This is a genomic window from Pantoea sp. BJ2 (assembly GCF_040255075.1).
Taxonomy (GTDB): Bacteria; Pseudomonadota; Gammaproteobacteria; order Enterobacterales; family Enterobacteriaceae; genus Pantoea; species Pantoea leporis.
The window spans coordinates 576715-633767 of sequence record NZ_CP158293.1; the positions used below are offsets into that span (position 1 = coordinate 576715).

At 56.8% G+C, this 57053-nt stretch carries 55 protein-coding genes and 2 pseudogenes (2 of these 57 only partly in view); 22 read left to right on the forward strand and 35 right to left on the reverse strand.

Translation table 11 applies throughout. The annotated features are described in order from the left end of the window. From AAF463_RS22155 to AAF463_RS22175, 5 genes and pseudogenes are all read right to left on the reverse strand, one after another. Positions 1–39: the start of a cupin gene (locus AAF463_RS22155; protein ID WP_350262104.1), read on the reverse strand. 273 nt of this gene lie to the left of the window's left edge; 39 of the gene's 312 nt are visible here — the first part of the coding sequence; it begins with the start codon at positions 37–39; the stop codon falls past the left edge of the window. Positions 40–181: 142 nt separating this feature from the next. Further along, entirely contained in the window at positions 182–397 is a 216-nt protein-coding gene (locus tag AAF463_RS22160; RefSeq protein WP_110866788.1) for a YdgH/BhsA/McbA-like domain containing protein, read from the reverse strand. A 194-nt stretch (positions 398–591) separates the two neighbouring features. Continuing rightward, positions 592–807 carry a YdgH/BhsA/McbA-like domain containing protein gene (locus tag AAF463_RS22165; RefSeq protein WP_007890154.1) on the reverse strand — a complete coding sequence of 72 codons (216 nt, stop codon included), beginning with the start codon at positions 805–807 and terminating at the stop codon, positions 592–594. 121 nt (positions 808–928) lie between these two features. After that, a pseudogene (locus tag AAF463_RS22170) lies at positions 929–1051 on the reverse strand (dihydrodipicolinate synthase family protein); the annotation flags it as partial. A gap of 71 nt (positions 1052–1122) precedes the next feature. Further along, positions 1123–2211 (reverse strand): YncE family protein, encoded by a 1089-nt coding sequence (locus AAF463_RS22175; protein WP_350262105.1) that lies wholly within the window; start codon positions 2209–2211, stop codon positions 1123–1125. A 448-nt stretch (positions 2212–2659) separates the two neighbouring features. Here AAF463_RS22175 and fhuE point away from each other — a divergent pair, with 448 nt between their 5' ends. Next, positions 2660–4813: a ferric-rhodotorulic acid/ferric-coprogen receptor FhuE gene (gene fhuE / locus AAF463_RS22180; protein ID WP_350262106.1), complete on the forward strand. Its 2154-nt coding sequence runs from the start codon at positions 2660–2662 to the stop codon at positions 4811–4813. Positions 4814–4850: 37 nt separating this feature from the next. Here fhuE and AAF463_RS22185 read toward each other — a convergent pair whose 3' ends face one another. Both AAF463_RS22185 and AAF463_RS22190 read right to left on the reverse strand, forming a co-directional pair. Next, a complete protein-coding gene (locus tag AAF463_RS22185) occupies positions 4851–5402 on the reverse strand; it encodes an NlpC/P60 family protein (RefSeq protein ID WP_101761687.1) in 552 nt (183 codons plus the stop codon). Positions 5403–5641: 239 nt separating this feature from the next. After that, a complete protein-coding gene (locus tag AAF463_RS22190; protein ID WP_192413156.1) occupies positions 5642–6619 on the reverse strand; it encodes an isopenicillin N synthase family oxygenase in 978 nt (325 codons plus the stop codon). 514 nt (positions 6620–7133) lie between these two features. On the opposite strand from AAF463_RS22190, the gene AAF463_RS22195 reads away from it, so the two are divergent. Both AAF463_RS22195 and AAF463_RS22200 read left to right on the forward strand, forming a co-directional pair. Continuing rightward, a complete protein-coding gene (locus tag AAF463_RS22195) occupies positions 7134–8096 on the forward strand; it encodes an ABC transporter substrate-binding protein (protein WP_350262457.1) in 963 nt (320 codons plus the stop codon). Between the two features lie 7 nt (positions 8097–8103). Beyond that, on the forward strand, positions 8104–9519 hold the full coding sequence (locus AAF463_RS22200) for an amidohydrolase family protein (protein WP_350262107.1): 1416 nt from the start codon (positions 8104–8106) through the stop codon (positions 9517–9519). A 5-nt stretch (positions 9520–9524) separates the two neighbouring features. Here AAF463_RS22200 and AAF463_RS22205 read toward each other — a convergent pair whose 3' ends face one another. Continuing rightward, on the reverse strand, positions 9525–11045 hold the full coding sequence (locus AAF463_RS22205) for an MDR family MFS transporter (RefSeq protein ID WP_350262108.1): 1521 nt from the start codon (positions 11043–11045) through the stop codon (positions 9525–9527). 79 nt (positions 11046–11124) lie between these two features. Here AAF463_RS22205 and AAF463_RS22210 point away from each other — a divergent pair, with 79 nt between their 5' ends. The 8 genes from AAF463_RS22210 to yahO all read left to right on the forward strand — a co-directional run bounded on the left by AAF463_RS22210 (position 11125) and on the right by yahO (position 17045). After that, positions 11125–11790: a TetR/AcrR family transcriptional regulator gene (locus AAF463_RS22210; protein ID WP_192234669.1), complete on the forward strand. Its 666-nt coding sequence runs from the start codon at positions 11125–11127 to the stop codon at positions 11788–11790. 176 nt (positions 11791–11966) lie between these two features. Next, positions 11967–12209, forward strand: coding sequence for a type II toxin-antitoxin system antitoxin HipB (gene hipB, locus AAF463_RS22215; protein WP_110866779.1), 243 nt, complete (start codon positions 11967–11969; stop codon positions 12207–12209). 20 nt (positions 12210–12229) lie between these two features. Beyond that, positions 12230–13516 carry a type II toxin-antitoxin system HipA family toxin gene (locus AAF463_RS22220; RefSeq protein ID WP_350262458.1) on the forward strand — a complete coding sequence of 429 codons (1287 nt, stop codon included), beginning with the start codon at positions 12230–12232 and terminating at the stop codon, positions 13514–13516. 94 nt (positions 13517–13610) lie between these two features. After that, positions 13611–14177 (forward strand): peroxiredoxin, encoded by a 567-nt coding sequence (locus AAF463_RS22225; RefSeq protein WP_350262109.1) that lies wholly within the window; start codon positions 13611–13613, stop codon positions 14175–14177. Between the two features lie 15 nt (positions 14178–14192). Continuing rightward, on the forward strand, positions 14193–15422 hold the full coding sequence (locus tag AAF463_RS22230) for a thioredoxin family protein (protein ID WP_192413167.1): 1230 nt from the start codon (positions 14193–14195) through the stop codon (positions 15420–15422). Positions 15423–15439: 17 nt separating this feature from the next. Then, positions 15440–15997, forward strand: coding sequence for a sigma-70 family RNA polymerase sigma factor (locus tag AAF463_RS22235; RefSeq protein ID WP_210080418.1), 558 nt, complete (start codon positions 15440–15442; stop codon positions 15995–15997). Next, a complete protein-coding gene (locus tag AAF463_RS22240; RefSeq protein ID WP_210080419.1) occupies positions 15984–16613 on the forward strand; it encodes an NrsF family protein in 630 nt (209 codons plus the stop codon). Before AAF463_RS22235 ends, AAF463_RS22240 begins: the two co-directional genes overlap by 14 nt. Before the next feature lie 162 nt (positions 16614–16775). Further along, complete coding sequence (gene yahO / locus AAF463_RS22245; protein ID WP_217548411.1) at positions 16776–17045, forward strand: DUF1471 family periplasmic protein YahO; 270 nt, start codon at positions 16776–16778, stop codon at positions 17043–17045. A 167-nt stretch (positions 17046–17212) separates the two neighbouring features. On the opposite strand, the gene AAF463_RS22250 is transcribed toward yahO, so the two are convergent. Further along, on the reverse strand, positions 17213–18280 hold the full coding sequence (locus AAF463_RS22250) for an SDR family oxidoreductase (RefSeq protein WP_350262110.1): 1068 nt from the start codon (positions 18278–18280) through the stop codon (positions 17213–17215). A gap of 100 nt (positions 18281–18380) precedes the next feature. Here AAF463_RS22250 and AAF463_RS22255 point away from each other — a divergent pair, with 100 nt between their 5' ends. Beyond that, positions 18381–19283, forward strand: a complete 903-nt coding sequence (locus tag AAF463_RS22255) for a LysR family transcriptional regulator (RefSeq protein ID WP_217548416.1) — start codon at positions 18381–18383, stop codon at positions 19281–19283. A 90-nt stretch (positions 19284–19373) separates the two neighbouring features. On the opposite strand, the gene AAF463_RS22260 is transcribed toward AAF463_RS22255, so the two are convergent. The 7 genes from AAF463_RS22260 to AAF463_RS22290 all read right to left on the reverse strand — a co-directional run bounded on the left by AAF463_RS22260 (position 19374) and on the right by AAF463_RS22290 (position 27531). Continuing rightward, positions 19374–20024, reverse strand: a complete 651-nt coding sequence (locus AAF463_RS22260) for a methionine ABC transporter permease (protein ID WP_350262111.1) — start codon at positions 20022–20024, stop codon at positions 19374–19376. Continuing rightward, positions 20008–21108, reverse strand: a complete 1101-nt coding sequence (locus AAF463_RS22265) for an ATP-binding cassette domain-containing protein (protein WP_350262112.1) — start codon at positions 21106–21108, stop codon at positions 20008–20010. Before AAF463_RS22265 ends, AAF463_RS22260 begins: the two co-directional genes overlap by 17 nt. Positions 21109–21110: 2 nt before the next feature. Beyond that, positions 21111–21917 (reverse strand): MetQ/NlpA family ABC transporter substrate-binding protein, encoded by an 807-nt coding sequence (locus AAF463_RS22270; protein WP_350262113.1) that lies wholly within the window; start codon positions 21915–21917, stop codon positions 21111–21113. Positions 21918–21937: 20 nt separating this feature from the next. Beyond that, positions 21938–23299, reverse strand: a complete 1362-nt coding sequence (locus AAF463_RS22275) for an LLM class flavin-dependent oxidoreductase (RefSeq protein ID WP_350262114.1) — start codon at positions 23297–23299, stop codon at positions 21938–21940. Next, on the reverse strand, positions 23296–24498 hold the full coding sequence (locus tag AAF463_RS22280; RefSeq protein WP_350262115.1) for an SfnB family sulfur acquisition oxidoreductase: 1203 nt from the start codon (positions 24496–24498) through the stop codon (positions 23296–23298). Before AAF463_RS22280 ends, AAF463_RS22275 begins: the two co-directional genes overlap by 4 nt. A 9-nt stretch (positions 24499–24507) precedes the next feature. Beyond that, on the reverse strand, positions 24508–25713 hold the full coding sequence (locus AAF463_RS22285) for an SfnB family sulfur acquisition oxidoreductase (RefSeq protein ID WP_350262116.1): 1206 nt from the start codon (positions 25711–25713) through the stop codon (positions 24508–24510). Between the two features lie 387 nt (positions 25714–26100). Continuing rightward, positions 26101–27531, reverse strand: coding sequence for a hypothetical protein (locus tag AAF463_RS22290; RefSeq protein ID WP_350262117.1), 1431 nt, complete (start codon positions 27529–27531; stop codon positions 26101–26103). Positions 27532–27806: 275 nt separating this feature from the next. Between AAF463_RS22290 and AAF463_RS22295 the strand changes: the two genes are divergently transcribed. Next, positions 27807–29201, forward strand: coding sequence for an amidase (locus AAF463_RS22295; protein WP_350262118.1), 1395 nt, complete (start codon positions 27807–27809; stop codon positions 29199–29201). Between the two features lie 118 nt (positions 29202–29319). Further along, positions 29320–30267: a helix-turn-helix domain-containing protein gene (locus tag AAF463_RS22300; RefSeq protein ID WP_110866766.1), complete on the forward strand. Its 948-nt coding sequence runs from the start codon at positions 29320–29322 to the stop codon at positions 30265–30267. On the opposite strand, the gene AAF463_RS22305 is transcribed toward AAF463_RS22300, so the two are convergent. The 7 genes from AAF463_RS22305 to AAF463_RS22335 form a co-directional block, all read right to left on the reverse strand. Beyond that, positions 30256–30834, reverse strand: coding sequence for an ANTAR domain-containing protein (locus AAF463_RS22305; protein WP_350262119.1), 579 nt, complete (start codon positions 30832–30834; stop codon positions 30256–30258). The genes AAF463_RS22300 and AAF463_RS22305 overlap by 12 nt on opposite strands. A gap of 238 nt (positions 30835–31072) precedes the next feature. Continuing rightward, positions 31073–31777 carry an ABC transporter ATP-binding protein gene (locus AAF463_RS22310; protein ID WP_350262120.1) on the reverse strand — a complete coding sequence of 235 codons (705 nt, stop codon included), beginning with the start codon at positions 31775–31777 and terminating at the stop codon, positions 31073–31075. Further along, positions 31770–32501, reverse strand: coding sequence for an ATP-binding cassette domain-containing protein (locus AAF463_RS22315; RefSeq protein ID WP_350262122.1), 732 nt, complete (start codon positions 32499–32501; stop codon positions 31770–31772). Before AAF463_RS22315 ends, AAF463_RS22310 begins: the two co-directional genes overlap by 8 nt. Further along, positions 32498–33526 carry a branched-chain amino acid ABC transporter permease gene (locus tag AAF463_RS22320; protein ID WP_350262123.1) on the reverse strand — a complete coding sequence of 343 codons (1029 nt, stop codon included), beginning with the start codon at positions 33524–33526 and terminating at the stop codon, positions 32498–32500. The genes AAF463_RS22315 and AAF463_RS22320 overlap by 4 nt, the downstream gene beginning before the upstream one ends. Then, complete coding sequence (locus AAF463_RS22325) at positions 33526–34395, reverse strand: branched-chain amino acid ABC transporter permease (RefSeq protein WP_350262124.1); 870 nt, start codon at positions 34393–34395, stop codon at positions 33526–33528. Before AAF463_RS22325 ends, AAF463_RS22320 begins: the two co-directional genes overlap by 1 nt. Positions 34396–34406: 11 nt before the next feature. After that, positions 34407–35648: an ABC transporter substrate-binding protein gene (locus AAF463_RS22330; RefSeq protein ID WP_350262126.1), complete on the reverse strand. Its 1242-nt coding sequence runs from the start codon at positions 35646–35648 to the stop codon at positions 34407–34409. 291 nt (positions 35649–35939) lie between these two features. Then, on the reverse strand, positions 35940–37160 hold the full coding sequence (locus AAF463_RS22335; protein ID WP_350262127.1) for a lactonase family protein: 1221 nt from the start codon (positions 37158–37160) through the stop codon (positions 35940–35942). 280 nt (positions 37161–37440) lie between these two features. Between AAF463_RS22335 and AAF463_RS22340 the strand changes: the two genes are divergently transcribed. Then, on the forward strand, positions 37441–38079 hold the full coding sequence (locus AAF463_RS22340; RefSeq protein WP_101761716.1) for a LysE family transporter: 639 nt from the start codon (positions 37441–37443) through the stop codon (positions 38077–38079). Positions 38080–38115: 36 nt separating this feature from the next. On the opposite strand, the gene AAF463_RS22345 is transcribed toward AAF463_RS22340, so the two are convergent. From AAF463_RS22345 to AAF463_RS22360, 4 genes are all read right to left on the reverse strand, one after another. Further along, on the reverse strand, positions 38116–38916 hold the full coding sequence (locus AAF463_RS22345) for an inositol monophosphatase family protein (protein ID WP_101761717.1): 801 nt from the start codon (positions 38914–38916) through the stop codon (positions 38116–38118). A gap of 14 nt (positions 38917–38930) precedes the next feature. Beyond that, positions 38931–39992, reverse strand: coding sequence for an ABC transporter ATP-binding protein (locus tag AAF463_RS22350; protein ID WP_061719127.1), 1062 nt, complete (start codon positions 39990–39992; stop codon positions 38931–38933). Next, positions 39989–42211: an iron ABC transporter permease gene (locus tag AAF463_RS22355; protein WP_350262128.1), complete on the reverse strand. Its 2223-nt coding sequence runs from the start codon at positions 42209–42211 to the stop codon at positions 39989–39991. Before AAF463_RS22355 ends, AAF463_RS22350 begins: the two co-directional genes overlap by 4 nt. A 138-nt stretch (positions 42212–42349) precedes the next feature. Continuing rightward, on the reverse strand, positions 42350–43378 hold the full coding sequence (locus tag AAF463_RS22360; protein WP_350262129.1) for an ABC transporter substrate-binding protein: 1029 nt from the start codon (positions 43376–43378) through the stop codon (positions 42350–42352). 217 nt (positions 43379–43595) lie between these two features. Here AAF463_RS22360 and AAF463_RS22365 point away from each other — a divergent pair, with 217 nt between their 5' ends. Then, on the forward strand, positions 43596–44630 hold the full coding sequence (locus AAF463_RS22365) for a LacI family DNA-binding transcriptional regulator (protein ID WP_110866755.1): 1035 nt from the start codon (positions 43596–43598) through the stop codon (positions 44628–44630). Here the strand turns inward: AAF463_RS22365 and AAF463_RS22370 are convergent. Next, positions 44588–45523, reverse strand: coding sequence for a LysR family transcriptional regulator (locus AAF463_RS22370; RefSeq protein WP_350262130.1), 936 nt, complete (start codon positions 45521–45523; stop codon positions 44588–44590). The two genes, AAF463_RS22365 and AAF463_RS22370, sit on opposite strands and share 43 nt — an antisense overlap. A gap of 132 nt (positions 45524–45655) precedes the next feature. On the opposite strand from AAF463_RS22370, the gene AAF463_RS22375 reads away from it, so the two are divergent. Beyond that, positions 45656–46336, forward strand: a complete 681-nt coding sequence (locus AAF463_RS22375) for an SDR family NAD(P)-dependent oxidoreductase (protein WP_350262131.1) — start codon at positions 45656–45658, stop codon at positions 46334–46336. A gap of 30 nt (positions 46337–46366) precedes the next feature. Here the strand turns inward: AAF463_RS22375 and AAF463_RS22380 are convergent. Then, positions 46367–46838, reverse strand: a pseudogene (locus AAF463_RS22380) (LysR family transcriptional regulator). Between the two features lie 82 nt (positions 46839–46920). Here AAF463_RS22380 and AAF463_RS22385 point away from each other — a divergent pair. Both AAF463_RS22385 and AAF463_RS22390 read left to right on the forward strand, forming a co-directional pair. Then, a complete protein-coding gene (locus tag AAF463_RS22385; protein WP_350262132.1) occupies positions 46921–47742 on the forward strand; it encodes an MBL fold metallo-hydrolase in 822 nt (273 codons plus the stop codon). 4 nt (positions 47743–47746) lie between these two features. After that, positions 47747–49069 (forward strand): amidase, encoded by a 1323-nt coding sequence (locus AAF463_RS22390; RefSeq protein ID WP_350262133.1) that lies wholly within the window; start codon positions 47747–47749, stop codon positions 49067–49069. A 135-nt stretch (positions 49070–49204) separates the two neighbouring features. On the opposite strand, the gene AAF463_RS22395 is transcribed toward AAF463_RS22390, so the two are convergent. From AAF463_RS22395 to AAF463_RS22410, 4 genes are read right to left on the reverse strand one after another with little or no spacing between them, the layout of a single operon-like run. Next, a complete protein-coding gene (locus tag AAF463_RS22395) occupies positions 49205–49612 on the reverse strand; it encodes a DUF2000 family protein (RefSeq protein WP_110866750.1) in 408 nt (135 codons plus the stop codon). 34 nt (positions 49613–49646) lie between these two features. Beyond that, entirely contained in the window at positions 49647–50504 is an 858-nt protein-coding gene (locus AAF463_RS22400) for an AraC family transcriptional regulator (protein WP_137387257.1), read from the reverse strand. A 21-nt stretch (positions 50505–50525) separates the two neighbouring features. Further along, entirely contained in the window at positions 50526–51824 is a 1299-nt protein-coding gene (locus tag AAF463_RS22405) for an SLC13 family permease (RefSeq protein ID WP_350262134.1), read from the reverse strand. Between the two features lie 58 nt (positions 51825–51882). Continuing rightward, entirely contained in the window at positions 51883–52782 is a 900-nt protein-coding gene (locus AAF463_RS22410; protein WP_137387255.1) for a LysR substrate-binding domain-containing protein, read from the reverse strand. Positions 52783–52881: 99 nt separating this feature from the next. Between AAF463_RS22410 and AAF463_RS22415 the strand changes: the two genes are divergently transcribed. After that, a complete protein-coding gene (locus tag AAF463_RS22415; RefSeq protein ID WP_350262135.1) occupies positions 52882–53652 on the forward strand; it encodes a 2OG-Fe(II) oxygenase in 771 nt (256 codons plus the stop codon). Here the strand turns inward: AAF463_RS22415 and AAF463_RS22420 are convergent. Both AAF463_RS22420 and AAF463_RS22425 read right to left on the reverse strand, forming a co-directional pair. Beyond that, positions 53647–54720: a DUF2817 domain-containing protein gene (locus AAF463_RS22420; RefSeq protein ID WP_350262459.1), complete on the reverse strand. Its 1074-nt coding sequence runs from the start codon at positions 54718–54720 to the stop codon at positions 53647–53649. The genes AAF463_RS22415 and AAF463_RS22420 overlap by 6 nt on opposite strands. Positions 54721–54793: 73 nt before the next feature. Beyond that, on the reverse strand, positions 54794–55564 hold the full coding sequence (locus AAF463_RS22425; RefSeq protein ID WP_350262136.1) for a transporter substrate-binding domain-containing protein: 771 nt from the start codon (positions 55562–55564) through the stop codon (positions 54794–54796). Between the two features lie 259 nt (positions 55565–55823). Here AAF463_RS22425 and AAF463_RS22430 point away from each other — a divergent pair, with 259 nt between their 5' ends. Both AAF463_RS22430 and AAF463_RS22435 read left to right on the forward strand, forming a co-directional pair. Further along, the gene (locus AAF463_RS22430) at positions 55824–56585 is read left to right on the forward strand and encodes an alpha/beta hydrolase (protein WP_350262137.1); all 762 of its coding nucleotides are present in this window, start codon (positions 55824–55826) and stop codon (positions 56583–56585) included. Between the two features lie 22 nt (positions 56586–56607). Then, positions 56608–57053, forward strand: partial view of a heavy metal response regulator transcription factor gene (locus AAF463_RS22435; protein ID WP_350262138.1) — the 5' portion only. Its footprint extends 229 nt past the window's final position; 446 of the gene's 675 nt are visible here — the first part of the coding sequence; it begins with the start codon at positions 56608–56610; its stop codon lies off the right edge, out of view.

Consider the following 57053-nt stretch of genomic DNA (forward strand, 5'->3'; position numbering starts at 1 on the left):
TTTGGCGGGAGAGAAGTTTTTGCTGACGTAGGTTTTCATGCGATATCCGTGTGGGGGAGAACTGCGTTGATGATACACACAGCCCGGGCGTGCGGCGGGACATGCGCAGGCCATTTACGGACATTCAGATACAACAAAGCCGCCCGAAGGCGGCCTTAACACAACTGCTTGTGCAATTAACTTATTTGTATAACTCGGCAGTCATGTGTACGCGGTTGTTAGTGTTGGCTTCAGTAATTTTATACTGAGCGCCCTGCTCTTGCGCCTGCGCTGCGATTTTCGCTTCTGCACCATCCAGAGTAGAAGACTCAACAGATATACTCTGTGCAAAGCTAGCAGCAGACATCATTGAAAGAGCAGCAACAGCGGCGATAGACAGTGTTTTGATAGTTTTCATGGTCATAATCCTTAGTGGTTTAACGAGAAGGCTGTGTGCCTTCGATGGGAATAATAATAACCTACGTTATCGTTTCAAAATTAACCATTAGTGCGATCACGATAACTTACGTAACTATACAGTTGCTGCGTTATATCGACAAAAAAGGCCGCCCGTAGGCGACCTGTTCTGGCACATCCGTATGCAACCATCCGTTATTTGTAAAGTTCTGCGGTCATGTGTACGACGTTGCCGTTGCTCGCTTCTAAAATTTTGTACTGCTCACCATTCTGTTTTGCCTGCGCAGCGATTTTCGCTTCAGCACCATCCAGAGTCAGCGAGGTTGCTGAAACAGTCTGTGCGAAGCTGGCAGCAGACATCAGTGAAAGAGCGGCGGCAGCGGCGATAGTCAGAGTTTTGATAGTTTTCATGGTCGTATTCCTTTGGTTGTTTGATTTGAAAGCTGTGCGCCTTCGATAGAAACAATGATAACCATTGAAACTATTATCAGATTAACTATTAGTGCGATCACAGTTAATCAACTCATTATCACTATGCCAGCTCGAGCTCGGTGATGACCTTTTTAACTTTTGCCACATCCATAAGCGCTTTAGCGGTGCGCGGAAACAGTCCGCCGCACACGGAATACCACACTTCACAACCGGCGGTTAGGCCTGCTGCGGCAAAGACATCAGAAACAAAAATGCCCTCTTACGAGGGCATGGATTATCGCTACAGGTCGGGGATTATTTCAGCGCGATGCGCGCAATCTGATCCTGGCCTTTGGTTGAGGAGTCTTTGTTGAACTCCGCTTTCAACGTGACATACAGCGTGTTGTTGTCCGGGCCAATCAGCAGGCTGTTTGGATTGTTATCAAACGACCAGCTGTTTTTCACCGCGTAAGTGGTGGCATCCAGCTGCAGTACTTTCTTCGATTCGCGCTGGCTGATGTAGATCTCATTACGCTTAGCGTTGAATTTAATCGCCAGCGCATCACCTTCAATACGCTTGATCACTTTCCCAGTGCGCTCATCAAACACCAGCGTGGCTTTGCCTTTCGAATCATCGGTTACGAACAGGCGGCCGGTAGCCGGATCTTCCGCCATGTTCAGGAACAGATACTTTTTACCGTCGCCGGCGGTCCAGCGCTTCTCAATTTTGTGGGTGCGTGGATTGATCACCAGAATCTCGCCCGCGCCGTTGGTCGCGTAAATGCGCTCAGTTAGCGGGGAATAGATGATGCCGGTTACCCATTTGCCTGCATTCTTGATGGTGGCTTTCAGCTTGAAGGTTTCCTCATCAACCACCGAGATGTAACCCGGATCGGCTACGCGACCGACATACAGCTCGTTGCCGTGCCACAGCACTTCACGCGCGCCCGCCGGATAACCTTCTTTATCTTTCTTACCTGGGAAGACTAAACGTTCCAGCACTTTGCCGCTCTGCGCATCCACTTTAGAGATAGCGCCATCCAGCGAGTTGGTGGTGTAGAACACGTTGCCCGCTTCATTGATCGCCGTACCAAAGTTTTTCAAATCGGTATGCGTAACGCCTTTGGTTTCCAGTGTGGTTGGGTCGAGACGATAAATTACACCACCGTTAACGTCTTTAAAGCTCTGCGCGCTGGCAACGTATAACGCTTTCGCAGCAGGCGAATACGCCATTTCATACAGGCCATCGCCCAGCGTGCGCTGGGTCAAAGAAGTATCAACTGGCTTGGCAGCGGCGGCTGGCGCTTCGGCTTTTTTAGCCGGAGCCTGGCAAGCGGTCAGGCTGAATGCAGCGACGATCGCTGCCGCTACGGCGGCTTTGCGCGGGCTAAATAACGATTTCATGCTCAACTCCATCAATGGATGAACGGCTCCGTTACGCGCGTACGCGTACGGAAAATACAAGAAGAATGAGAATCATACGCATTAGCATAAACTTAGCAACTTTCTCGACGATCTTCCTTACGTTGCCGTAGATCGATTCCAGCATGCCGCACACCTTTCTTTACTAAAAACGTCCAAATATCGCCTTAAAATAGGAAAACGTTAGCAATTAACAGGTTATTTTCACCCGTAAACCGTTGATTCATAGCTTACTTACACATTATTACAATTATAGTTGCAACCTTCCGCAGATTCTTTAAAGCAAATGATTATCATTGGCTTTCTCAATAAATACGCAGTGGCGCTTTGCGTGCCTTCTCTTCTGCCCTTTTGGGCGAATGAGTCACGACGTTAACGATAAAACGAGGCAAAACAGCTTCCTATAACACGCGTTTCAACAGGAAATTTTATGTCTGGCATCAGGAAAACCTTTAACGTCTCACTGCTGGCGGTGACGATTCATGCCCTGCTTACGCCAAGCCCGGCGCAGGCAGCTAGCGATTCGCCGCAGGATTTGGTGGTCGAGGCATCCGCAACCGGCGACAGCGATAACAATGAAAAGCAGGATTACGCGGTAAAAACCACGCGAGCGGGCACTAAGCTGTTGCTGACGCCACGCGATGTACCGCAGTCGATGAGCGTGGTAACGCAACAGCGCATGCAGGATCAGAACCTGCAATCGGTGAACGATGTGCTGACCAACGCCACCGGCATCTCGACCAATCTGATCGACAGCGAGCGCTCGGAATACTATTCGCGCGGCTTTAAAGTCACCAACTTCTCGTTCGACGGCATCCCAACGTCAGTTAATGACAACTGGAACTACGGTGATGCCGCTTCTGATACCGCCATTTACGAGCGTATTGAGATCGTACGCGGCGCAACCGGATTGATGACCGGTGCGGGCAGCCCGTCAGCATCGATCAACATGGTACGTAAACACGCCGACAGCAAAACCTTTACCGGTGCGGTCAGCGCCAGCTACGGTAGCTGGAACAAACAGCGTTATGTTGCGGATCTCTCTGCACCGCTAAACCAGGATGGCAGCCTGCGCGGCCGCGTGGTAACCGGTTACAGCGATGAAGACAGCTGGCTCGATCGCTACCACAAAACCAAAAAATTCCTCTACGGCGTGATTGATGCCGACATCACTGAGCACACCACGCTGTCGCTGGGCTACGACTACGAAGATGCTAACACCGGCAATCCAACGTGGGGCGGCTTGCCGATGTTCTACAGCAACAACGCCACCACGCATTACGATCGCAGCCTCAACTCCGCCGCCAACTGGGCGCGCTACAACACCAATTCGCGCAAAATATTCGCCGACATCGATCATAACTTCGATAACGGCTGGAACATCCACGTCAACGGCACGCACGCCGAGAACACCTTCAACGATAAGCTGCTATATGTGATGGGCAGCGCCGATCAGGACAGCGGCGAAGGCACCACCGGCTTCGGCAGCATGGATCGCGGTAAACGTCAGATGGATTCGTTCGACGGCTACGCCAGCGGTCCGTTTGAGCTGTTAGGTCGTCAGCATCAGTTAATGGCGGGCGTGAGCTACAGCCGCCAGCACAACGCCACTTACAGCCAGGATGGCGTTACCGATCTGGAAAACTACAACATCGCCTCAAACGATATGGGCATTTTCAATAACAGCTGGAACGGCAACATTGCCGAGCCGCAGTGGCAAGGTTGGTATCAGAATGCCGACGATACCATTCGCCAGAAATCGGCTTATACCGCCGCACGCTTCTCGCTGGCCGATCCGCTGTCGCTGATTATTGGTGCGCGTTACACGCAGTGGAGCACCAACGGCAGCAGCGGTGATATGACGAACAATAACACCACGCCGTACGCTGGTTTGGTGTACGACATCAACGATACCTGGTCGGCGTACGGCAGCTATACCTCGATCTTCCTGCCGCAAACCGATCGCGACATCAACGGTAAATACCTGTCGCCGGTAACCGGCAAAAGCTATGAAACCGGTCTGAAGTCCGCCTGGTATGATGGTCGATTAACGGCGACGGTGGCGGTATTCCGTATTGAGCAGGACAACGTGGGTCAGGCGATTAATGGCGTCTACCTGAGCGGCAACGAACAGGCTTATGCGCCCGCCAAAGGTGCGGTCAGTAAAGGTGCGGAGTTTGAGCTGAATGGCGCGCTAACGGATAATCTGCAGCTGACGTTCGGTGCCACACGCTACGTGGCGCGGGATAAAGAGGGACGTTTCAACAGCTATCAGCCGCAGACTTCCTTTAAGCTGTTTACCCGTTATCAGCTGCCGATGTTGCCGGATCTCACGGTTGGCGGCGGCATCAACTGGCAGAACCGCGTGTTTGAAGATGCCACCAATGCCAGCGGCGATAGCGTGCGTGTTTATCAGGGCAGCATTCCGCTGGCTTCGCTGTTTGCGCGCTATCAGGTGACTAAACAGGTGGCGGTGCAGGCGAACGTCGATAACCTGTTTGATCGCGAATATTACAGCTACATGAACAGCTACGTTTATGGCGCACCGCGCAGTGTTTCGATGAGCGTTTCGTATCAGTTTTAATTAAAGTCTCAAGGTGCGCATTTATGCGCACCTCTCATCAAACCTTGTTTTTATAATTGAAACTGATCTGCGAATTCTGTTCTTTCGGCAAGCGCCGCGCCTCTAAATAAACCGATTTCCAGTATGGATTATTTAGCGAAGAGCGCATCACGCCCTGACTCACCGACGCGTGCAGGAATTGATGATCGGTGTCATAAAAGCCGACGTGCAGCTCACGTTTAATGCGGAAGAACACTAAATCACCGGGTTGCAAATGCGCCTGATCCACCGGTTTGCCCATGGCAATCAACTCTTTGGTGGTGACGCGATCCATCGGAATATTGAAACGATCTTTCAGCGTGCGCCAGACAAATCCCGAGCAATCGACGCCGGTTAATTGTGTGCCGCCCCACTGATATTTGGTCCCTTCCCACGAATGCATTTGATCGTGCAGCGCGGCAATCACCGGGATTAAATCGGGCTGTTTGCCGTTGTCTGCCGAGGTATCAACGCTTTCCTCAGCAGGCGCATGCGAAGACTTCGAAGAACAACCTGCCAAAGTGAAAACAAACAGGCAGGCGATAACTTTGCTGGCGGCAGAATTGATCATGTGTTGGTGATTTCGCTGAGGGAGACAGTGGTCAGAGATTTATACCGTAAAAAAGTTGCAGAAATAAATAGGCGCGCAGTGAAATCTTTTATTTGTCGGTTGATTTTACCTAAGTTTACGCAACGGTAACATCTTGTATTTGAGTTAAAAATCTATTTCCCGCGCTGCGCTTTTTCTGTGCAGGAGAATATTTGCGCTCCTGCACAGAACGACATCAATTTCGACTTACAGCTGTACGTTTAATACTTGCCGGAGAAATTCGCGCTAATACGCTGCGCCAGATAATCCTTCGCGGAAATAGGCGGGTATTTTTTCTCCGGTCCTTCAATAATCACATCTTCATTCGCCTGGCAGAAAAACGCCAGGCTGTAGCGTGCCGGCACCGATTCACCAGGCAGCGGATTGCTGACGCGATGGAAGTTCGACGGTAACTTGTCATCACTCCAGCGCATCAACATATCGCCGATATTACAGGTAATTAAGCCTTCCAGCGGCGGGATCGGCGTCCAGATTTGCTCTTCCATCTCTTTGCCCGGACACACCTGCAAACCGCCCTGCCCATCACGCTGGAACAGCAAGGTCAGACAATCGAAATCGGTGTGCGCCCCGGCGCGCCATGGACCATCTGGCTCGCCGCTGATGGCAAAGTAGTGCAGCATCCGCAGCGTGCTTTGGTAGGTTTCGCGCGAAGGCTCATGCGCTTTGGCAAAGAAATCGTCGGGGAATCCCAACTTCAGGGCAAAACAGGAGAGCAAGCGCATCCCCACTTCCCAACACTGACGCTCGAACTTCAGTACATCATGCTGGAAACCCGGCAAGGTGGCCTCATCCGGCCACAAGCCTGCCATGCGCGGACGCGTCACCTGGTACGACTCTTTTTGGTCCGGTTTACCGGTAGATGGACGGATTTGCGCGCGGTATTCCCAGCCGGCATTGCGGCTAAGTGGATGACGCGCTTTGTCACTTTGCGGCAGCGAGAAAAAGCGCTCTGCGTTGGTAAAAGCCGCATTGATGTCGTCGAGCGGAATACCGTGGCCGGAAACCTGGAAAAACCCAATCTCGGTGGCGGCTTGCCACAGCTGATCGGCTATTTCCGCTTTACGTTGGTCGAAATCGGAGAGATCGATGATACGCACATCACGTGCAGCTTCTACGCCGCGCGCGCCCATACGCGACTCTTTCGCCAATTCATGCATGTCATAAGTGGTCTTTTCCATTGGTGCACCTCGTTATTGAGCGATAACGGATGACTCACCCGCAGCGTGGCAGTCATCCCCGCGCCTGCTGAATGCCGCAGGCGATCGAGCAATGACCCACCGGGTGAAACCACGGTTGACAGCTTCTACTCAGTTTCAGCCAAGCAAAGGCTGTGCCAGCACGCTGCGCCGCTTAAAATCAATACGTTAGGGAATCTGCCACATCCGGTCTGCACAATGGCGGTGCAAAACGCGCTGACTTGCCTCATCAATGAGCGGTCAATGAAGCAAAAGCCCGGCACCATCAATATCAACTATATTGCTTTCAGTGGGTTGCACGAATGGCATGCGCTTTGCTAAATCCCCACTGAGTATAAGCGGTCAGCGTGACAACAGATGCACGCAGGACATTGCTCTACAGCATTAGCTGTACCTCGTCAGGGGACGATGCGCATTACGCATCGTGAGCACGCCATGCGCCGCTACACCCCTGATGACGACAACAAACTCAACGTTTATTGGGGGTTATATGACAATGTCGCGTTTCCGTTTCTCCTTATTCGCTGCTCTGCTGAGCAGCTCTGCACTGTCGCACGCCGCCGACAAACTGATATTGCAAACCACCTGGGTCGCGCAGGCTGAACAAGGCGGTTATTACCAGGCGCTCGCCACCGGCATCTATAAAAAATATGGGCTGGATGTTGAGGTGCGCTCCGGCGGGCCACAGCTGAATAACATGACGCTGCTGCTGGCGAATCGTGCTGATGTCATCGTCAGCTACGATCTGCAAGTGCTGCAGGGCGTTGAGCGCAACTTCCCACTGAAAGCCATCGCCGCGCCGTTTCAGTTTGACCCGCAAGGCATTGTCACCCATGGCGATGTGAAGTCGCTGGATCAGCTGAAAGGTAAAACCGTGCTGGTTTCTGCCAGCGGACAAGCCAGCTGGTGGCCGTGGCTGAAAGGCAAATATCAGCTGCAGGATGGTCAGGCGCGCCCTTACACCTTCAACATGCAACCGTTTCTCGCCGACAAAAACACTGCGCAGCAAGCCTACGCCACCTCCGAAGTGCAGCAAATTAAAGAGGTGCAGCCGGACAGCAAATTCTATCTGTTTGCCGATTATGGCTATCCGGCATACGGCGGCATTCTGGTGACGCGCGACGATTTGCTGCAAAAAGAGCCGGATGTCATGAAGCGTTTTGTGGCGGCATCGATGGAAGGCTGGAAATCCTACCTTGCCAATCCGGCTGCCGGTAATGCGCTGATCAAAAAAGAGAACCCGCAGATGACCGACGCGGTTTTGGCCTTTGGCGTATCGCAGATGAAAGCCCTGCACCTGATTGACGGCGGCGATGCCGCGCAGCAAGGTTTAGGCGTGATGACGGATAAACGCTGGCAGGCAACGCGTGACTTTATGGTCAACGCCGGTTTACTCAAAGCGTCCACCGACTGGCAGAGCGCGTTTAGCACGCAGTTTGTCGCGGCGAAAGTGGAGTGAGGTGCTCATGAGCCAACTGCTAATTCAACACTGCGCCGCGATCCTGACCGGCGATAAACAGCAACCGCGTAGCAGCGCGCGCGATATTCGACTGCGCGATGGCCTGATTGTGGAGATGGGTGAACTCGATGCTGTCGCCGATGAAACCGTGATCGACGCCCGCGATTGCGTGGTTTATCCCGGCTGGGTTAATACGCATCATCATCTGTTCCAATCGCTGCTGAAAGGCGAACCCCAAGGTCTGAATCTAAGTCTGGGCGGCTGGCTGGCGGCGACGCCGTATCGCTTTCGTGGTGCCTTCGACGAACAGACATTTCGCATTGCCGCGCGGGTGGGTCTGGTCGAGCTGGTGCGTTCCGGCTGCACCACCATCGCTGACCATCACTATCTTTACTGGCCTGATATGCCGTTTGATGGCGCAGAAATCCTGTTCGATGAAGCCGACAAGCTAGGCGTGCGCTTCGTGCTGTGTCGCGGCGGTGCGACGCAAAGCCGTGGCTTAGAGAGCGACTTGCCCACCGCACTGCGCCCGGAAAGCTTTGACAGCATGATGGCCGATGTTGATCGTCTGGTGGCGCGCTATCACCAACCGCAGGATAGCGCGATGCGCCGCATCGTGATGGCGCCGACCACCACGCTGCACTCCACCACGCCGCAGGAGCTGCGCGAGAGCGCACGCCTGGCGCGTCAGCTCGATATTCGCCTGCACAGCCATCTGTCGGAAACCGTTGATTATCTCGATGCCGCACGCGCGAAGTTCGGTATGACGCCGCTGCAGTTTTGCGCCGAACACGACTGGATTGGCGATGACGTGTGGTTTGCGCATCTGGTGAAACTGCTGCCGGAAGAGATCGCCATGCTGGGCGCGGCGGGCAGCGGTATCGCGCACTGCCCGCAAAGTAACGCGCGCCTCGGCAGCGGCATTGCCGATTTGGTGGCAATGGAACACGCAGGCGTGAAGATCTCGATTGGCGTTGATGGCGCGGCCTCAAATGAAGCGGCGGATATGCAAAGCGAAGCCCACGCCGCCTGGCAGCTCCAGCGCGCGCGCAAAGGCATGCTGGCGCAGCCGCGTTATGCCGGTGGAACCTTTGAAGGCGGTGGCGACGCCGCCCGCATTGAAGACGTGGTGCGTTGGGGCACATCCGGTGGCGCGCAGGTTTTGGGCTTAAACACCGGCCGCCTTGCACCTGGCATGGCCGCCGATATCGCCATCTATCGGCTCGACGATCCGCGCTATTTTGGTTTGCACGATCCCGCCATTGGCCCGGTGGCCAGCGGCGGACGCGCCAGTTTAAAGGCGCTGATTTGTGCCGGAAAACTGCTGGTGCAGGATGATGTGATTGCCGGAGTGGATTTGGCGGAACTGGGCCGCGACGCTGCACAAGCGGTAAAAACCTTGCAACAACGCGCGGCGGTTTAACCGCGTTACGCCGCTGCGTCTTTCTTGCGCAGCGGTGATTCTGGCAGAAACAGCGATAGCACAAAGGCCAGCAGCATCACACCCGCCGCCATTTGAAAGGCTGAATGCACCGCATCGCCAAACACCTGCAAATAGGCTTGCTGCACATCATGCGGCAAACGGTGCACCGCATCAGGATCGAGCGTACGCGGCAATGCTTTGCCCTGCTCCACCAGCGTGGTCAAACCCGATTTCAGCACCTGGCTAAACACCGCGCCAAACAGCGCCACGCCAATCGAACCGCCAACCGAGCGGAACAACGTGACTGATGAGGTAGCGACACCGATGCGATCGGGCGTTACGGTGTTCTGTACCGCCAGCACCAGCACCTGCATCACCATGCCCATTCCCATCCCCAACACGCAGGCAAACAGGTAGATATGCCACAGCGGCGCATCAATGGTCAGCGTGGTCAGCAGTGCCATGCCGATAGCCGCCAGCAAGGTACCGCCAATCGGGAACAGGCGATATTTGCCGGTACGGCTAATAATGCGTCCGCTGACGATGGAAGTGATCAGCAATCCGCCCATCAGCGGCAGCAGCTGTAAACCGGCTTCGGTCGGCGTCGAGCCCTTCACCACCTGCAGATAGAGCGGTAAAAACGTCACGCTGCCAAACAGCGACATGCCAACGATAAACGCCATCAAACTGGCGAGCGAGAAGCTGCGATTGCGGAAAAGTGACAGCGGAATAATCGGTTCCCAGGCGCGGCGCTCCTCATAAATAAAACCGAGCACACCAATTACACCAAACGCCAGAATGCACCACAGTAGCGGATCGGACCATTCACGTAACGTGCCGCCTTCGCTGGTAAACAGCGTAATACCCACCAGCGCCAGGCTGAGAAACACCGCGCCAGGATAGTCAATCTCATGCGGCTTGCGTTTGTTGTCGGTCTTAAACACCGCGTTGATGATCACCAGCGCAAACAAACCAAGCGGCAAATTGATGTAGAAAATCCAGCGCCATGAAGCGTGCTGCACGATAAAACCGCCCAGTAGCGGCCCAATCACCGTTGCCAGACCGAAAACGCCGCCAAACAGGCCCTGATATCTACCGCGCTCTTGCGGGGGAATCACATCGGCGACCGCCGCCATGCTCACCACCATCAAACCACCGCCGCCTAAGCCTTGCAGCGCACGAGTGAAAATCAGCTGCTCCATATTCTGCGCCAGACCGCACAGCGCCGAGCCAATCAAAAACAGCACCACCGAGATCTGCAGCACCGATTTACGACCAAACAGGTCGCCGAATTTGCCGTACAGCGGCACCACAATCGTCGAAGCCAGCATATAAGCGGTGACGATCCACGACAGGCGATCGAGCCCACCCAGTTCGCCGACGATAGTCGGCAACGCGGTGGAGACGATGGTTTGATCCAGCGCCGCCAACAGCATCACCAGTAATAAAGCGCTCATCAGTAAGCGAACAGAAGGAGGATTCTCCTGCCCGCTGCCCGACTGCGGCGCGAGTGTTTGGGGTTTCATAACAGACACCAATTGAAATTAATTAAATACACAATTAATATTGCCTGCAGTCTGGCATGAATCAAGTGAGCGAGTAAAGATGACCGCACGAAAAGTCCCTGCTGACGATATGGCTAACGCAGTCAAACCCCGCCGTCCCGGCCGTCCGCGCGGCGGCGCGATCAACGTGCAGCAGCGCGAACATCTGCTCGACATCACCTTAGCGCTGTATGCCGAAAACGGTATCGGCGAAACCTCGCTCAATGCGATAGCGCGCAAAGCGGGCGTGAGTCCAGCGATGCTGAATTACTATTTTCAGTCGCGCGAATCGCTGCTGGATATTGTGGTTGAGGAGCGTTTTTTGCCATTACGCCAGCGCCTGGTGGCGCACTTTATGGATGACCCGCGCGATCCTGTCACCACCTTCAGCGCCTTTATCCGTGAAGTGGCGGACATCGTCACCACACACAACTGGTTCGCGCCGCTGTGGATGCAGGAAGTGATGCAAGGTGAAGGCGGTTTAGGTCAGCACATTAAAAAGCGCTTTGGTCACGGTGAACGTGATGAAGTGAAAAAACTGATTGAGGGCTGGCAGCAGCAAGGATTACTCAACCCCCATCTGGAGCCACAACTGCTGATGACTTCGATTCTCAGCCTGGTGCTGGTGCCCTTTACCCGCTTTGCCAGCGATCCCGCGTACTCGCGTGAAATCATTGTCCAGCACACGTTGAGTTTGTTTTGTCAGGGGATCCAGTCAACACCCTAAGGTCGCCATTCATGGCGACCTTAATTTAAACCAATTTATCCTCTGTAAAGGATGAAACTCTATTTATCCCCCACAAAGGATAGAGTTGACATTATCCCTTCGAGCGGATAATGTCACTAATATCCTCATCAGAGGATAATCCTGGCTTTCGCATCGATCCTAAATGAGAATAAGCGATGATTTACAGTCCGCGTCAACTTGCTCATCACGTCAGGCTAATTCGCCAAAAAAATCATTGGACGCAAAGTGAGCTGGCGAAAAAAGTCGGCCTTAAGCAAGCCACCATATCTCACTTTGAAAACAATCCCGACCTCACCACGCTCGCGACGCTGTTCAAAATTTTACAGTCACTTGATCTAAAAATGGACGTGCAGGAAAAAGACCCATCGGCTGTAAATGGTCAGGAGAATGACTGGTGAAACAGGAATTGATTGCCTGGATGAACGGCGAACGCGTAGGCATTCTCACGCGCAATACCAACGGTGCGCATACTTTCCAATATTACCCGAGCTGGTTGAGCAATCGCCTTGCCAGGCCTTTATCTCTGTCGTTGCCATTACAGTTGCCGGTGATCACATCCACCGCAGTGCTCAACTATTTTGATAATCTACTCCCTGACAACCCTTTAGTACGCGATCGCATTGTCGCGCGTTATCACGCGAAATCGCGTCAGCCTTTCGATCTGCTAAGTGAAATCGGCAAAGATAGCGTCGGTGCCGTCATGCTGCTACCACCGGAAAATACGCCCGCCGATTTAGGATTGAACTTCGAAAGGCTGAATGAAGATAAGCTGGAACGTGTGCTATCGGCTTATCGGACCGATATTCCGTTGGGCATGATCAGTGAAGAACAAGACTTTCGCATCTCCGTAGCGGGTGCTCAGGAAAAAACAGCGTTGCTGGCAACGGACGATGGCTGGGCCATTCCGCATGGCGCCACGCCCACATCGCACATTATCAAATTGCCTATCGGTGAAATTAAGCAACCTTTTGCCACTTTGGATATGCGTGAAAGTGTCGAAAATGAGTATCTTTGCTTAGCGCTGGCGAGAGCGCTGGGATTTGCCGTGCCCGATGCGAGCATCATTCGCGCGGGCAAGATGAAGGCGTTGGCCGTGCAACGTTTTGACCGGCGCTGGAACCACCAGCAGACACAATTGCTACGGTTACCTCAGGAAGACATGTGTCAGGCATTCAGCTTACCGTCAGCACGCAAATATGAATCTGATGGTGGACCCGGTATCGCCGATATTATGCAATTCCTGATGGGATCCAGTAATGCATTGGCCGATCGCTATGCCTTTATGAAATTCCAGGTATTCCAGTGGTTGATTGGCGCAACGGATGGTCATGCCAAAAATTTCTCTGTTTTTATCGAACGCGGCGGAAGTTATCGTCTTACGCCTTTCTACGACATCATTTCTGTCTTCACCTCGATGGGCGGAAATGGTCTGAATATCCGCGACCTGAAACTGGCGATGAGTTTGAAAGCCAGCAAAGGCAGAAAAAATCAAATAGATAAAATTTTCCCTCGCCATTTTTTAGCCACGGCAAAGCAGGTGAATTTTGATCAAAACCAAATGATTGAAATTATCGATTTCTTTATAGCCGAACTGGCTGGCGCGATTGAGCAAGTCAGCAAAATATTGCCGACAAATTTTTCTCAGCATATTGCTGAACCGCTGTTTGAAAACAGCTTGCGCATGCTGGCTCGCCTGCAAAAATAATTTTTCACCCCCACCGAAACTTTCCTCCCTGCCCCAGCGAACTGAACTAGTGAGACATCCAAATCGGAACTCCCATACATCGCAGGAGCAAAAAATGAAACGCATCAAATCCCTCGTTTGTACCCTGACCATGACAGCAGCGCTGGGTCTTTCCGCCTTTAACGCCTGTGCCGCATTGCCGGTGGGCGCGAAAGCGCCGAACTTCGAACTGCAGGGCGCCTTGGCCGGTAAGCCGTTGACCTTCTCGCTGCAGAAAGCGTTACAGAAAGGCCCGGTCGTGCTCTATTTCTTCCCGGCGGCGTTTAGCGCGGGTTGTACCATTGAAGCGCACGATTTTGCTGAAGCCACAGACAGCTTCAGCAAAATGGGTGCCACGGTAATTGGCGTGACCGCGGGCAATACCGATCAGGTCAGCGATTTCTCTAAACTCGAGTGCCGCGATAAATTCACCGTTGCCGCCGATCCCGGTGCGAAAGTGGCGGCGCAGTATCAAACCACCATGCAGATGAAAGGCAAAACCCTTTCCGATCGCACCTCTTACGTGATTGCGCCCGATGGCGACATTCTGCTGAGTTACACTGACAGAAACCCGGACACACATATCGAGAAAGCGCTTGCCGCCGTTAAGCAGTACGACGCTTCTCACCCGCAAACTCATTAAGTAAAGAGGCCAGCGATGTTAACCGCCATGCTGGCCGCCTTCATCGGCGGCATCATTCTGAACTTAATGCCCTGCGTGTTTCCGGTGATCTCGCTGAAAGCGCTCGGCCTGTTGCGCCATACCGATAACGCCGCCAGCGCGCGTCGCGAAGGCTTGGGCTTTTTACTCGGCGTTGTGGTGACCATGATGGCGCTGGCGGGCATCCTGCTGGCGGCACGCGCCGGTGGTGCGGCGGTTGGCTGGGGTTTCCAGCTGCAATCGCCGTTGGTGATCGCCTTGCTGTCGCTGGTGATCCTCGCCGCCGCGCTCAATTTGCTCGGCGTGTTTGAAGTGGGCTTATCCGTGCAGCGCGTCGGCTCGGTTGATGTTGGTCGCGGTGCCTTTACGCGTTCGGCGTTGACCGGTGCGCTGGCGATCGTCGTCGCCACGCCGTGCGCCGCACCCTTTATGGCGAGCGCCATTGGTTATGCGTTGGTGCAGCCGCCTGCCGTCGCCTTAGTGATCTTCTTTGCGCTGGCCATCGGCTTCGCCGCACCGTTCACGCTAGTTTCACTGTTCCCGGCGCTGGCGAAATTCCTGCCGCGTCCCGGCGCATGGATGGATGTATTGAAACGCGGTCTGGCGTTCCCGATGTTTGGCGCGTATGCCTGGCTGGTGTGGGTGCTGGCGCAGCAAGCGGGAAGCGCGGCGCTGGCCACCTTGCTGGCCGCTTCCGTGGTGGTCGCCTTCGCCGGCTGGTTGTACGGCATGGCGCAACATCGCCACTTTGCCGGTAAAAGTCACAAGGTGCTGTTTGCCGTTACGGCGCTGCTGATTATCGCGGTGATCGCCCCGCTGCCAACGCTGATCAAACCCGGTGCAGGCCTGGCGGGCGATCAGTTGACGGCGGAGGTGACCAAAGCCAAATGGACGCCGCAGGCGGTTGAAGCGCAGCGCGGTCACGGGAAAGCGATCTTTGTCGATTTCACCGCATCCTGGTGCATCACCTGTCAGGTGAACGAGAAAACCTCGCTCTCAACCCAGGCGGTTAAAGAGGCCATCGCTAAAACCGGCACGCTGTACATGGTGGCAGATTCCACTAAATTTAACCCGGACGTGGATGACACCATGAGTGAGTTTGGTCAGGGCGGATTACCGATGTATCTGGTCTATCCTGCTGACGGCGGACCGCCCAAAGTGCTGCCGCAGGTGCTGACACCGAGTATTGTGGTGAACGCACTGAACCAGGCGAGCAAGAAGGCGTAAGAACAACAAGGCGGATTATGCAAACAAGCGATAGCGCGCGCGAAGGTTGGCCCGCGCTAATGGAACAGGCGCAGGCGGGCGATCAGCTCGCCTATACCCGACTGCTGAAAGCGCTGGTGCCGGTGATTCGTTCGCAAACACGCAAACAGATCGCCGATGATGCACTGGTAGAAGATGTGATTCAGGATGTGCTGCTAACGGTGCATCGGGTGCGTCACACCTATGATCCTGCCTACCCTTTTTTACCCTGGCTGATGGCGATTATCTCGGCGCGCGCGATTGATGCGCTGCGGCGACGTGGCCGCCATCAGCAGTGGGAAGTTAACAACGATATCGTGCCGGAAGCCGCCAGTGCGCCAGACGCACCGCAGCAGGACTCGCAGGAAGAGCTGGCCGGATATCTGCGCCAGCTCCCTTCGCGTCAGCGCGAAATTGTCGAACATGTGCATCTGCGCGAAATGAGCCTGACGGAAGCGGCCGCGCATAACAATCTGAGTGTGGCCGCAGTGAAATCGCTGCTGCACCGCGCGCTGACCAATCTGCGCCGCTTTGGAGCCAATCATGACCGATCATGACCTGTTAATTGAAAAACTCGGGCGCGAGATGCGACCGGTTAAACCGCTGCGCTCCACTAGCTGGCGCGTTATCACATGGCTGTTGCTGGCATTGCCCTGCGGCATTGCCGCCAGCTTCCTGGTGCAGCGCAGTGTCACCGACTGGGCGCAGCCGGGCGCGCTGCAGGCGATCTTGCAGCTGGTGCTGGCCTTTGTACTCGGCACGCTGGCAATTCGTAGCGCTTTCAACATGAGCATCGCCGGACGCCGCAGTATCAGCTGGAAAGCGCTACTGCCGATTGGCCTGCTGTGGCTCGGCATGAGCATCAGCCAGATTCCCGGTGAAGTGCCAATCGAACATGACAATGACAGCGCGCGCTGCTTTACCTTTCTGCTGGTGGTCAGCACACCGATGATGGTGCTGATGATCGCCAGCCTACGCCGCACCCGCGCATTGCATCCGGTGCGCAGCCTGGCGATGGCCGGTTTGGGCGTCTCCTGCATGGCGGTCACGCTGCTGGCATTTTGCCATCCGGTGCATCTGCATCCGCTGGATTTTGTCATGCATCTGGCGGCGATAGCGACGATTGTGGCGATGACGGTGCTGGTGGGGAAACGTTGGGTGACGTTGAAGTGAGTCGAGTGAAAGAGTGCAATGGTTAAGTTAATTCTTTGGTGTGATATTTCCGCGCAAAAGATTAAAAATCGGCTCACTCACATTGTAAATACGCTATTTCTAAACTATAGAATAATAGCAATATAATTACATTCCCATCAATTACCTCATCCAAGGATACGTATGAAAAAGTTACTTTTCGTATTATTAGCAAGCTCGGTATCTTTCAGCTCACTCGCCGCAGACCTGATGAGCAAAGTTGAGTTTGAAAAGGTAAAAGATCAGTATGTAGAGGTAGGGAACATTTCCACCTCAGGTGAAACGGATCCCGCCAGCGCCAGAGAGGAACTATCTAAATTGGCTGAAGAAAAAGGCGGCGATATCTTTGTCGTAACCTCCGCGAATACCAATAACAAAATACATGGTACCGCCATCGTTTATAAGAAAAAGTAAGTTTCCATTTTGCCTCAGTATAAGCTTAAAAACCTAGATTATACTGGGGCATTATTTTCAATAAATTAAATTGCCGATCCGGTTGCCTGACAATAAAGCGGATAGTGAGTCGCGATATTTTAATTATGCAAAAGCGGCCCCTATGAGCCGCCCTTTTTAATCAAAATTTACTGCGGAATCACTTTCTCCGCTTTAAGTCGATCAAATAACTGCGTAAATGAATCCAGCGTTGAACGATAACCGGTAAAGCCCGCTTTGCGGCTCTTGCTCATATCGGTGAACGCTTCCATTGGGCGTCCCAAATCCGCGTCGGTATGCCACCAGGATGCCAGTTTAGTGATGTCCGCTTCACGCAATTGATAACGTGCCGCCACCTCGCGCCACGTTTCAGCCGCATCCTGCATGCGTCCTTCCAGTGGCATCATCTGCGCCGGATACTCCGCCGCTTCCACGCCAAAGTAAGCCGCCAGACGTGGCCACAACCAGTTCCAGCGGAACACATCGCCGTTCACCGCGTTGAAATCCTGATTGGCCCCTTCTGCCGCAGTTGCGGCCCACAGCAGCTGTTCCGCCAGCAAACCCGCATCGGTTACGTCGGACACACCGTTCCACTGCTCTGGCGAACCCGGGAAGATAAACGGCAAACCTTGCTCGCGGCACAGCGTGGCATACACCGCCAGCGTCTGGCCCATATTCATCGCGTTACCCAGCGCAAAGCCCACAATCGAGTGCGGACGATGTACGCTCCAGCGATAGCCATATTTCTCCGCACCGGCAAACACTTCGTCTTCCTGCGCGTAATAGAAGTTATCGACCGGCTGGCGGCCCTGCTCTTCGCGGAATGGCGTCACCGGCACTGCGCCTTTACCGTAGGCTTCGAACGGGCCGAGGTAATGCTTCAGGCCGGTCACCAGCGCCACATGCGATCCCTTCAGACGCTCGCCCAGTGCTTCAATGACGTTACGCACCATGCCGCCATTGACGCGGATGTTCTCTTTCTCATTTTCCTGGCGCGACCAGACGCTAAAGAACAGCGCATCCGGCTGCTCTTCTGCCAGCGCAGCACGCACCGCATCACCATCCGTCAGATCGGCGGTCAGGCTGCGGCAACCTTCCGGCACTGCGCCACGTCCGCGCGATAAACCGCTGACCTGCCAACCTTCGCGCTGCAATTTTTCCGCCAGCGCACGTCCAATCACACCGCTGATGCCTACAATCAATGCCTGCTTTTGCATTTCAATTCTCCTCGGTTTCAGTAATGATGAGTTTAATAGAGAATTTAATTCCTATCATTGGCATTAATTCACGGCATTCATAACCTGAGTTCACGAATCCATGCACGATCAGCGCCTGAAAGATATTGTCCCTTTTGTTGCCAGCGTCGAGGGCGGCAGCTTTGCCGCCGCCGCTGAGCGCCTGCATCTCACGGGTTCGGCGGTGAGCAAAAGCGTGACGCGGCTGGAAACCCGCCTGGGTTCGCGCCTGCTGGAGCGCACCACCCGCAGCCTGAAACTCACCGACGCCGGAAACGCCTATTACCAAACCTGTTTACGCATCATGGAGGAGCTGGCCGAAGCCGAAGCGGTGCTGGCGGCGCAGCGCACCATTCCTTCCGGGCGCTTGCGATTAGCGGTGCCGAACACCTATGGACGCCTCGGCGTGATGCCGCTGCTGATTCCGTTTTGCCACCAGCATCCGGATGTGGAGCTCAATCTGACTTTTTCCGATCGCTTTATCGATCTGTTTGATGAGGGGATTGATGTTGCGGTGCGCATTGGTGGATCGCCGGATCTGCCCGCCTCGCTGGGCTGTCGCCAGATGGGCCGCGAACGCATGGTATTTTGCGCATCCCCCGATTATCTGGCGCGCGTGGGTCGGCCCAGCAGCGAAGCCGAATTGTTGCAGCATCAGGCGATCATGTATGAACGTGTCGATGGCAGCACCAAGCCGTGGCTGTTCACCACGGAAGATGGCTATCCGCACTGGCGTAACCTGCCGCACCGCATGGCGCTGGGTGATGTGGATGCGCAGATGCAGGCGCTGTGTGCCGGATTAGGCGTAGCGCAGATGCCATCGTGGCTGGTGCGTGAACCGCTGGCGCGCGGTGAGCTGGAGATTATTCTGCCCGAGCAGCAGCCGGACGGCCTGGCCTTGACGCTGATTTGGCCGCGCCGCAAGCAGCTGCTACCCAAAGTGGATGCGTTGCTGGCGGCGTTAGAGGGATTGCAGATCAGATAGAAACATAAGATCAAAAGCGCGCGATGAATCGCGCCGCTATCCCTCTGAACACCTGGCGTAGCGGCGCAATTTATTGCGCTTTTCCTAATATCAACGATGGTTCAACCGGCGCGACAACCTGTCGCCAAAGAACTGCAGCACCGTCACCAATGCCACCAGCACCACAACCACCGTCAGCATCACCTGCATATCAAAACGCTGATAACCATAACGATACGCCAAATCGCCCAAGCCGCCCGCACCAATCGCGCCGGCCATCGCCGAGGCGTTAATCATCGTCACCAGCGTAATGGTAAACCCGCTCACAATGCCGGGCCGCGCTTCGGGTAGCAGCACATGCCAGATAATATGCCAGCGATGAAAACCCATCGCCTGCGCCGCTTCGGTCAGCCCTTTATCCACTTCGCGCAGGCTCACTTCGGCGATACGCGCAAAGAACGGCGTCGCCGCCAGCGTCAGCGGCACCACCGCCGCCCACACGCCGTAGGTGGTGCCGACGATCCAGCGGGTAAAGGGAATCAGCGCCACCATCAGAATCAAAAACGGGATCGAGCGGAACAGGTTCACCACCCAGCCCAGCACGCGATTCAGCAGCGGGCTGGGAAACAGATCGCCGCGTCCGGTTACCACCAGAATCACCGCCATCGGCAAACCCAGCGCCAGCGCCAGCAGCGACGACACGCCCACCATCAGCAGCGTATCCAGCAGCCCAATCCATAAACGATCAATAGCCAGTGACATAGCCCGGTATCTCCAGTTGATCCGCAATCGGGGTTAAACGCGTCCGCGCGGTGTCAGCGTCATGCTGCGCATCAAGCAGCAGCAACATTTGCCCGGTCGGTTTGCTGTCCACCCACTCCACCGCGCTATACATTAATGTCAGTTCCCCGCCAACACGTGCGCTTAGCGCCGCCAAATCCGGCTGTGCGCCCTGTCCGGTGTAGCGCAACCGCACCAGCAGACGCGAATCGCCACGCTCGCGCGTCGGCGTCAGCAGCGGTTGAATCGCTTCCGGCAGCGCGCTGAACTGCGGATTGAGCAGCTGTCGCGTGGTCTCTTGCTGCGGATTGCTGTACACCTGCCACACCGGCCCGCGCTCAATGATTTCGCCCTGATCAATTACCGCCACCTGATGGCAGAGATCGTGCACCACGTCCATTTCATGGGTAATCAGCACAATGGTGATGTGACGCTGTTGATTGATCTTCTTCAGCAGCGCCAGAATCGAGCGCGTGGTTTCTGGATCGAGTGCCGAGGTGGCTTCATCACACAGCAGCAATTCCGGATCGTGCACCAGCGCGCGCGCAATGCCTACGCGCTGCTTCTGCCCGCCGGACAATTGCGCAGGCCACGCGTGCTGGCGCTGCTCAAGGCCCACCAGCGCCAGCAGTTCATCCACTTTGCGCCGCCGCTGCGCCGCAGGCACGCCCGCCACTTTCATGGGCAGCTCAATGTTTTCGCGCACCGTTTTCGCCGACAGCAAATTGAAGTGCTGGAAAATCATGCCGGTACCGCGTCGCCAATCCACCAGCTGACGATCGCTCAGCGTGCTTAGGTCAATCCCGTCAATCACCACCTGGCCGCGAGTAGGCTTTTCCAGCCGATTAAGGCAGCGGATCAGCGTCGATTTACCCGCCCCGCTACGGCCAATGATGCCGAAAATCTCGCCGCGCTTAACCTGCAGATCGACCTCTTTCAGCGCATCCTGAGTTTGGCCGGGATAGCGTTTACTCAAGCCACGAATCTGCACGTGGATTTTCCCTGCCGTCTCGGCCGTCGGTGACAGCAACGCATCGCGCTCGCCGGGTAGCGTCAGGCTCACCATGCTTACTGGCTCCAGCCCGGCTGATACAGCTTGCCGTAGAAATCATCGAGTTTGGCGCGCACCACCGGCGAATGCTGGTAGATATCAACGAACTTCGCCAGGCGCGGATCGTTCTGATGACCATCGCGGATCACGAACTGAATCACATATTCAGGATGCTCCAGGCCATCGAACAGCAGCGCCTTGTTCGAATCGATGGTCTTCGACAGGCGCAGATAGTGCGGATAACCCTGCGCTAAATCGACTTCATCCAGCGAACGCGACAGCTGCACCGCTTCCACTTCGATAATCTTCAGATGCTTAGGATTACTGACAATGTCATCCACGGTAGATTTGAGGCCCGCGCCCGGTTTTAAGCTAATCAGCCTGGCTTTTTGCAGCAGCAGCAGGCCGCGCGCGCCGTTGATCGGATCGTTGGCAATCGCCACCGTGCCGCCATCGGGAATCTGGTCAATCGCGGTATGTTTCTTCGAATAGAGCCCGATGTTGTTGATGATCGCCGGCGCGTACGGCACCAGATGGAATCCGCCCTGCTGATTGGCGTTTTCCAGGAACGGTTTGTGCTGGAACAGGTTTACATCGATATCGCCGTTTTCCACGCTGACGTTCGGCGCGGTCCAGTCGGTGAACTCCACCAGCTCAACGTTCAAACCCTGTTTTTTCGCCTCAGCCACCGCGGTTTCCAGCGGCGGCGCAAAGGCTGCTGTAGTACCGACTTTCAGCGGCCCGCTGTAGTTTTCGGCGGCGACGGTGCTAAACGCCAGCAGTGCGACGCTGGCAGCCAGCGCAAAATGACGTGCAATGTTCATATCAGATCCCTGAGGTTAAATTAACGAAGGTTAACGCCGTCGCGCCAGCGCGCCGCCGGATGGCGATCGGGCAAGCGGTCCTGCTGTTGAAAAATTTTCTGCCGCAATGAACCGGGCTGATACGCGGTCTTGAAGCGGCCGCGCTGCTGTAATTCCGGCACCACCAGATCGATAAAATCGCGGTAGCTCTGCGGATTAAGGATGCGCGTCAGGTTAAAGCCGTCGATATCGCCTTCGTCGATCCACTTAATCAGCGCATCCGCGACCTGGCTCGGATTGCCAACGATCAGCGGATAGCGGCTGCCCATCGCGTGCTGCTCCAGCAAACGACGCCGCGTCCAGCCGCTGAAGGCTTTGCTCACCGATTCTATGGCGCGCGTGTCGCCGGTCTGAATCGGCTCATCGAGTTCGAATGCCGCCAAATCCAGACCAATCGAGCTGGAGAAGTGCGCGATGCCGGCTTCTGGGCTGGCGTAGGCGAGGTAGCTTTGATGCTTCTCCTGCGCTTCACGTTCGGTGGGCGCGACAATCACGCTGACGCCCATAAAGATGCGCAGATCGTTAGGATGGCGTCCGGCCTCCAACGCCGCCTGGCGCAAGCGCGTCGATTGCTCGCGCATCGCTGCCGGTGACGCAGCATTCACAAAGCTGCACTCGGCGTGACGTCCGGCAAACTGCACGCCGCGCGCCGAGGAACCAGCCTGGAACAGCAGCGGCGTGCGCTGCGGCGACGGGCTGCTCAGGTGATAACCCTGCACCTGATAGAACTCGCCCTGATGATTGATTTGGCGGATTTTATTGGCATCGGCGTAGCGACGATTGGCTTTATCCTGCACCAGTGCATCATCCTGCCAGCTGCCTTCCCACAGCTTGTAGGTGACATCGAGAAACTCATCGGCCTGATCGTAGCGGCGATCGTGCGCCAGCAGCTGTTGCTGGCCCATGGCACGCGCGGCGCTATCAAGATAACCGGTGACGATGTTCCAGCCGATGCGCCCTTTGGTCAGGTGATCGAGCGTGGAAAGGCGGCGCGCGAACGGGTACGGCGCTTCATAACTCAGGTTGGCGGTGACGCCAAAACCCAGATGCTGCGTAACGCTGGCCATGCCGGAAATCAGCATCAGCGGATCGTTCACCGGCAGCTGAATCGACTCTTTGGCGGTCAGGCCAATGCCTTGCTGATAGACGTCATACACGCCGAGAATATCGGCGATAAACAGCCCATCAAACAGCCCGCGCTCCAGCAAACGCGCCAGATCCAGCCAGTGATCCAGCGAGTTGAAATCCACCGAACGATCCTGTGGATGCGTCCACATACCGTGATGAATGTGCCCAACGCAGTTCATATTGAAGGCGTTGAGCAGAATCTGTTTTTGACTCATATTGTTCCCCGACGCGGCGGCAACACGCCATTCAGCAGGTAGTTGCCGATGGCCGGATATTTCCAGCGCACTGGATCGTGCAAGGTATGGGTACGCGCATTGCGCCAGTGGCGGTCGAAGTTATGCTCGCGCAGGCTGGAACGCGATCCGCCAAGTTCAAACAGCAGGTTGCTGGCCTCCAGCGACACGTCCGTGGTCCAGGCGCGGGCTTTGGCGACTTCTACCGACGCCAGCGCCACGTTTTCGGCGCTGGGATCGCGCTGCGCCACGTCAACCGCATCACTCGCAATCGCCAGCAACGCATCGCCGGCGCTCAAACGTGCGGCCAGACGACCGGTACGATCAAGCGTCAGCGGATCGTCGCTCGCACGATCGACGCCGCTGTCCGGCCACGGCCGCGCGCGTTGACGTAGGAAATCGAGCATGTCGTCAAACGCCGCCCGCGCGATGCCCTGATCGATAGCCGCATGCATAATCTGCGCAAAGGGCCCAACGGTGCTCGGACGCTCAAACGCCGTCTGGAACGGCACCACATCTTCCGGCACAATCGCTACGTCGCGGAACTGCACGCTGCCGCTGCCGGTGGTGCGCTGGCCAAAGCCGCTCCAGTCATCAATCACGTTGACGCCGTGCTGATGGCGCGGCACAAACACCAGCTGCTCTTTGCCATCATCGGCAATCGCCAGCGTCGGAATGCGATCGGCATACAGCGCGCCGGTGCAGTAAAACTTATTGCCGTTGAGGCGTAATCCTTCCGCCTGCTGCGAAACGGCCGTAGAACGCTGATGCGCGGCGGGCGAACTGAATTCCGCCAGCGCGTTGCCGTGATGCACGCCTGCCAGCACTTCGGCGTAGAGCCGCTGTTTCTGCGCCTCGCTGCCGTTGATGCGCAGCACTTCCAGCGCATAAAAATGGTTCTGCGGCACCTGACCAATCGAACCGTCGGCGGCGCTCAAAAGCACGAAAATCGCGGCCAGTTCGGCGGTAGAAATCTCAATGCCGCCAAAGTCACGCGGCACGGTGATGGCGCCCAGTCCGGATTGAAAAAGCTGCTGCAACTCGGTGTGCGGCAGTTCACGTTCGCGGTCGCGCTGGGCAGAACCGGCACGAAAACGCTCCGCCAGCTCCTGCGCGACCTGCAACGCCTGCTGGGCATTCTCAATGCGCGTCGCGCGCTGTTTAGGCGATACCTGCGTCATGGTTACTCCTTAAATCCACGCATGACGCGCAGGCAGCGCATCATTGAGGTAATAGTTGCCGATGGCATGAGTTTTCCAGCGCACCGGATCGTGCAGCGTGTGAGTGCGCGCATTGCGCCAGTGACGATCAAGACCGTGACGAAGCAAGGTGCCGCGACTGCCGCCCCATTCCAGCAGCTTCTCACTGGCACGCAGCGCCACTTCGGTGGTCAGCACTTTGGCTTCCGCTACCGCAATCGATGCGCGTGCGCAGTTTTCGGCGGTCAGCGCCTGTTGATCGATGCTATCGAGTACCCGGGCAGCACGAGCCAGCAGCGCGTTGGCGGCGCTCAGTTCGGTGCTGATGCGGCCCACATCGGCGAGGATGTAGGGATCGTCGGCATTGCGGCTGACATTGGCATCCACCCAAGGTCGCGAGCTGCTGCGCACAAACTCCAGCGCCTCATCCAGCGCGCCTTGCGCAATGCCCGCATCAATCGCCGCCTGAATCAGCTGAGAAACTGCGCCGCGCAGCGTCGGTTTTTCAGCGGGAGGCAACGACATCAATAACGCGGGATCAACCACAACCTGATGCAACTTCACCGTACCGCTGGCGGTAGTGCGCTGGCCAATACCGGACCAGTCATCCACAATTTCCACGCCCGGCGTCGGCAGCGGAATAAAGGCCATTTTCGGCTGCTGATCGTGCATCGCCGTGGTGACCAGAATGTCGGCGAACAGCGCGCCGGTAGAGTAGAACTTCTCGCCGGTGAGCTGCACGCCGTGTGACGTTGTCACTAGCTGCGCCTGTACGTCTCGCGTATGTTTGGTGTTTTTCTCCGGTCCGCCGTTACCCAGACGTTTGCCCTGCACCACCGCGCTCAGCAGCCGCTGCTGTTGCGCGGCAGAACCTTCGCCAAGGATGAACTGGATCAGACCAAAGTGGTTTTGCGGGATTTGCCCCAGCGAGGGATCGCTGGCGGAGATCAGACGAAACACTTCGGCCATGGTCTGGTACGACAAACCCGCACCACCCAATTCGCGCGGCACGCTGATGCTGCCAAGTCCCAACGCGGTGAACTGGTTGAGCAGCGCGATGGGGTAAATGCGCTGCTGGTCGCGCTCGACTGCGCCGCCTTTCGCCTGCCCGGCCAAATGGCGTGCGGCGGCGATGGCTTCTTCATCGCTGTTTAATACCGCTGCGCGGTTAATAATCTCGTCACTGTTTTGCGTCATAGCTGATTTCACTTTTACTGCACAGCGAAGTGTAGGCCTGCACTGAAAAACTCAGCAGGCCGTGGAATGAATAACGGATTGAAAGCGATGATAATCAGCGGGGTTAAAACAAGTAAATAGCGCGGTTATGCTATATCCGGCAATGCGTTGCCATTATTAAGCTATGGATTTATTTAAGCACAACAACAGGCTAGCGGCGGCGCTGCAGGCAATTAGCGAGTATAAAAAAGCGGTGAGTAATTCTTAAGATCAAATAACGCTAAGAAAAGTTTAATTCCGCAAATAATGTAGCGGCACGATTTATCGCGCGTTGATGTTTAACGTTCAAAAACGCGCGATGAATCGCGCCGCTACGGATGGTGCGGAATTTAAAAGCGGCGCAAAATATTAATTATTTAATTGCGCATCAAACTGCGCGGCAGCGAAACTGCGGGTGGATTCGCTTTTCACACTATGCGGAATCTGCACGCTATCGATCAACTTCGCCAGCTGATAGCTTTTCACCGTCTCATTTTGCGTTAGCTGCTGCGCATAATTCGCGGTCAAATCCCCTTTCTTATTCTGCGTCACCGAGGTCTGGCTGCGCTCTTCATCATCGATCAAATGATACTTATAGTTTTGCGACGACTTCTGTTCGGTCAACTTCGCCGCTGAGACAGAATCCAGCGCGGTGTGGAAGCTGGCCTTGAGTTTAAACAGCGTTTGCTGGGTCAAATCCTGGGTATCACCATGCGTTTGCGTAGCCGTTTTCTGCGCCACGTTCAGGGAGAAGGTGTCTTGCTCTTCCGGCTTATACGGATTACCGGAAACCGGCGTCTGCTGATAGCTCGCCGAGAAGTCCGCCAGTCCGCTGATTGCGCCGTTCTTCGCCGCATTGGCATCAATCGACTTCACGCGCTGCGAATTGATGCTTTCAGCCGCCTTGCCTTCGGTGGTATTGAGCGCGCGGAAGCTGTCTTTAAACAGCGTCAACATGTCGCTATCGCCGTGACCGCGCGAGGCGGCCTGATCAAATTTGCTGCTCCACTGATCCAGCGCCGCCGCCTGCTGTGCCGCGCTGCCCGCCTGCGTCAGTTTCGAAACATCGGTATCGAGTTTGATGCTGACATCGCCGTTGTGGAAGCCGAGCCAGCGCGCCTGATCGTCGGCATGCAAGTTCAGCGACTGCGTGACGTTATTGCCATTACGCAGATCGGTCTTCAAATCGACACTTTTCAACACTGAAGTGTTGAACTTCATCAGATCGCTGATATCAAGTTTGGTGGTGCTGCCATCCAGGCCATCCAGCGCCTTCTGCAAACCGGCGGATAGCTGACCCATCGCCGCCGCTTCAACGTTGCTGAGCTGGCCGCCGCTGGTTTTCAGCTCCACCACCATGCCGCCCTGTTGACGCGTCATCTGCAAACTCACCTGCACACCAGATTGGGTAGTGATGGTCAGCGCCAGCGCACTTTGGCTGCTGCTCTGCGCGCCGTTCAGCGCTTCCGTCGCTGGCACGCTTAAGGTTACGTCGCCGCGATGGCTGGCCAGATTACTCAATAAGGTGCTGCCGAGACCGTTCATACCGACGCCGCTGGCGTGCGCGGCACCGTTGAGCTGCGCCTGCAAGCTGCTGGTGACATCGACGGAACTCTTGACCTGCGCGGGCTCGATTTTGTAGATCGCGGCGATGGCATCACTCGCCTCGCTGAAGGTGACTTTGGTCGACGCTTCCGCCGTCAGAGCGTTTTGCGCGGATTTGTTGTTCACCGCCGGCGTCACCACCGCATTCGATGCAATTAAACTTCTCAGTACGCTGCTGCCAATCCCATTTAGCATGAAAATAATCCTCGTTGTGTACTATTCCTGAGAGTTATCGGCGAAATGTTCAGCGGCTTTAATGGTTTTTGCCCTCACCCTAACCCTCTCCCATAAACGGGAGAGGGAACCAATTGTGCAACGTCTGCTCCCTCTCCCGCCTGCGGGAGAGGGCTGGGGTGAGGGAAATGCATTGGCAGTTCTGACATACCATCTGTCCGCCTAAACACAGCCGTACTTCACGCAGTGACTTAGGTTATTCATCAACACATCTCTCACTCACGAGGTAGGTCACGATGGATAATCTGCATTACAAAAGCTTGCTGGAAATTGGCCGCTTGATTCAGTCGGGCGAAATCTCTTCGGTAGACGTCACGCAAACCCTGCTGACGCGCATTGATACGCTCGATCGCGACTTACACAGCTACTTCTACGTGATGCGCGATAGTGCACTGCAACAGGCGGCTGAAGCCGATGCTGAAATAGCCCAAGGCAAAATGCGCGGTCCACTGCACGGCGTGCCAATCGCACTGAAAGATCTGATCTGGACCAAAGACGCGCCCACCAGCCACGGCATGATCATCCACAAAGATCGTTACCCTTCAGAAGACTCCACCGTGGTGGAGCGCTTCCGCGCGGCGGGTGCGGTGATTCTCGGCAAGCTGACGCAAACCGAAAGCGCCTTCGCCGATCACCATCCCGACATCACCCGGCCGAATAATCCGTGGGGCAGCGCGCTGTGGACCGGCGTCTCCTCCAGCGGATCCGGCGTCGCCACCGCCGCAGGGTTATGCTTCGGCTCAATTGGCACCGATACCGGCGGATCGATTCGTTTTCCCTCCAACGCCAACGGCCTGACCGGCATTAAACCGACGTGGGGCCGCGTCACGCGTCACGGTGCCTGTGAACTGGCGGCATCACTGGATCATATCGGCCCGATGGCACGTAACGCCGCCGATGCCGCCGCCATGTTGCAGGCGATTGCCGGTCGCGATGATAAAGATTCCACCTCCAGCAGCGAGCCGGTTCCGGATTATCTGGCGCTGATGACGCGCGGCATCAGCAAGATGCGTATCGGTGTTGATAAAAGCTGGGCGCTGGAGAAAGTCGACGAGGAGACGCGTGCTGCGCTGCAATCGGCGATCGCCACCTTGAGTTCGCTCGGCGCGACGCTGGTGGATATCACCTTGCCCGATACCGAAAAAGCCGCCGCCGAGTGGAGCGCACTCTGCGCTGTAGAAACCGCGCTGGCGCATGAAGACACCTATCCGGCGCAGAAAGATCAATACGGTCCGGGCCTGGCGGGTCTGCTGGATCTCGGTCACAGCGTCACCGCGCTGGAGTATCAGCGTTTGCTGCTCAGCCGTGCGGCGCTGCGCGGCGATATCTCCGCGCTCTTTACTCAGGTTGATCTGATTCTGGCACCGGCTACCGCGTATGCCGGATTGACCTGGGACACCATGACCCGTTTTGGTACCGATCAGGCACTGTTTAACGGCGTGCTGCGCTATACCAGTGCATTCGATGCCAGCGGTCATCCCACCATCACCCTGCCGTGCGGCAAAACCGCAGGCGGCGCGCCGATTGGCTTCCAGTTGGTGGCAGCACATTTCGCCGAAACCACCATGATTCAGGGCGCGTGGGCCTTCCAGCAGGTCACCGACTGGCATAATCAGCATCCTGCGTTGTAAATCTGCGTTGTTTGCCGCCCCGATAGCTTCGGGGCGGTCATTTCACCCGCTCATGGCCTGAAACTTGCTTCAACTTCATGACTTCCGCCCTTTTTCGCCATGTTTAGGGGATGCTGATATGAAAGAGCTTTTCACCACCGACGATCTCGATAACCGTCATCGCTTCGATGCCTGGCGTGATGCGGTGTGCTCGCGTCTGATCAACGCCCAAGCGCGACAGATGCATTCAGGCACTTTTTCCGGCAGCTTTGCCTATTCGATGCTCGGTCACATGGATATTGCCAATCACGTATCGCATACCGCGCTGATGTGGCAACGCACAGCAGAATGCATCCGCCGCCATCCTAATCACGATTTCTATCTGGGCTACGTCTGCGCCGGCAGCGGCACGCTGCGGCAGAATGGCCATCAATCACGCGTCAGCGCCGGCGATGTGGTGATTTACGATGCTGCCACGCCGTTTGATTTTACGATGGAGAAGGTGGCGATCAATATCGTGCATCTGCCACGTCACATCATGGAGAAGGAAGCGCCTGCCACCGCCAAACTTGCAGGCAAAACGCTGGATCTCACGCGCCCCGGCATGGCATCGCTCAAGCTGCTGCTGCAGGAAGCGTTCGTGTTTAATCCCGACCGCGAGAACCCGTTTCTGGCCGAGCAGTTTGCCAACACGCTGCTGAATATGATTTCGGTGAGCGTCAATTTGCAGCACAGCGAAGAGGCGCTGAAGCCGGATCTTTACTCACGCGTAGTGAGTTTTCTGCGTCACAACCTGCAGGAGCCAGAGCTGTCGGTGGCGCAGATCGCTAATGCGCATCATGTCTCGCCGCGCACTATCAGCCGGGTGTTTGCCGCGCACGGCACCACGCCGATGAACTTCCTCTGGCAGGAGCGTTTGCAGGCGTGTCATCGCATTCTCGCCGAAGGCAAAGCGCGCAATATCACCCAGGTGGCGTTGGATCACGGCTTTAGCGATATGTCGCACTTCAGCCTGGCGTTCCGCAAAACCTTTGGTTATACGCCCAGCAGCCTGTTACGGCAGCCGGACGCGCCGCTACTTTTGTAGCGTGGTGATCACGCGCTCGGCGGTGAATTCCATGCTGCTGCGCGTGTTCATCGCTTCACGGCGCATCAAGCGGTACGCCCCCGATTCATCCAGCCCGAAGGTTTGCATCAGCACGCTTTTGGCCTGCGCCAGTCGCTCACTACGCGCTTGACGCGCCTGCTGTACCGCACGCAACCGCTGCTGGTGACGCACGGTTTTTAGCGTGCCAATCATTTGCACAATCAAGGCAAACGGATTGAGCTCACGCGCAGCGATGGCATTCGGCTGGAGTTGCAGCAGTAGCGGAAACAGCCGTGCGTTGTGGCTATCCGCCAGCGCGATGATGGGAATATCCCTTTCGCGCGCGCTGATAAACAGCGGGGTTAACAGTGGCTGCTGATGCATATCGATCGCCACCAGCAGCAGCTGCGTATCAGTGGAGAGTGACGCGGCAGGCGGCCAGCTGTGCTGCGCGTGACAGCCCAGCTGCGTCAGCGAGGCGCAAAACGCGCGCACGCTCTGTGAATCAGGATGGAAAATATGCAGCCGGACACCAGAAAGCGTTGCCAGTAATGATTGTTCAGTCATGGTTCACCCTATGCGCATCCCGAATGAGGAAAGCTCACAGTAAGCGAGCGGATGGGTTAACGCTTTGCTGATGCTGCCGGGTGCTGTGTCAGGGCGGACAATGTCCGCTGTGCGCTGATGCCCTCACCCCGGCCCTCTCCCACGGGGATAGGAAGACGCTGCCATATACAAGCCCGCTCAATCTGTCCCCTCTCCCGCCTGCGGGAGAGGGCTAGGGTGAGGGCAAGGGTAAAACAGCTCAAGCATGAAACCCCAAAAACTGTTCCGCCACGCTGGCGCTCGACTGGGTTTTCGGATCGATCCTTTGCACAATCTGCCCCTTCTCAATCACATGAATCTGGTCAGAGAGCGCGTAAAGAAACTCGATATCCTGCTCCACCAAAATGATCGAAATATCCATCTCATGGCGCAGCCGCCGCAACGTCTCGATAATCTCCTCGCAGATATTTGGTTGAATCCCTTCCGTTGGCTCATCCAGCAGCACCAGCTGCTGCTGGCCGCACAGGCAGCGCGCCAGCGCCAATAGCTGCTGCTCGCCGCCTGATAGCGCACCGCCCGGCTGCGCCAGCAGGCGTTTCAGGCGCGGAAAATACTGAAGCATCTGCTCGATAATTTCTCCGGCGCGGGAGAAATGTTTCACGCAGCCCATGCGCAAGTTCTCCTCCACCGTCAGCTGCGGGAAAATCTGTCGGCCCTGCGGTACAAAACCGATGCCCGCCACCGCCCGCTGGTGCGCCTGATAACGGGTAATATCGATGCCGTTCAGCGCGATCTGGCCTTGCCAGGCCGGCAGTTCCCCCATAATGGTGCGCAGCAGCGTAGTTTTGCCCATGCCGTTGCGGCCCAGCACGCCGGTAAACGACTTCGCGCCGACAAACAGCTCGGATAAGTTCAGCACCGGAATCTTGTTGTAGCCCGAGACCATCTCTTTAATTTCAAGCATGTTTAATCTCCAGATTGCCGAGATACGCCTCTTTCACCCGCGGATTTTGCGTCACCTCGCGGAAGCTGCCTTCCGCCAGCACCGCGCCCTGGTTAAACACCGTCACCTGCTGCGCAATCATGCTGATGAACTCCATGTCGTGTTCCACCACCACCACCGTGCTCAGCTGATTAATCGCCTTGATCAGCTGCGCGGTTTTGCGCACTTCCTGATGCGTCATACCCGCCGCCGGTTCATCCAGCAGCACCAGCTGCGGTTTGGAGATCAGGATCATCCCCAGCTCCACCCACTGCCGCTGACCGTGCGCCAGTTCCGAGAGCACCGCATGTTGCAGATCGACCAGACCGATATCCTCCAGCACCTGTTCTATCGCCGCCGGCAGCGCCGCTTTCGCCAGCTTATTTGCTGCCGCCTGCCACAGGTTTTCCCGCACGCTTAAGCCTTCGAACACGCTCGGCACCTGAGTTTTAATGCCAATCCCCAAACGCGCGATTTCCCATGGCCGTTTGCCGGAGATCACCTGTTCGCGATAGCGGCACTCGCCGCGCGTCGGCGTGACCTGGCCGCTCAGCATCTTGAAGAAAGTGCTTTTGCCTGCGCCGTTAGGGCCGATCAGGCAGCGCAACTCACCTTCACGTAGGGTGAAATCCACCTCTTTCACCGCATGCACGCCGCCAAAACTGACGCCCATTTTGCGGGTTTCCAGTAACACGTTGGCCGTCATGGTTTCACCTCACTGACCTGCGCGCGGCTGGCAGGCGCGGCGGGACGCTTGCGCCGCCACAGGCGCTGCAACGTTGGCAGAATGCCGCCTGGAATCAGCAACACAAACACCGCCAGAATCACGCCGAGCACTAAGTTGACATCCACGGTTTGCTGCGCGCCCAGCCGCGTCACCATCCACTGCAACAGCACGCAGCTGATCACCGGACCCAGCAGCGTGCCGCGGCCACCGACAATCACCCAGATGATGATCTGCGCCGACTGGCTGATGCTAAACACGCCGGGACTAACAAAGGCGCCCCAGTTGACGTACAAACAGCCCGCCAGTCCGGCAATGGCCGCGCCGATGGCGAAGGTTGCCAATTTATGCGCCGGCACGTTGTAGCCGAGCAATCCGGCGCGCTGCTCGTTCTCACGGATCGCCACCACGGTTTTGCCAAAACGGCTCAGCAGCACGAACTTCAGCAAGGCGTAGCACAGCGCCAGACATCCGGCGGTGACCATAAAGATCGCCTCGGGCGATAAAATCGCCTCCGGCTGGAACGGCAGGTTAAGCGTCGGCACCGAAGGAATGCCGTTAAAGCCGCCCAGCAACGCCTCGCCGATGTGGTATTCGCTGCCGGAGGTGGAGTTGACCCAGTTAAACAGCACCAGACTCACCGCCAGCGTGATGGCGCCGAGATAGACATCGCTGACGCCGCCATAAAAAATCACATAGCCGAACAACAGCGAGAACAACGTTGGCAGCAGCACCGCCATCACCACCGCCCAGGTCGAATCGCCCCAGTTGATAGCGCAAATCGCATAGGTGTAGGCCCCTAAACCGAAAAACGCCGCCTGACCAAAGCACAGGATGCCGCCGTAGCCCCAGATGAACGCCAGGCTGAGCGACAACAAACCCATCACCAGAAACACCGTCAGCGACAGCAAGGTGTAGAGCTCAATCGCGCCTGACAGCCACAGCGCCACCAGCACCATCGCCAGTGAGATGACGATAATCTGGATCTTTTCCGAGAACAGTTTCATTACAGCGATCTCCTGAAGAAGCGTCCGGTGATGCCCTGCGGCAGCAAGCGCAGCAGCACAATGGCGCTCAGCAATAGCGCGACGGCACCAAACACCGGCGTGGAGAAGTACGTCACCAGTTGCGAAATGGTGCCGAATAACGTCGAGGCGGAGAGTGTTCCGGCGATGATGGCGCTACCACCGCCAATCACCGTGATAAAGGCTTTGGCGATAAAGCTGACGCCAATGGTCGGGATCACGCCGGTAATCGGCGCTAACAGCGCGCCGCCTAAACCCGACAGCGCTGCGCCCAGGCCAAGCGTCAGGCTGTAGATTTTGCCCGGATTGCTGCCGAGCGCCGCCGCCATGCGCGCATTCTGCATGGTGGCGCGCGCGCACAAACCTAAAGTGGTGAAGCGCAATAGCAACCACAGCGCGCCGAGCAAGCCGATCGCAAACACAATCATGAACAGCGAATAACCGCTGGTGCTGTAGCTGCCGATGCTGACGCTGGGCAGCGGTGAACTGATGCCCAGCGTGGTGTTGCCGAACAGCATGGTGGCGGCACCAATCAGCGCCAGACTCAGCCCCCATGTCGCCAGCATGGTGTCGATCATCCGCCCGTACAGATGACGGATAATTACGCGCTCGATTACCGCGCCAAACACCCCCACAGTGAGCGGCGCAATCACCAGCATCGAGATCCAGATCGGCACGCCCCACTGATTGGTGGCGAGAATGGCGCTGTAGCCGCCCAGCATCATGAATTCGCCGTGCGCCATATTGACGATTTTCATCATGCCGAACACCACCGCCAGCCCGACGCTCATGATCACCAGCACGGCGATGGCATTAAGCACTTCAATGGCGTAGATAATGAACAGATCCATAGCGGCTCCTGTCACAGCTCAATTTGATACTGTTTGGTATCGCGCGGGTTTTTCTTCAGATCGCACACCATCGCGGTATCCACCGGCGCTTGATCGGTGAAGGTTTGCAGAATTTTCATCTGATGGTTTTCCACTTCGGCGATATGCACATCCAGCGAACAGTGATGCGTCGCCGGATCCACACTCAGCTTGCCGCTCGGCGAGGTCAGCTTGACGCCGGACTCCAGCGCCTCGATCACCTTCATGCGATCGATATCGCCCGCTTTGCGCACCCCTTCCGCCCAGATCAACATGCCCTGATAAGCGCCCATCGCCAGGTCGCTGATGTACGGCGTATTGGCGCCGTAGCGCGCATGGAATCGCTCAACGAAAGCTTTGTTTTCCGGTGAGGGGATTTCCTGCATATAGTTGGCGGCAACCAGAATGCCGTTGCTCTCTTCCGGCGACAGAATGATATGTTCGTTGCCGCCGCCAAACACCGTGGAGGCAATCGGGATCTTGCCGCTCATACCAGCCGCATGCCACTGGCGATAGAAGGAGATGTGCGCGCCACCGACCAGCGCTGACCACACCATGTCGGGTTTGGCGCTCTGGATTTTAGAGATCGCCGCACCAAAATCGGTAACATCCAGCGGGAAGAATTCAACCGTTACCACTTCACCGCCATTATCGTGCACCGACTTTTTCACCCACGCCGAGACGATTTGGCCGTAGTTATAATCCGCCGCCAGCACGTAGACTTTTTTGCCCCACTTCTTCACCGCGTAAGGCACCAGCTTTTCCACGGTTTGTGCCGGCGTAGAACCGGATGAGAAGTAATTGCGATCGCACACGCCGCCTTCATATTGCGCCGGATAAAAATAGAGTGAACGGAAACGATCCAATACCGGACGAATAACCTCACGCGAGGCCGAGGTAATACCACCATGCACCACCGCCACTTTATCTTTCAGCGCCGCCTGCTGCGCATATTGCGCATAAAGCTGCATATTGGATTGCGCATCGTAATTAATCACCTGCAACGGTCGACCTAATAAACCACCCGCCGCGTTGATCTCTTCTGCCGCCAGATTAATGGCGTTCGACATCGGCTTACCGTAAATATCGAGCCCGCCGGATAAGTCGAGAATACTGGCGATTTTGATGGCGTCCTTGCTGTCGGCGGCGAAAGAGAATTGAGGCACAACGCCTGCAGCCAAGCCTAATGCCGAAACGGCTGAACCCTGGATAAATGAACGACGACTAATAGCCATAGCAACCTCTTGAAAAGAGAAGGATCAAACAGGAGTGTTTCCGGGAGGCCGGAGAGAATAAAAGCGATCTACAGACGGCGCTGTCTGCATTGAAAAGAGGGTTGCCACATCGTTGGGGCGTTGTTTTTAATAAAGCAAGAAGTGGGCCAAATTAATTAGACTCTGCACATTCACATAGCGGCGCGATTCATTGCGCGATAAATCGCGCCGCTACGACAACGTGCGCACTGTTAAATGGCAATGGGCACCAATTAGGTGCGAGGTCGCCCTTCATGGCGACCTCAATAACACTCAATTAAAAAACTTAATATCCGTCGGCGTGGCAATCTTCGCCACTTCACCCGCGGCTTTCAGCACACCGCTCTGTTCATCGAAATGGAACAGGGTGATGTTATTGGTAAACACGTTCGCCACATAAAGGTATTTGCCGCTGGCATCAAAGGCGAAAGCGCGCGGTTCAATGCCATCCGCTTTATAGCGCACCGGCGATCCCAGTGAACCATCCTGCTCAATGCGGAACACCACTAAGCTGTTATCCGATCCACGATTAGCGGCTATCACAAATTTGCCGTTCGGGCTGAGGATAATGCCGCCGCCGCTGCGATACTCGGCGCTGCTGTTTTCCGTATTCAGTTTGACGCTAGATTGCTGCTGCAGACGATCGTCCTTAACCGCAAACACCACCACTTCACCGGCCATTTCGGTAATGACATAGGCGTGTTTACCATCCAGTGAAAACACCATGTGGCGCGGGCCCGATCCGGCCGGGAAGGTGACATCGCGTGAAGTATCCGCTTGCAGCGGCTGAGCGTTGCCCGCGTGATAGGCATAAGCGTGCAGTTTGTCGCCGCCGAGATCTGCAGCGTAAAGGTATTTGCCATCATGAGTGAAGGTGGTGGAGTGCGCATGCCCGCTATCCTGACGATCTTTCACTGCCCCGCTGCCGCTGGCGAACGGGAAATTCTGTACCTGCTCGCCGAGCGAACCGTCGTGATGAATCGGGAATACCGCCACGCTGGCACCGCCTTTAGCCACCGAGTAGTTGGCGACAAACAGGAATTTCCCGTCCGGGCTAATGGTGGCATGCGTCGGCTGCTGGCCGTGGCTATCCACCGCGTTAATCACGCGCACTTCGCCGCCGTGATCAATCGCCAGCGCAGTGACGGCACCGGCGTTTTCTTCGTTAGTGGTATAGGCAAAACGTCCATCGTGCGATTTCACAATCCACGATGGGCTTTTCATTTTGATGAAATCGAGCGGCGTCAGCGTGCCGTCGCTATTGACCTTCAAACGGTATAAACCTTCGCTGGGATGACCTGGATTTTGCACTAACGGCGCATCCGGGATGCTGGTCCATGTGCCCACTAAAGCCGTTTGGTTATGATGTTCCGCTGCAGTTGCCATTGCACTTCCCGCTAATGTGAAAACAGCTAGCGATAATGCCACGCTTAAACGTGACGCCATACCGCCAGACACCGTTTTATTGTGATTTTTCATTGTGGTACCCACCATAATCGGAATGTTCTTTATAAAAATCGTTCGCAGAGTTGGATTTTTTATTGTGATTGCGGCCAATGCTGCAGGCCGCATAACGACTATAGTGGGATTGCTTTGATTCGCGGCGAACAGGCGTGATCGTGTTCACATTATCGTGGATTTATCCGCCGTTAGAGCACGATTACCTCCAAACGTGGCAGCCGGAATAGCACAAATGCGTAATTCTTATTATTACTGCGTTTTCCTGCATGCTTTAATACAGCCCTATTAACATGCCAGGGATGCTGACGTTGCTATGCTGCAGTTTTCAAATGGTTTTCTGCTGAGTTTGTCGTTATGCCTTGATATTGGTCTCGCCAATATCGCCATGATCACGCTGGCGATGCAGCGCGGCTATTTTCACGGTTTTTGGTTGGGGATTGGCACCTGCATTGGTGACTTAATCTATGCGGTGCTGGCGCTGGCGGGCATGGCGATTGTGTTGCAGTTCACCGCCGTGCGCTGGGTATTGTGGATTGGCGGCGGTGTGATGCTGCTATGGTTTGCCGGGAAAATGCTGTATGCGGCGTTGCAAAAGCAGGCTGCACTGCCGGAAACCGAACAACAGCCCTATCGATCGCTGCTGCGCGAGTTCAGTCGTGGCGTAATGCTGGCGATGTCATCGCCGACCGCGATTTTGTGGTTTGCCAGCGTCGGCGGTGCGTTGATTTCCCGCATGGGACACGGCAGCGCGGCCGCAACCTCATCGTTTCTTGGCGGCTTCTTTATTGCGGGCGTAGTGTGGACCTGCGTGCTGTGCCTGGTCGGTAGCATGGGCGGTAAGCTGTTGGGGCAGCGTTTGCTGAAGTATTCCTATCTTGCTTCGGCTTTGATTTTTGTTTATTTCGCCATCTATGTGATTTGGTCGGGTTACCGGGAATTTATTCTGGTTTGATAGAAGGTCGCCATTAAATGGCGACCGCAACCAACATCACAACCCGGCAATCCGCTTCAAATCCGCTTCCGCGCCTGGCGCAACCGCCAATACCTGTGCGCCTTTCAACAATCGTTCACCTTCGGTATTGAACGGGTGATACCAGCCGCCCGCTTCCTTCACCAGGCAATAACCGGCCAGGCAATCCCACGCATGCATGTACGGTTCGTAATAACCGACCACGCGCCCAGCCGCGACCCACGCCAGCATCAATGCGCCGGACCCAATGCGGATAAAATTTCCACCCGCCGCCAGCAGCGATGCGAGGATTTTTCCTACTTCATCCGGGCTGACGTGGCTGTTGGCACCAAAACCGGTGACGTGGTTTTGCAGCGTGCGCGACGCATCCACCTGCAAGCGCTTGCCGTTGAGCGTGGCACCCTGACCCATCGCCGCCACGTAACACTCCTGATAAGTGGGCGCGAAAATCACGCCAATCACCGGCACGCCGTCATGCAGCACCGCCACGGACACGCACCAGTTCGGCATGCCGTTAAGGAACGGGCTGGTGCCGTCGATCGGATCGACCACCCACGTATAACCCGATGAACCTTCCTGCAATCCGTACTCTTCGCCGAGGAAACCGTCGTCGGCAAACTGCGCGCGAATTTGCTGGTCGATCATCTGCTCCACTTCGCGGTCAGCGCGCGACACCACATCCTGCAAATCGTATTTGGTCTCCACCACCAAGGTTTCACGCTGATGGAAATACTCCAGCGCCTTCGCGCCGCCGGCGCGTGCCACCTTCTCCGCCAGAATCAGGCGCGATAATAGCGGGTCATTGTCTAATTCACTCATCATCCATCCTTACATTAACCGGCAATCAGGGCCAAACCCTGAGGTTTAAAATCAATCGCGACGTTCGAGGCCAGCGGCAACTGCTGCTCCATCTCGGCATCGACAATAAACAGTGAACCCAATTCGGTGGCGACTTCATATTCGATATGGTCGCCGAGCCACGTGCTGTGCGTCACTTCGCCGCGCAGTGCACCTGCGCCTTCTCCGCGCAGTGTGATGAATTGCGGTCGCACCGACAGCTGTGCTGCGCCGGTTTTCAGGCCGTTGCCGCGCACACGATAGCGCTGGCTGCCGAGTCGCACCAGCGCTTCGCTGCCATCAAGCTGCTCCACTTCGCACGGCAGGATATTGGCCTCGCCCATAAAGTCGGCGATAAACACCGAGTTCGGCGCGTGATAAAGACTTTCCGGCGCGCCCTGCTGTGCAATATCCCCCTCTTTCATGACAATAATCTTATCGGAGACCGCCAGCGCCTCTTCCTGATCGTGCGTGACGTATACCGCGGTGAAGCCGAGTCGCTGTTGCAGATCGCGGATATCGGTGCGCACCCGGCGACGCAAACGCTCATCGAGATTCGAGAGCGGTTCATCCAGCAGCAGCACCTGCGGCTCCAGCACCAGCGCGCGCGCCACGGCAATGCGCTGTTGCTGCCCGCCGGAGAGCTCAGATGGCAATCGCTGGCCCTGATGTTCGAGGCCCACCAGCTTCAACCCTTCGCGCGCGCGGTCCTGCGCTTCACGCTTATTCATGCCCGACGACTGCAAGCCATACATGATGTTGTCGAGCGCGCTCATGTGCGGGAACAGCGCGTAAGACTGAAACACCATCGCCACGTCGCGCTCATTGGCGGGCAAGTTGGTGACATCTTTGCCGCCAATCAAAATGCGCCCGGCGCTGGGATGCTCGAGCCCGGCCAGCAGGCGCAGCGTGGTGGTTTTGCCGCAGCCGGACGGACCCAGCAGCGTTACCAGGGTGCCGGGCTCCACCGTCAGCGAGAGATCGGGAATGGCATCAAATCCGGCAAAGCGTTTCGAGACGTGTTCAAACACCACAGATCCAGCGGTTACACGTGTCATACGGCTCTCTCCTGCGTTAATGAGGTTGTTGCGGGCGGCACCGCAATATCGACCGGACGGGCCACGCGGCGCAGACGCCGTTCGCCCACCAGCCACTGGAATATGCCGATGATCAGCAGCATCACCACAATCAAGACGGTTGAATAAGCAATCGCCACACCGTATTCGCCGTTTTCCACCAGCCCAACGATGTACGAGGTTGCCATGTTGTATTGCGCGCTCACGAGGAAGATCACCGCACTGATTGAGGTAATGGCACGCACGAAGGCATAGACCAGCGCGGCGCTGATGGCGGGTTTCAGCAGCGGCAGTACCACTTTGCGCAGCGTGCGGAAGCTGTTGGCCCCGAGCGTTAATGACGCTTCATCCAGACTTTTATCCAGCTGGCTCATCGCTGCGATGCCGCCGCGCACGCCAACCGGCATGTTGCGGAACACAAAGCAGGCTACCAGGATCATCGCGGTACCGGTGATCTCCAGCGGCGGCAGGTTATAGGCCATCACATAACTCACGCCGATCACCGTGCCGGGAATGGCGAAGCTCAGCATCAGCAGGAACTCGAAGGTCTGACGACCGGCAAACTTCTGACGCACAATTAGCCATGCGGTAAGCAGGCCGACAATCGCCGTCAGCGGCGCGGCAATCAGCGCGATCTCCAGCGTGGTCCAGAACGAGTTCCACGCCACGCCGCTCCACAGCAGGTGCCCGTTGCTGAAGCTGACGCCAAAGGCGCGCACGTAATGCTCGATGGTCAGCGCATCATTCAATCCCCACGACTGCACAAAGCCGCCGACCACAATCATGCCGTAGATCACCAGCGTGAACAGGCCCCACGGAATCACCATGCCGTACACGCCAAAGCGCAGCACGCGCGGCAGCTGCACATGTTTGCCGCCGTCGCCTTTGCCGGTGACGGTGGCGAAGTTTTTACCGCCGAGCCACCAGCGCTGCAGCACAAAGGCCGTCAGCGTGAAGCACAGCAGAATCATCGCCAGCACGGCCGCACGACTTGGATCGTTCTGCGCGCCAACTACCGAGAAGAAGATCTCAGTGGAGAGCACGCCGTGACTGCCGCCCAGCACCATCGGATTACCGAAATCGGCCATGCTTTCGATAAAGCTAATCAGGAAAGCGTTGGCTAAACCCGGCGCCATCAGCGGCAGCGAGACGCGCGTAAAGGTGCGCCAGCGATTGGCACGCAGCGTTTGTGATGCCTCTTCCAGCGACGGACTAACACCTTCCACCACGCCAATCAGCACCAGAAACGCGATCGGCGTAAACGACAGCACCTGCGCAATCCAGATGCCGGTTAAGCCATATAGCCAGCGGCCCGGCTCGATGCCAAACAGCGCCGCCAGATGTTCCGTCACTACGCCGGAGCGACCAAACAGCAGGATCAGCGCCAGACCAATGACAAATGGCGGCGTGATGATCGGCAAAATGGTCAGCATGCGCAGCGCTTTCTTAAACGGCAGCGGCGTGCGCGTAGCGGCTAAGGCAAACGCCAAACCGAGCAGCGTTGATCCGGCGGCAGTCATCAGCGCCAGCCACAACGTGCGCCATGCGGTGCCGCAGGTGCCGCCCGACAAGCAGGACAAGCTCCAGATCGACGGATCCTGAATGTTGCTGATTAAGCCATCCGGTTTGAAGCTGCCGTCTACGTCCTGCACCGACACCACAAACATGCTCAGCACCGGATAGAGCACAAAGATGCTCACCAGCGCGGTGAGCAGCACCAGCGACGCCACCACAAAGGCGTCGCCTTTCATCACGCCGCGTTCAGCCAGCGCGAAGGAGAACAGCAGCAGAAAAGTGGTCAGCAACAGCAGCGCACCTGCGCCCATTGCCGGCTGGCCGGATGCGAGCGTGCCGAAGCGGTTTTCCAGCCACAGCCAGCTCCAGCCGCTGTAGCCAATTGCGTGACCTTCGATGATGAGGAACAGCACGCCAAGTGCGCTGAACAGCAGCAGCAAACGGCTGCGCGCCGCGCCTGGCAGGAGGCCGCAGCCAGCGCACAGCACAAACAGCGCGATGGCGATGATGAGCCACGGATGTTCGCCCACTTGCCACAACGCAGGCGCGTTGGCGCTATCGCTCCACAGGCTGGTTAACCAGCCGCGGCTGAAGAAACCGGCTTCCAGGCTGAACCACGGCAGCAGCAGTAACGCCACTGCGCCGATGAGCAGCGCGCCTGTCAGACGACGATTATTTGCATTCATCCAATCCCCCAAAACGTCATTGCGTGCACGTATGCGTAGCGGCGCGATTTCTCGCGCGTTTTTGCTTTTCAACATTCGAACCGCATGCACCGACGAACAACGCGCAATAAATTGCGCCGCTACGGTGTGCGCAAATTCTTACTGCGCGCTGGCACCGATCTCTTTATCCCAACGTCCCAGTAACGCTTTACGTTTGGCCGAATCGCCGTAGGTCTTGAAGTCGTAATCGATCAATTTGATGTTCTCAAAGCGCGGCGCGTACTCTGAAATCTCCGCGTTGCGGTTCGACGGCAGCTGGAAGGATTTGGCCTCTTTCATATGCGATTGCGCTTCGGCGCTCAGCGCCCAGTCGTACCAGACTTTGGCGTTAGCGAGATTGCGCGCTCCTTTAACAATCGACATTGAGCCAATCTCATAGCCGGTGCCTTCGCAGGGCGCGACGGTCTTGATCGGGAAACCGTCGACTTCCATCGCCACCGCATCATGCATAAACACAATGCCCACGGTGGTTTCGCCACGCGCCGCCGATTTCACCGGCGCCGAGCCGGATTTGGTGTACTGCGAAATATTGGCGTTGAGTTTTTTCAGGTAATCAAAGGCCTGATCTTCACCCATGATCTGCACCAGCGTCGCCAGCGTGTTGTAGGCCGTGCCCGACGAGTTCGGGTTGGCGATCTGGATTTCTCCTTTGAAGCTTGGGTCCAGCAAATCGGCCCAGCATTTCGGCTCTTTCAGCTTTTTCGACGCCAGTAATTTGGTGTTGTAACCCCAACCCAGCGCGCCGGCGTAAATGCCCACCGTGCGGTAATGAGAGTTTTCCGCCTGCTTCTGCGCCCAATCCTGCTGCTGATCGAGCAGCGGCGATTTGTACGGCTGCGTCAGCCCCTCTTCCGCCGCCTGCATATGCGGATCGCCGGTGCCGGCCCACCAGATATCAGTGCGCGGATTACGTGCTTCGCTGCGCAGACGTGCATAAGCTTCGCCCGCCGAGAGGCGCACCATGCTGACTTTGATATCCGGATGTGCCTTGCTGAAGATGTTGGTCATGTGCTCGCACACCACCACATCGGCGGAGCAGACCATGTTCAGATTGCCCGCCGCCGAGGCGGCAGAAGGTATGGCAGTGCAACAGAGGGATAGCGCGATGGCCATTGAGGTGACTCGCATAGTGTTCTCCCGGATTGTAGGGTTGGTGCTTCATTGGCACCTTTTCTTGCACGTGTGTGCAAAGTAGTAATGAACAAGAAATGTCCTGTCAAACACCACGCTGCGCAATTGTTAGGCGATGTCACAAAAATGCAACAAATGAGAGCTAAAGCGGTTTGCACAGCTTTGCAATCTGAGGCAGACTCAGTTGCAGCCAGATTGTGAAGAGGTGTTGAACATGCAGCATGAGAAAGCGGTGGTGAGCGCGCAGGATGTCGCTGAACGCGCGGGCGTATCGCGCTCAGCGGTGTCGCGCGCGTTTACGCCGGGCGCCAGCGTGTCACCGGCAACGCGAGAACGGGTGATGAAGGCGGCGGAAGAGTTGGGGTATCACGTCAATCATCTGGCACGCGGTCTGGTGCGTAATCGCAGCAGCATTGTCTGCCTGATCGTCTCGGAAATCGCCACGCCCTATCGCGCCAGTCTGGTGCGCTGGCTGACGCAGTTTTTGCAGGAAGCGGGCAAAGTGGCGATGCTGATCAACACCGATCGCTCGGATAACAGCGTTTCGGCGGCGCTGCAGCAGGCGATTAATTTCCGCGCCGATGCCTCAATCATTCTCTCCGGCATGCCGGATCGCACCATCACGCGCCAATGCTATAAACACGGCCAGCGCATCATTTTGATCAACCGTGATGAAGCGTTGCCGGGCTCGCTTAGCATCAATCTCGATGCCGAAAGCGCCGCGCAAACGGCGGTAATGGCGTTTCAGCGCGCCGGTTGTCAGCATCTGGCATTTGCCAATTCGCTGGCGGGCACGCCGAGCCTGAAAAAGCGTGAAGACACCTTTGTGCTGGCGGCCGAACGGGCGGGATTAACCGTGACCATCGAACGTTTTGGTACCACCTCTTACGAGAGTGGGCAGATTCTGGCGCACCGCTTGCTAACGCGTCATCAGCGACCGGACGGCGTGTTTTGCGTCACCGATTTGGTGGCCTGCGGCTTTATGGATGAAGCGCGCCACCGCTTTGCGCTGCGCGTGCCGGAAGATCTCTGTTTGATCGGTTACGACAACATCGCGCAGGCCGGCTGGTCATCCTACAATCTCACCACGTTTTCCCAGCCGGTTGAGCAGTTCGCGCAGGACGCGGTGAAATGGTTGATACAAACCGAGCAGGAGGAAACCGGCTTCACGCCGCAAGTTGAACAGCAGCACGACAGCCTGCTGTATCAGGCCGATGTGGTGTGGCGTGGTTCGGTGCGCGGCGGCTGACAAACATTTTTTACCACGCCGCGTAACCAATGATGCGCCGCGTCGTTTTCCAGTCGCGGATGCCACAGTTGTGACACTGTCATTTCTGGCGTGGCGAACGGCAGTTCAAACATCGCTAAGCGGGTGCTGTTTTTGATCAACGGATGATGCAGAAACAGCGAACGCGGCACCAACGCGACGAGATCCGATTCCTGCGCCAGCGCCACCGCGCTGGAGAATGCCGCTACCACCGCCGCCACCTTGCGGGTTAATCCTGCCTGCTGCAGCGCATCGTGAATCGGCCCGCCAAGCTCACCGCGCCGTGACGCCACGATATGACCAAAAGCGGCGAACTGGGTGATATCCAGCTGCTGCGTGAGCGGATGCCCGGCGCGCACCACGCCAACGAAGCTATCGCGGAACAGCGCCTGCAGGCGAATCTCCGGGCCCATATTGGCCAGGACGCCAATCTCCAGATCGATGTTGCCTTCGCGCAAATCGCGCGCGCTTTTCTCCGGCTTGGGCACAAAACTGAGCCACGCGTGCGGCGCCTGGTGCGCCACGGCAGCGATGAGCGCGCTGCCAAAGGCTTCGACGAACCCTTCATTGGTGCGCAGGGTGAAGCAGCGGTCTAGCTGATGCAGATCCAGCGACTGCGCCGTTGGGCTTAACACCGCACGCGCCTCGCGTACCGTGTGATGCGTGCGCTCGCGGATCGCTTCGGCATAAGGTGTCAGCACCATGTTGCGTCCGGCGCGCACTAACAGCGCATCGCCGGTGGTGGCACGTAAGCGTCCCAGCGTGCGGCTCATCGCCGATTCGCTTAAGCCCAAGCGACGCGCAGCGCCAATCACGCTGCCTTCAATCAGCAGTGCATCCAAAGCAATTAACAGATTCAAATCGGCATCATTCATACGCTTTATCCTCGCCTATTGCGCACTTTGAGACAAGGCGTTTGGCGCAGGTTAATACTGCGAGTGCTGCGCGTTCCGCCTGCCCTAACCCGGCGCTACACTCTTCTTATCGCAAACACCAAGGAGAACAACATGAAGATATTACTGATTGGCGCATCGCGTGGCCTGGGTTTGGCACTGGCGGAAACCATGCTGCAGCGCGGTTTTCAGGTGGTCGCCACCGGACGTGAAAACTCGACAGGGAATTTACAACAACTGGTCGATCGCTTCCCCGCACAGTTGACGGTGGAAAGCGTGGATATCAATGAACCGGAACAGGTCGCAGCGCTGCATACGCGGCTGGCGGATTGGCAGTTCGATATGCTGTTCGTCAACGCAGGGGTGAAAAATGATGACCGCGAAACCATCGCCGATGTTTCCACCGAAGAGTTCACCCGCGTGATGGTGACTAACGCGCTAAGCCCGTTGCGGGTGATTGAAACCTTTAAAGATCGCGTTACGCCCAGCGGCACTATTGCGGTGATGTCATCTGGCCAGGGCAGTTTGACCAACAACACCAACGGTAATTACGAGGTGTATCGCGGCAGCAAAGCGGCGCTAAATATGTTTATGCGCAGCTTCGCCGTACGTAGCGGCGGCGAGCGCACGTTATTGTTGATGGCACCCGGCTGGGTGCGCACCGATATGGGCGGCCCGGAAGCGCGTTTGACCATTGAGGAGAGCATTCCGAACTTGCTGAACACGATGGAAAGCCACGCTGGGCGACGCGGAATTCATTATCTGGATTATTTAGGGCGTGTGGTGCCGTGGTAAACGTGCAGGTCGCCATTTATGGCGACCTCATCAAAGCGGCTTACTCTTTATCAGCCCGCGCAGCCTCTCCCGCAGCCAGCGGCTGGCGGCATCTTCGCTACGCGCGTTATGCCACAGCAGCGACACTTCATAATCCGGCATATTGACCGGCACTGGCGCGGCGCTCAGGTCATACAAATCGCACCAGGATGGCACCAAACCCTGCGGCACCGTAGCGAACAGCGGCAAACGCTTAAGCAGCATCGGCAACGCGGAGAAATTTGGCGTCACATAGCGCACGCGCCGCGCCACACCTTGTTGCTGCAGCTGCCGATCCAGCACGCACAAATAGCGGATCGTCAAACATCTCGCGCAGACGTTTTAACGCCGCGCTCACTGCCGGTTGTCCGAGATAGAGCCGATTTGCCGCTTGCGTGACACTGCGCACCTCGTACATCACCAGCAACACCACCAGCAAATTCAGGTCGATGCGCGAAAAATCATTTTCGTTGATGCTTTGCATGATTCTAATCGATTTAAATAATGATCGTGCCGCCAGTATAGTGAGGCTTCTTCGCTGCCATCAAAAAATTTAGGAGCACCTCATGACGATTCGCGTCGGCGATTGCCTGATTACCAAAGTGAGCGAACAAACCGCCGCCTTCCCGCTGGGCGTGCTGTTTACGCCACATCGCGCGGAAATGAGTGACGAATTAGCTGAGCAGCCCGCCGAAATGTCGATTCATAGCTGGGTGGTGCGCACCGGTGAGCACACCATCATTATCGATACCGCCACCGGCAACGGCCGCAATCGCGATAACAAGCCATTATTTCACCAGCTGAACACGCCGTATGCCGCAAACCTCGCGCAGGCGGGCGTTGATCCGGCGGAAGTGACGCTGGTGCTGATGACGCACATTCATACCGATCACGTTGGCTGGAATACGCATCAGCGTGATGGCGAATGGCTGCCGATGTTCCCGAATGCGCGCTATATCTGCTCGGCGCGGGAACTGGCGCACTGTCAACAGAATCCGGCGGCGCAGGAGCTCTATCGCGACAGTATTCTGCCGCTGATCGGGAGCGGCCAGCTTGAGACTATCAACGTGCAGGATTCACCTTTGTTTGCTGGCGTGCTGCGCTATCTCTCCACGCCCGGTCACAGCGTTGATCATGCATCGATTGTGCTGGAAAGCGCCGGTGAATCGGCCATCTTTGCTGGCGACGTGATGCATAATGCTATCCAGTTTCAGTACCCGCACTGGAACTCACTGTTTTGCGAGAATAAAGCGCTGGCGGTCACTTCACGGCAACGGGTGGTGGACTGGTGCGCACAACATCAGGCAATCTGGTTCAGCACCCACTTTACTGGCAGCGCGTGCGGACGCGTCACGCGCTACGGACAATGGATTCCGCTGGAGAATTAACCTGATGCAATACGCTGATTATCTCACCGCTTCGATTAACGAGTTACAGCAGGCGCTGACCCAGCGCACGGTGAGCGCGCGCCAGTTAGCCACCTTCGCGCTGCAGCGCATTGGCGAGGTGGATCAACCGCGCTACAACGCCATCACCTGGCTGTTTGCCGAACAAGCCTTAGCGGCAGCGGACGCCAGCGATGTGCGTCGTCAGCGCGGCGAGGTGGCGGGACCGCTGGAAGGGATTCCGGTGCTGATTAAAGACAATATCGAAGTGAAGGGCTGGCCAACCAGCGCCGGTTCGGTGCTGCTGCGTGAGGTTATCGCCAGCGACGATGCGCCGCTGGTTACCCGACTGAAAAAGGCAGGTGCGATTCTGATCGGCAAAACCGCCATGCACGAGCTGGCGGCGGGCATTACCGGCGCGTCGTCGTTAAGCGGATTTACCCACAATGCGTGGGTTGAAGGCCGCTCGCCGGGCGGATCGAGCAGCGGTTCCGCCGTGGCGGTCGCAGCCGGTTACGTGCCGCTGGCGATCGGCAGCGATACCGCCGGATCGGTGCGCATTCCGGCAGCGTTTAACCATCTTTTTGGCCTGCGCATGACGCGCGGTGCAATCAGCACCGACGGCATTGTGCCGCTGTCGCCAACTCAGGATATTCCCGGCCCGCTGGCGCGGTCGGCGGCGGACTTACGTTTAGCGACTGAAATTCTTAGCGGACAACAGTTTGCGGAGAGCGATGAGCCGCTGCGCATCGGCATCTGGCTGGAAGGGTTTGCTGCCGATGAAGGCGAGATTAATCAGGCGGTGCGCGCGGCGCTGGCGGATTTCGCGCCGCGTGAGGTGAGTTATCCGCAGCTGGAGACGTTGGCCGCCGACGCCAATATCATCGGCTACGAATTTGCCGCTGCGCTGGCGGCGTATCTGGCGGATAAATCGCAGGCGCAGGTCCGCACGCTGGCGGAAGTGGTGGCGTCCGGGCGCTATCATCCGCAGCTGGAAACGGTGTTTACCACGCGGGCCCAGCATCCGGGCGTTGAGAGTGAAGGTTACCGGCAGGTGCAGCAGCGTCAGCGCGATCTGTATTTGCAGCTGGCTGAATTTTTCGCCGCGCAGCAGATCAATCTGTTGGCTTATCCGGTGGTGCGCCGTGCGCCGGTTAAGCACGGTGAGATGCAGGAAGGCAGCAACGCGCTGATTTCAGCGGTGACCGGCGCACCGGCGATCAGCATTCCAGCGGGATTCAGCGCCGCAGGTTTGCCGATTGGGCTGGAGCTGCTGGCGCTGCGTGGGCGGGAAGATTTGTTGCTGAGCGCGGCGGATAAGTTTGTTTAGTAGCGCCCTCACCCTGGCCCTCTCCCGCAAGCGGGAGAGGGAATGACCAGGTGGAGCGAATGATCATCTACTAAGCCGCACATTCGGTTCCCTCTCCCGCCTGCGGGAGAGGGTTAGGGTGAGGGAAAACGTGCTTTACCCGTGCAACGCCAATCCCTTAATCGCCTTATCCACCGCCTTCTTCGGGCCGCGCAGCGCAATGCCGACCAGATTCAAATGATCAGCATCCTCCGCCATAAACACTTCGCGGTTCGCCGCATCGTGACCGGTGGAAAACATCGCTTCCACGTAAGGAATAATGGTTAACTCGCGCTCCAGTCCCTGACGGTGCGCACGCTGTAAACCGGCTAAATCCCCGGCAAACACCAGCATCGGCTGGCCCGCCATGTTGCCGTACTGTCGCGCTTTGGCATCAATATAAGGTTCGCCCATCATCTCGGGGGCGGCGGACGCCACGCCGGTAGCGAGGAACGCCACCACATTCAGGCGCTGCCAGGTGGCTAAATCATCACGTACGATCAGGGCGATTTTGGTATCAAACATCTGCAACAACTCTCCAATGACAACGAAAACCTCATCATCTAAGAGCAGGCGGGGAAGCGTATAGAACGTTTGTGCACTGACGTTGATAAGCGGCGGGCGTCATGCGATAGGCGCGCTGGAACCAACGGCCCAAATGACTTTGATCGGCAAATCCAACCTGCGCCGCCACCTGCACCGGCTCAATGCCCTGCGCCAGCAACGTGCGCGCGCTGCGCAAACGCAAACGTACCAGATAGGCATGCGGCGATTGGCCGAACGCCTGTTTGAACTGGCGCGTCAGGCGAAATCGATCAATGCCGGAAAGGCGCGACAGCTCATCCAGACCAATATCCTGCGCCATAAAATCGTGCAGATAGTCGCGCAGCAGCTGCATCTGACGCATCGCTTCGCTGTGCTGCAGGCTGGGTTTGGTATCCAGATGGCGTGACAGCAGGGTGAGCAAATGATCGAGGCTTTGATCGCGCGCCAACCGCCCTTCACCCTGATGTACGGCAAACCAGGCTTGCTGAATGGCGCTGGCTAACAGCGCATCGTCAGTCAACGTGTGGCGGAAAGCGCCTTCGATATTCGACACATCACCCAACCCGCGACGCTGCATCATCTCCGCCACCCAGCTTTGCGGCAGATAGAGCATCACGTAAGTGAAACCCTCGGCGTCCGGCGCATGGCCATCGTGGACCGCACCCGGTTCAATCAAAATCGCCCGGCCCGGCGTGCTGGTGTGCAGCGAACGATGGCAGTTAAAACGTTGCAAACCTTGTTGCGTCACGCCCACCAGCAGTTCGTCGTGATCGTGCGGATCGTAAGCGTGTCCGCGAAAGTGCGCGTTGACGCTTTCAATTCCGGTCTCATCATCACGACGAAAATCAACCCAATCATTATTGGCTGGCATAGGCAATCTCTGGCAAACACATCAGGCATAGCCTAGCAGCCGAAACCACAGATAATCCAGCGGTAACAGCAACACCGCGCTAAGCAGAAAAATCAGTGCGCACAGCTGTAAACCGGCCTTCGCCGGAACGTTGCCAAGTCCCATCGCCACCACCACCGGCGATGCCTGATACGGCAGCAGCGGCGTCGCGTAGGCAAATACCTGCAACATGATTACGGTGAGCAGCGGAAAGCCAGACGCGTTCGCCAGTTCTTGTGCCATCGGCGTCACCATCGCCGGTACGCCGTTGGCGGTAAGCACAAAATTCAGTAGCGAAACCAGCGCATTGAGCACCGCGAAATTGCTGAAGGATGGGTGTTCGTGCAGCGGTAACACGTTAAGCAACGCATTGGCGATCATCCGTCCCAGGCCTGAATCCACTACCAGCGTGGCGACGCCAAGAATCCCGGCAATGTAAATGCAGGTGCGGAAATTTACCCCGCTGGCAAAGTCCTCGCTGGAGATAAAACCTACGCGCGGCAATAAACAGATACAGGCTGCCGCCAATCCCACCCACGCAGCCGGTAAGCCGTGCACGCTGTCGGTCATCCACAGCAACAAGGTGATCGCAAGCAGGCCAATCAAGCGCCATTCGCTGCGGCTAAGCGCGGTTAAGCTGTCGCGCTGGTGGACCGCTTTGGGCTGCGCGCGAAACAGAAACAGCAGGCAACCTGTCAACAACAAGCCCTTAACGACGCCCACCACCGGCATATGCAGCAACCACCACGGCAACCATTGCAGATGCAGCTGATACGCGCTCTCCGCCGCGCCGCTCAGCACCAGATTCGGCACATTGGCGGGCAAAATACTGGCGGAGAGCTGGAAGGTGCCAAATCCCACTGCCAGCGCCAGGCCAATACTGCCGCGGCTGCCCGCTTTGATTCCTGCGCGTTCGCCCATCGCCAGCACCACCGGCATCAGCAGCGCGATGCGTCCCATATTTGAGGGCATAACAAACGCCAGCAGATAAGTCAGCAGCACAGTTCCCGCAATCATACGCGGCCAGCTTTGGCTAAGCGGCACCACCAGCCAGTTCGCCCAGCGCTGCGCCAGACCAACTTTGCGGATCGCCGCGCCCAGCACAAATCCGCTGAGCACCAGCCAAAACGCCGACGAGGCAAAACCGCTGAATATGCTGCTGGCAGGAGCCAACTTTAGCAACATCGCCGCCGTGAAAAACAGCAGCGCGGTGACGTATTCCGGCAAACGCGCGCTGGCCCATAGCAAAATGGTGATGCCCACCACCAGCGCGGTGAGCCAGAAGTTGAAATCTGTGGTCATTGGTGAACTCCCTTTCTTTTCCAAATCGCCATAAAGGGCGAAACTACGAGTGGGTACGTTATCCCGCCAGCTGCGTGAGCCAGTGGATTAGCGCAGCGCTGCCCGGCTGGCTGAGCGAGCGCTGCGGCCAGGCGAGGAAATAGGGTTTGCTGAGCGGCAAGCTAAGCGGATCGACAACCACCAGCTCGCCGCGCGCCAGTTCGTTGGCAATCAAACGCCGCTGACCGAGCAGCAAGCCCGCGCCTGCCACGGCGGCATCAATCGCCAGTGAGGTAAGATTGAAACTGAACGACGGCTGCGGCGGCGCATCGTCAATGCCTTTGGTCTGAAACCAGCTGCGCCAGTCAGGTAAGAAACGTCCTTCGTTGCCCCAGTCGAGCTGAATCAGCGGCGCATGCTGCAACACATCCATACCGGCAAAACGATGCAGTAGCGCCGGGCTCGCCACTGGCAACACCTCATCGAGAAACAGCAGCTGCTTGTCCAGCTGCGGATAGCGATCTTCGCCGAAACAGATGACGAAATCGGCCGGCGTGGCGTTGAAATCCACTTGCGTATGGGTGCCGTGCAGCGATAAATCAATTTCCGGACAGTGCGCGCGCCACTGCGCGATGTTCGGCAGCAGCCATTTTGACGCCAGCGCCGGCAGCGAATAGAGCGTTAATCGTGGTGCCGACGCCGCATGGCGCAGGTTTTGCTGGCCGAGGTGCAGAATGTCGAACGCCTCCGTTACATAACGCAGATACTCTTTGCCCATCTCCGTCAGCATCACGCCGCTTTGTGTGCGCACAAACAGCGTGCTGCCCAACTGCTCTTCCAGTTGGCGAATTTGCTGGCTCACGGCGGCTGGCGTTAACGCCAGCTGCGCAGCCGCTTTCGCCAGGCTGCCCAGTTCCGCCGCCACTTTGAAGGATTGAATGACGCTGATTTTGGGCAAACGTGGTGATGGCGCGGGCATTAAGGTTTCCTTAGCAATGTGTTAAATTTTTATCGTTACGTATTAACATATCAGCGAGTTACAGTCTTTACACACCTGTAACACATGAGAAGTGAAACTATGTCTGCCTTGATTCGTTTCGATCTGCATCCGCTGGCCGAGGCCGACTGGCGTCGCACCTGCCGTGAGCAACTTAATCAGCACGGCGCTTTAGTTTTGCGTCAGTTCCTGCAGCCCGCTGCGCTGCAGGCCATCATTGCCGAAGGCGATGCGCAGCGCCATCTGGCGTATCACACCGCCAGCAAACACAACGTTTATCTGATGAAAAAAGATGAGGCTTTCAGCGCCGATCATCCGCGTAATCGCGATGTCATTAGCACCAAAGGCTGCATCACCGATGATGTGATTGCCGCCGATTCGCCGCTGCGCCAGCTCTACAACGATGAACTGTTCAAAAGCTTCCTGTGCGATGTGCTGGGTGAAGAGGCGCTCTATCCGTATGCCGATCCGCTTTCGTCGATCAATCTGCACTACGCGCCCGACGGCCAGGAACTGGGCTGGCACTTTGATAACTCGTCGTTCGCCATCACGCTGCTGGTGCAGAAACCGCGCGCCGGCGCCGTGTTCCAGTATGTGAAAGATCTGCGCGATGCCGATGCCGGTGAGATGAATTTCGACGGTGTGGCGGCGGTGCTGGATCAGCGCCAGCCGGTAGAAGCGCTGGCGATTGATGCCGGGGATTTGGTGCTGTTCCGTGGCCGCAATTCGCTGCATCGCGTTACGCCAACCGAAGGCGATATCACCCGCATGCTGGCGGTGCTAGCGTATAACACCGAGCCGGGTATTGCCCTGTCGGAAACCGCCCGCATGACCTTTTACGGACGCTTATAAATCGATTAACGCCCGCCAGCCACGCACAAAAATCTGCTGGGTGCGAAAAGCCACCAGCGCGCGCCAGTCAGCGTCGGCGGGCCAGAATCCTTCCACCAGCTCCTGCTTAATCGCCCGCCCGCTTTCACTGGCTGGATCGCCTTGCAGATGCAGCCAGTGATCGTCGCGCACGCGGCGATGGATCTCCTCGCCAGGATAGGTGCCGCACTCCACCACCAGCGGCAAAATCTGCGTCTTCGGTAGCGACGTCAGCAGAAATTGCGACACATAGCCGGTAGCCGTCGCGGTCACGCCGGTTTCGCTGTCGCGCCCTGCGCCGGTGAACAGCAGCGTTAACCATTCTCCATAAATCTCCTTGCCCCAGTCATGTGCGGCAAAACGCTGCTCGGCAATCGACAGCAGCATCGGATGTCCCCACGCGCCCGCGCCGGTGTGCAGATCGAAGCTGATGATGGTTTTGGCCTGCGACAAGTGTTCGGCGATGATGGTTTGCAGCGTGCGGTACGACCAACCTGGCTGTTGGCCGCCGAAGAAGAAACCGTCCACCGCGCCATATTGCCCCGCTTCCACAACGCGTTTTATCGCCGGCCAACCGGCGCTGTTGAGCGCGTCAGCTAACAGCTTATCGGCGCGGGCGCGATCGCCGTGGTAAATGCCATGCCACGCGGCGTAATCGGGATTGGCGGGTGTGGGCTGTGAAAAATCGATAAAGTGGCGATTGAGGTCGATGTTGTCTTCATTGACGCGGCGTAAATGCGCCGCGCCCCACGGATTGAGCAGATGCAGCATCACGATAGCAGTATCCGCCGGCAGCGCCGTGAGGTTGAAGGTATCCAGCCAGGCGATCTGGCAATCGGAACCGTAATAGCCTTCTACGCCGTGCGTGCCGGAGATCACCAGCATCAGCCGTGATGCGTTGACATCGCCGATTATCGCTACGTCAGTGAAAAGTTCCTCGCCCTGCGGACCGGGTAACGGATGCGCGTAGGACGTTAATGCGCCGTTTTGCCGTTTGACGGCGGCGAGAAAGCGGGCGCGTTGAGTTGGGTAGTGCGGTAAGTTCGTCATGATTTTTGAGTGAGTGTGGGTGCGGTTGGTGGGCAAGGTCGTCATCAATGGCGACCTTGCGTGCAGATGAATTTTACGGATAGACCTTGAATTTGAAGTACTTCTTCGCCAGTTGGTCGTAAGTGCCGTTGCTGTGCAGTTCGGCCAGCGCGCTGTTGATCAACTTCAGATTGGCCGCATCGTCTTTACGCAATCCAATGCCCACGCCATTGCCCAACACCTCTTTATCCACCAGCGTGGCGCTGATGACGTAGTCTTTGCCGGCTGGCGTGTTAAGAAAACCTTGTTCTGCCGAAACCGCATTGGCCAGGCTGGCGTCGAGCCGTCCCGCCACCAGGTCAGGATAGATCTCCATCTGATTAGGGTAAGAAACCACACTCACCCCCTTGGTTGCCCACTGCGCTTTGGCGTAGGTTTCCTGAATGGTGCCCTGCGCGACGCCGATTCTTTTGCCGCGCAGCGCGTTAATGTCTCCCGTTAGCGGCGCTTTGGCGGGTGTGAGCAATGCGCTCGGCGTGACGTAAAGCATGTCGCTGAAGGCGACCTGCTCGCGGCGTTTCTCCGTCATCGACATCGCCGAAAGAATCGCATCAAACTTTCTCGCCTGCAGCGCCGGAATGCTGCCATCAAAACCAATCTGCACCCATTGGCACGTCACGTTGGCCTGGGCGCAGATCGCGTTGCCGAGATCGATATCAAAGCCCTGCAAAGAACCGTCGCTGGCTTTGGATTCAAACGGTGGGAACGTCGGATCAACGCCGAAACGCAAGGTTTGCTGGGCAAATGAAGCGTGGCTGAAAGCACTCAGCGAAAGCAGTAAAGCGAAAGAGAGATTCTTCTTCATTATTAACTCCGGCAGGCAGAAATATTCACAAAGGGATGCAGAGTTAATAACATGGTGGACAGGTTGTCACTACAGAAATTACGGATTTTGAGTAGAGCAAATACTTATAATAGTTAATAAGTTAGCTTTTATTTATGCCCCATTAAGTTTTACTTAATGCTCATACGCTGCATGTCATTCTTTTGTCATAACTCGCTCACACTGATGTCAGAGCCGATTGCTTACCCTGATGGCCTACCTTGCCATCTGGAGCATTACGATGAAATTGAACAAACTCACTCTTGCAGCAGGCATGCTGCTGGCTATCGGCGGCGGCGCGGCGCAGGTTCAGGCGCTGCCGGTTAAGAATATTGTGCTGGTGCACGGCGCGTTCGTCGGCGGTGCAGGCTGGCGTCCGGTGTATGACCGTTTGACGCATGACGGCTACAACGTGACGCTGGTTCAGGAGCCGCTCACCGGCTTCCAGGAAGATGTGACGGCGACACGCCGCATTATCGATCAGCAAAATGGGCCGGTGATTCTGGTTGGTCACAGCTACGGCGGCGCGACCATCAGTGAGGCCGGTAACGACACCAAAGTCGCTGGGCTGGTTTACATCGCGGCGCATGCGCTGGATAACGGTGAAACCGAAGCCAGCAACGGCAAGAAATTCCCCAACAGCGCGCATCCGTTTGCTAAATCCAGCGACGGTTATCTGACCATCGCGCCGGAAAATTATCACAGCGATTTCGCTGCTGATTTACCCGCAGCGCAGGCTGATTTTGAAGCGCACGCGCAGATGCCCACAAACTCCGCCGTGTTCACCGCCAACATTTCTGACCCGGCGTGGAAGACCAAGCCTAGCTGGTACATGGTGGCGAAAGCTGACAAAATCATCAGTCCCGATCTGGAGCGCATGTACGCCAAACGCGCGCACAGCCACACGGTGGAGATTGCCGGCGCCAGCCATTCGGTGTATCAATCGCATCCTGACGACGTCGCGAAGTTGATCGAGCAAGCCGCGTTACACGCCCAGCCCTGAAACCCCTCCCGCGGAGAAGCGCATGAAAATTTTGGTGATTGAAGATGAAGCCAAAGCGCGCGATTACATGCGCAAAGGATTGACCGAAGCGGGATTTATCGTTGATGTGGCGGAAAACGGACAGGATGGCTTGTTCTACGCGCAGGAGCATCATTACGATTTGATTCTGCTCGACGTAATGATGCCCGGCATCGACGGCTGGCACGTGATGGCGGCGCTGGATAAGCAGATCCACACGCCGGTGATTTTCCTCACCGCTAAAGGCACGCTGGAGGATCGCATCAAAGGGCTGGAATTGGGCGCTGATGATTATCTGGTCAAGCCCTTTTCGTTCGCCGAACTGCTGGCGCGCGTGCGCACCCAACTGCGGCGCGGCGCTCAGCAGAAGTTGCCGGATGTTCTCCAGCTGGCCGATCTGCAACTGGATATCCTGAAACGTCGCGTTGAGCGCGGCGGTCAGCGCATTGA

Coding starts and splice junctions, on each gene's coding strand:
- AAF463_RS22160 (WP_110866788.1), bottom strand. CDS start 397: ATGAAAACTATCAAAACACTGTCTATCGCCGCTGTTGCTGCTCTTTCA.
- AAF463_RS22165 (WP_007890154.1), bottom strand. CDS start 807: ATGAAAACTATCAAAACTCTGACTATCGCCGCTGCCGCCGCTCTTTCA.
- AAF463_RS22175 (WP_350262105.1), bottom strand. CDS start 2,211: ATGAAATCGTTATTTAGCCCGCGCAAAGCCGCCGTAGCGGCAGCGATC.
- fhuE (WP_350262106.1), top strand. CDS start 2,660: ATGTCTGGCATCAGGAAAACCTTTAACGTCTCACTGCTGGCGGTGACG.
- AAF463_RS22185 (WP_101761687.1), bottom strand. CDS start 5,402: ATGATCAATTCTGCCGCCAGCAAAGTTATCGCCTGCCTGTTTGTTTTC.
- AAF463_RS22190 (WP_192413156.1), bottom strand. CDS start 6,619: ATGGAAAAGACCACTTATGACATGCATGAATTGGCGAAAGAGTCGCGT.
- AAF463_RS22195 (WP_350262457.1), top strand. CDS start 7,134: ATGTCGCGTTTCCGTTTCTCCTTATTCGCTGCTCTGCTGAGCAGCTCT.
- AAF463_RS22200 (WP_350262107.1), top strand. CDS start 8,104: ATGAGCCAACTGCTAATTCAACACTGCGCCGCGATCCTGACCGGCGAT.
- AAF463_RS22205 (WP_350262108.1), bottom strand. CDS start 11,045: ATGAAACCCCAAACACTCGCGCCGCAGTCGGGCAGCGGGCAGGAGAAT.
- AAF463_RS22210 (WP_192234669.1), top strand. CDS start 11,125: ATGACCGCACGAAAAGTCCCTGCTGACGATATGGCTAACGCAGTCAAA.
- hipB (WP_110866779.1), top strand. CDS start 11,967: ATGATTTACAGTCCGCGTCAACTTGCTCATCACGTCAGGCTAATTCGC.
- AAF463_RS22220 (WP_350262458.1), top strand. CDS start 12,230: ATGAACGGCGAACGCGTAGGCATTCTCACGCGCAATACCAACGGTGCG.
- AAF463_RS22225 (WP_350262109.1), top strand. CDS start 13,611: ATGAAACGCATCAAATCCCTCGTTTGTACCCTGACCATGACAGCAGCG.
- AAF463_RS22230 (WP_192413167.1), top strand. CDS start 14,193: ATGTTAACCGCCATGCTGGCCGCCTTCATCGGCGGCATCATTCTGAAC.
- AAF463_RS22235 (WP_210080418.1), top strand. CDS start 15,440: ATGCAAACAAGCGATAGCGCGCGCGAAGGTTGGCCCGCGCTAATGGAA.
- AAF463_RS22240 (WP_210080419.1), top strand. CDS start 15,984: ATGACCGATCATGACCTGTTAATTGAAAAACTCGGGCGCGAGATGCGA.
- yahO (WP_217548411.1), top strand. CDS start 16,776: ATGAAAAAGTTACTTTTCGTATTATTAGCAAGCTCGGTATCTTTCAGC.
- AAF463_RS22250 (WP_350262110.1), bottom strand. CDS start 18,280: ATGCAAAAGCAGGCATTGATTGTAGGCATCAGCGGTGTGATTGGACGT.
- AAF463_RS22255 (WP_217548416.1), top strand. CDS start 18,381: ATGCACGATCAGCGCCTGAAAGATATTGTCCCTTTTGTTGCCAGCGTC.
- AAF463_RS22260 (WP_350262111.1), bottom strand. CDS start 20,024: ATGTCACTGGCTATTGATCGTTTATGGATTGGGCTGCTGGATACGCTG.
- AAF463_RS22265 (WP_350262112.1), bottom strand. CDS start 21,108: ATGGTGAGCCTGACGCTACCCGGCGAGCGCGATGCGTTGCTGTCACCG.
- AAF463_RS22270 (WP_350262113.1), bottom strand. CDS start 21,917: ATGAACATTGCACGTCATTTTGCGCTGGCTGCCAGCGTCGCACTGCTG.
- AAF463_RS22275 (WP_350262114.1), bottom strand. CDS start 23,299: ATGAGTCAAAAACAGATTCTGCTCAACGCCTTCAATATGAACTGCGTT.
- AAF463_RS22280 (WP_350262115.1), bottom strand. CDS start 24,498: ATGACGCAGGTATCGCCTAAACAGCGCGCGACGCGCATTGAGAATGCC.
- AAF463_RS22285 (WP_350262116.1), bottom strand. CDS start 25,713: ATGACGCAAAACAGTGACGAGATTATTAACCGCGCAGCGGTATTAAAC.
- AAF463_RS22290 (WP_350262117.1), bottom strand. CDS start 27,531: ATGCTAAATGGGATTGGCAGCAGCGTACTGAGAAGTTTAATTGCATCG.
- AAF463_RS22295 (WP_350262118.1), top strand. CDS start 27,807: ATGGATAATCTGCATTACAAAAGCTTGCTGGAAATTGGCCGCTTGATT.
- AAF463_RS22300 (WP_110866766.1), top strand. CDS start 29,320: ATGAAAGAGCTTTTCACCACCGACGATCTCGATAACCGTCATCGCTTC.
- AAF463_RS22305 (WP_350262119.1), bottom strand. CDS start 30,834: ATGACTGAACAATCATTACTGGCAACGCTTTCTGGTGTCCGGCTGCAT.
- AAF463_RS22310 (WP_350262120.1), bottom strand. CDS start 31,777: ATGCTTGAAATTAAAGAGATGGTCTCGGGCTACAACAAGATTCCGGTG.
- AAF463_RS22315 (WP_350262122.1), bottom strand. CDS start 32,501: ATGACGGCCAACGTGTTACTGGAAACCCGCAAAATGGGCGTCAGTTTT.
- AAF463_RS22320 (WP_350262123.1), bottom strand. CDS start 33,526: ATGAAACTGTTCTCGGAAAAGATCCAGATTATCGTCATCTCACTGGCG.
- AAF463_RS22325 (WP_350262124.1), bottom strand. CDS start 34,395: ATGGATCTGTTCATTATCTACGCCATTGAAGTGCTTAATGCCATCGCC.
- AAF463_RS22330 (WP_350262126.1), bottom strand. CDS start 35,648: ATGGCTATTAGTCGTCGTTCATTTATCCAGGGTTCAGCCGTTTCGGCA.
- AAF463_RS22335 (WP_350262127.1), bottom strand. CDS start 37,160: ATGGTGGGTACCACAATGAAAAATCACAATAAAACGGTGTCTGGCGGT.
- AAF463_RS22340 (WP_101761716.1), top strand. CDS start 37,441: ATGCTGCAGTTTTCAAATGGTTTTCTGCTGAGTTTGTCGTTATGCCTT.
- AAF463_RS22345 (WP_101761717.1), bottom strand. CDS start 38,916: ATGAGTGAATTAGACAATGACCCGCTATTATCGCGCCTGATTCTGGCG.
- AAF463_RS22350 (WP_061719127.1), bottom strand. CDS start 39,992: ATGACACGTGTAACCGCTGGATCTGTGGTGTTTGAACACGTCTCGAAA.
- AAF463_RS22355 (WP_350262128.1), bottom strand. CDS start 42,211: ATGAATGCAAATAATCGTCGTCTGACAGGCGCGCTGCTCATCGGCGCA.
- AAF463_RS22360 (WP_350262129.1), bottom strand. CDS start 43,378: ATGCGAGTCACCTCAATGGCCATCGCGCTATCCCTCTGTTGCACTGCC.
- AAF463_RS22365 (WP_110866755.1), top strand. CDS start 43,596: ATGCAGCATGAGAAAGCGGTGGTGAGCGCGCAGGATGTCGCTGAACGC.
- AAF463_RS22370 (WP_350262130.1), bottom strand. CDS start 45,523: ATGAATGATGCCGATTTGAATCTGTTAATTGCTTTGGATGCACTGCTG.
- AAF463_RS22375 (WP_350262131.1), top strand. CDS start 45,656: ATGAAGATATTACTGATTGGCGCATCGCGTGGCCTGGGTTTGGCACTG.
- AAF463_RS22385 (WP_350262132.1), top strand. CDS start 46,921: ATGACGATTCGCGTCGGCGATTGCCTGATTACCAAAGTGAGCGAACAA.
- AAF463_RS22390 (WP_350262133.1), top strand. CDS start 47,747: ATGCAATACGCTGATTATCTCACCGCTTCGATTAACGAGTTACAGCAG.
- AAF463_RS22395 (WP_110866750.1), bottom strand. CDS start 49,612: ATGTTTGATACCAAAATCGCCCTGATCGTACGTGATGATTTAGCCACC.
- AAF463_RS22400 (WP_137387257.1), bottom strand. CDS start 50,504: ATGCCAGCCAATAATGATTGGGTTGATTTTCGTCGTGATGATGAGACC.
- AAF463_RS22405 (WP_350262134.1), bottom strand. CDS start 51,824: ATGACCACAGATTTCAACTTCTGGCTCACCGCGCTGGTGGTGGGCATC.
- AAF463_RS22410 (WP_137387255.1), bottom strand. CDS start 52,782: ATGCCCGCGCCATCACCACGTTTGCCCAAAATCAGCGTCATTCAATCC.
- AAF463_RS22415 (WP_350262135.1), top strand. CDS start 52,882: ATGTCTGCCTTGATTCGTTTCGATCTGCATCCGCTGGCCGAGGCCGAC.
- AAF463_RS22420 (WP_350262459.1), bottom strand. CDS start 54,720: ATGACGAACTTACCGCACTACCCAACTCAACGCGCCCGCTTTCTCGCC.
- AAF463_RS22425 (WP_350262136.1), bottom strand. CDS start 55,564: ATGAAGAAGAATCTCTCTTTCGCTTTACTGCTTTCGCTGAGTGCTTTC.
- AAF463_RS22430 (WP_350262137.1), top strand. CDS start 55,824: ATGAAATTGAACAAACTCACTCTTGCAGCAGGCATGCTGCTGGCTATC.